The organism is Azohydromonas australica DSM 1124 (assembly GCF_000430725.1).
In the GTDB taxonomy this organism is placed as follows: domain Bacteria; phylum Pseudomonadota; class Gammaproteobacteria; order Burkholderiales; family Burkholderiaceae_C; genus Azohydromonas; species Azohydromonas australica.
In genome coordinates this window covers 1-56,194 of the sequence record NZ_AUMO01000068.1, presented here as the reverse complement: position 1 = coordinate 56,194, position 56,194 = coordinate 1, and the positions used below count along the sequence as shown (strand labels likewise).

The 56,194-nt window shown below is 69.6% G+C and carries 53 protein-coding genes, 2 tRNA genes and 1 pseudogene; 26 read left to right on the top strand and 30 right to left on the bottom strand.

Annotated features, from left to right (window positions below):
- Positions 1-141 precede the first annotated feature (141 nt).
- From H537_RS0112015 to H537_RS0112005, 3 genes are all read right to left on the bottom strand, one after another.
- Positions 142-1,284, bottom strand: a complete 1,143-nt coding sequence (locus H537_RS0112015) for a branched-chain amino acid ABC transporter substrate-binding protein (RefSeq protein ID WP_028998132.1) — start codon at positions 1,282-1,284, stop codon at positions 142-144.
- Between the two features lie 123 nt (positions 1,285-1,407).
- Complete coding sequence (locus H537_RS0112010) at positions 1,408-1,851, bottom strand: DNA polymerase III subunit chi (RefSeq protein WP_238446670.1); 444 nt, start codon at positions 1,849-1,851, stop codon at positions 1,408-1,410.
- A gap of 79 nt (positions 1,852-1,930) precedes the next feature.
- On the bottom strand, positions 1,931-3,409 hold the full coding sequence (locus H537_RS0112005) for a leucyl aminopeptidase (protein WP_028998130.1): 1,479 nt from the start codon (positions 3,407-3,409) through the stop codon (positions 1,931-1,933).
- Between the two features lie 27 nt (positions 3,410-3,436).
- On the opposite strand from H537_RS0112005, the gene lptF reads away from it, so the two are divergent.
- From lptF to H537_RS0111980, 5 genes are read left to right on the top strand one after another with little or no spacing between them, the layout of a single operon-like run.
- Positions 3,437-4,537, top strand: a complete 1,101-nt coding sequence (gene lptF / locus H537_RS0112000; RefSeq protein WP_028998129.1) for an LPS export ABC transporter permease LptF — start codon at positions 3,437-3,439, stop codon at positions 4,535-4,537.
- A complete protein-coding gene (gene lptG, locus H537_RS0111995; RefSeq protein WP_028998128.1) occupies positions 4,534-5,661 on the top strand; it encodes an LPS export ABC transporter permease LptG in 1,128 nt (375 codons plus the stop codon). The genes lptF and lptG overlap by 4 nt, the downstream gene beginning before the upstream one ends.
- Positions 5,658-6,056 (top strand): sirohydrochlorin chelatase, encoded by a 399-nt coding sequence (locus H537_RS0111990; RefSeq protein WP_028998127.1) that lies wholly within the window; start codon positions 5,658-5,660, stop codon positions 6,054-6,056. Before lptG ends, H537_RS0111990 begins: the two co-directional genes overlap by 4 nt.
- The gene (locus tag H537_RS0111985; protein ID WP_028998126.1) at positions 6,053-6,997 is read left to right on the top strand and encodes a CysB family HTH-type transcriptional regulator; all 945 of its coding nucleotides are present in this window, start codon (positions 6,053-6,055) and stop codon (positions 6,995-6,997) included. The genes H537_RS0111990 and H537_RS0111985 overlap by 4 nt, the downstream gene beginning before the upstream one ends.
- 37 nt (positions 6,998-7,034) lie before the next feature.
- Positions 7,035-8,213, top strand: a complete 1,179-nt coding sequence (locus tag H537_RS0111980; RefSeq protein WP_043458620.1) for a pyridoxal phosphate-dependent aminotransferase — start codon at positions 7,035-7,037, stop codon at positions 8,211-8,213.
- Between the two features lie 44 nt (positions 8,214-8,257).
- Here the strand turns inward: H537_RS0111980 and H537_RS0111975 are convergent, their stop codons facing one another.
- Together H537_RS0111975 and H537_RS42490 are read right to left on the bottom strand one after the other, a co-directional pair.
- Positions 8,258-9,301: a hypothetical protein gene (locus H537_RS0111975; protein WP_028998124.1), complete on the bottom strand. Its 1,044-nt coding sequence runs from the start codon at positions 9,299-9,301 to the stop codon at positions 8,258-8,260.
- A gap of 88 nt (positions 9,302-9,389) precedes the next feature.
- Positions 9,390-10,118, bottom strand: a complete 729-nt coding sequence (locus tag H537_RS42490) for a hypothetical protein (protein ID WP_051242417.1) — start codon at positions 10,116-10,118, stop codon at positions 9,390-9,392.
- Between the two features lie 51 nt (positions 10,119-10,169).
- Between H537_RS42490 and H537_RS0111965 the strand changes: the two genes are divergently transcribed.
- From H537_RS0111965 to H537_RS0111955, 3 genes are all read left to right on the top strand, one after another.
- Entirely contained in the window at positions 10,170-10,862 is a 693-nt protein-coding gene (locus tag H537_RS0111965) for a glutathione binding-like protein (RefSeq protein WP_028998123.1), read from the top strand.
- 49 nt (positions 10,863-10,911) lie between these two features.
- Positions 10,912-10,988: transfer RNA gene (locus H537_RS0111960), tRNA-Arg, on the top strand.
- A 160-nt stretch (positions 10,989-11,148) separates the two neighbouring features.
- Positions 11,149-12,759, top strand: coding sequence for an MFS transporter (locus H537_RS0111955; RefSeq protein WP_028998122.1), 1,611 nt, complete (start codon positions 11,149-11,151; stop codon positions 12,757-12,759).
- Between the two features lie 13 nt (positions 12,760-12,772).
- On the opposite strand, the gene soxZ is transcribed toward H537_RS0111955, so the two are convergent.
- The 4 genes from soxZ to rraA all read right to left on the bottom strand — a co-directional run bounded on the left by soxZ (position 12,773) and on the right by rraA (position 14,288).
- Positions 12,773-13,081, bottom strand: a complete 309-nt coding sequence (soxZ, locus tag H537_RS0111950) for a thiosulfate oxidation carrier complex protein SoxZ (RefSeq protein WP_028998121.1) — start codon at positions 13,079-13,081, stop codon at positions 12,773-12,775.
- Positions 13,082-13,094: 13 nt separating this feature from the next.
- Positions 13,095-13,574, bottom strand: a complete 480-nt coding sequence (gene soxY, locus H537_RS0111945) for a thiosulfate oxidation carrier protein SoxY (RefSeq protein ID WP_028998120.1) — start codon at positions 13,572-13,574, stop codon at positions 13,095-13,097.
- 100 nt (positions 13,575-13,674) lie between these two features.
- Positions 13,675-13,751, bottom strand: a tRNA-Pro gene (locus tag H537_RS0111940).
- 30 nt (positions 13,752-13,781) lie between these two features.
- The gene (gene rraA / locus H537_RS0111935) at positions 13,782-14,288 is read right to left on the bottom strand and encodes a ribonuclease E activity regulator RraA (protein ID WP_028998119.1); all 507 of its coding nucleotides are present in this window, start codon (positions 14,286-14,288) and stop codon (positions 13,782-13,784) included.
- Between the two features lie 169 nt (positions 14,289-14,457).
- Between rraA and H537_RS0111930 the strand changes: the two genes are divergently transcribed.
- Positions 14,458-14,847: a hypothetical protein gene (locus H537_RS0111930; protein WP_028998118.1), complete on the top strand. Its 390-nt coding sequence runs from the start codon at positions 14,458-14,460 to the stop codon at positions 14,845-14,847.
- A gap of 72 nt (positions 14,848-14,919) precedes the next feature.
- Here the strand turns inward: H537_RS0111930 and H537_RS0111925 are convergent, their stop codons facing one another.
- A complete protein-coding gene (locus H537_RS0111925) occupies positions 14,920-16,653 on the bottom strand; it encodes a thiamine pyrophosphate-binding protein (RefSeq protein ID WP_028998117.1) in 1,734 nt (577 codons plus the stop codon).
- The gene (locus H537_RS0111920; protein ID WP_028998116.1) at positions 16,650-17,933 is read right to left on the bottom strand and encodes an MFS transporter; all 1,284 of its coding nucleotides are present in this window, start codon (positions 17,931-17,933) and stop codon (positions 16,650-16,652) included. Before H537_RS0111920 ends, H537_RS0111925 begins: the two co-directional genes overlap by 4 nt.
- A gap of 147 nt (positions 17,934-18,080) precedes the next feature.
- Here H537_RS0111920 and nadA point away from each other — a divergent pair, with 147 nt between their 5' ends.
- A complete protein-coding gene (gene nadA / locus H537_RS0111915) occupies positions 18,081-19,193 on the top strand; it encodes a quinolinate synthase NadA (RefSeq protein ID WP_043458618.1) in 1,113 nt (370 codons plus the stop codon).
- Between the two features lie 138 nt (positions 19,194-19,331).
- The gene (locus tag H537_RS0111910) at positions 19,332-19,991 is read left to right on the top strand and encodes a hypothetical protein (RefSeq protein WP_028998114.1); all 660 of its coding nucleotides are present in this window, start codon (positions 19,332-19,334) and stop codon (positions 19,989-19,991) included.
- 102 nt (positions 19,992-20,093) lie between these two features.
- On the opposite strand, the gene H537_RS0111905 is transcribed toward H537_RS0111910, so the two are convergent.
- The 17 genes and pseudogenes from H537_RS0111905 to H537_RS0111830 all read right to left on the bottom strand — a co-directional run bounded on the left by H537_RS0111905 (position 20,094) and on the right by H537_RS0111830 (position 38,843).
- On the bottom strand, positions 20,094-20,399 hold the full coding sequence (locus tag H537_RS0111905) for a hypothetical protein (RefSeq protein ID WP_028998113.1): 306 nt from the start codon (positions 20,397-20,399) through the stop codon (positions 20,094-20,096).
- 20 nt (positions 20,400-20,419) lie between these two features.
- On the bottom strand, positions 20,420-20,995 hold the full coding sequence (locus tag H537_RS0111900) for a P-loop NTPase family protein (protein ID WP_028998112.1): 576 nt from the start codon (positions 20,993-20,995) through the stop codon (positions 20,420-20,422).
- Positions 20,996-21,173: 178 nt separating this feature from the next.
- On the bottom strand, positions 21,174-21,269 hold the full coding sequence (locus H537_RS50925; protein ID WP_238446669.1) for a DUF29 family protein: 96 nt from the start codon (positions 21,267-21,269) through the stop codon (positions 21,174-21,176).
- Positions 21,270-21,315: 46 nt separating this feature from the next.
- Positions 21,316-23,025: an L-aspartate oxidase gene (gene nadB / locus H537_RS0111895; RefSeq protein ID WP_375136320.1), complete on the bottom strand. Its 1,710-nt coding sequence runs from the start codon at positions 23,023-23,025 to the stop codon at positions 21,316-21,318.
- 59 nt (positions 23,026-23,084) lie between these two features.
- Entirely contained in the window at positions 23,085-25,679 is a 2,595-nt protein-coding gene (gene clpB, locus H537_RS0111890) for an ATP-dependent chaperone ClpB (RefSeq protein WP_028998110.1), read from the bottom strand.
- Positions 25,680-25,816: 137 nt separating this feature from the next.
- Entirely contained in the window at positions 25,817-27,079 is a 1,263-nt protein-coding gene (locus H537_RS0111885; protein ID WP_028998109.1) for an acyl-CoA dehydrogenase family protein, read from the bottom strand.
- A gap of 40 nt (positions 27,080-27,119) precedes the next feature.
- Positions 27,120-27,608 (bottom strand): flavin reductase family protein, encoded by a 489-nt coding sequence (locus H537_RS0111880; RefSeq protein ID WP_043458626.1) that lies wholly within the window; start codon positions 27,606-27,608, stop codon positions 27,120-27,122.
- A gap of 134 nt (positions 27,609-27,742) precedes the next feature.
- Positions 27,743-28,144, bottom strand: coding sequence for a CrcB family protein (locus H537_RS0111875; protein ID WP_043458617.1), 402 nt, complete (start codon positions 28,142-28,144; stop codon positions 27,743-27,745).
- 5 nt (positions 28,145-28,149) lie between these two features.
- Entirely contained in the window at positions 28,150-28,638 is a 489-nt protein-coding gene (moaE, locus tag H537_RS0111870) for a molybdopterin synthase catalytic subunit MoaE (RefSeq protein ID WP_028998106.1), read from the bottom strand.
- A 52-nt stretch (positions 28,639-28,690) separates the two neighbouring features.
- Positions 28,691-30,523, bottom strand: coding sequence for a hypothetical protein (locus H537_RS0111865; protein WP_028998105.1), 1,833 nt, complete (start codon positions 30,521-30,523; stop codon positions 28,691-28,693).
- Positions 30,524-30,697: 174 nt separating this feature from the next.
- On the bottom strand, positions 30,698-32,650 hold the full coding sequence (locus H537_RS0111860) for a protein kinase family protein (RefSeq protein WP_028998104.1): 1,953 nt from the start codon (positions 32,648-32,650) through the stop codon (positions 30,698-30,700).
- 168 nt (positions 32,651-32,818) lie between these two features.
- Complete coding sequence (locus H537_RS0111855; RefSeq protein ID WP_028998103.1) at positions 32,819-33,073, bottom strand: MoaD/ThiS family protein; 255 nt, start codon at positions 33,071-33,073, stop codon at positions 32,819-32,821.
- A gap of 4 nt (positions 33,074-33,077) precedes the next feature.
- Positions 33,078-34,334, bottom strand: coding sequence for a molybdopterin molybdotransferase MoeA (locus H537_RS0111850; RefSeq protein ID WP_043458614.1), 1,257 nt, complete (start codon positions 34,332-34,334; stop codon positions 33,078-33,080).
- Positions 34,327-34,863 (bottom strand): annotated as a pseudogene (mobB, locus tag H537_RS0111845) (molybdopterin-guanine dinucleotide biosynthesis protein B); the annotation flags it as partial. The gene H537_RS0111850 and the pseudogene mobB, both read right to left, overlap by 8 nt.
- Positions 34,864-34,876: 13 nt before the next feature.
- The gene (thrC, locus tag H537_RS0111840) at positions 34,877-36,292 is read right to left on the bottom strand and encodes a threonine synthase (RefSeq protein ID WP_028998100.1); all 1,416 of its coding nucleotides are present in this window, start codon (positions 36,290-36,292) and stop codon (positions 34,877-34,879) included.
- A gap of 2 nt (positions 36,293-36,294) precedes the next feature.
- Complete coding sequence (locus H537_RS0111835; RefSeq protein WP_028998099.1) at positions 36,295-37,605, bottom strand: homoserine dehydrogenase; 1,311 nt, start codon at positions 37,603-37,605, stop codon at positions 36,295-36,297.
- A gap of 11 nt (positions 37,606-37,616) precedes the next feature.
- Positions 37,617-38,843 carry a pyridoxal phosphate-dependent aminotransferase gene (locus tag H537_RS0111830; RefSeq protein ID WP_028998098.1) on the bottom strand — a complete coding sequence of 409 codons (1,227 nt, stop codon included), beginning with the start codon at positions 38,841-38,843 and terminating at the stop codon, positions 37,617-37,619.
- Positions 38,844-38,902: 59 nt separating this feature from the next.
- Here H537_RS0111830 and H537_RS0111825 point away from each other — a divergent pair, with 59 nt between their 5' ends.
- From H537_RS0111825 to H537_RS0111795, 7 genes are all read left to right on the top strand, one after another.
- The gene (locus H537_RS0111825; RefSeq protein WP_028998097.1) at positions 38,903-39,280 is read left to right on the top strand and encodes an Mth938-like domain-containing protein; all 378 of its coding nucleotides are present in this window, start codon (positions 38,903-38,905) and stop codon (positions 39,278-39,280) included.
- Between the two features lie 205 nt (positions 39,281-39,485).
- A complete protein-coding gene (locus H537_RS0111820; RefSeq protein WP_028998096.1) occupies positions 39,486-39,962 on the top strand; it encodes a peroxiredoxin in 477 nt (158 codons plus the stop codon).
- A 332-nt stretch (positions 39,963-40,294) separates the two neighbouring features.
- Positions 40,295-41,962: a PhoH family protein gene (locus tag H537_RS0111815; RefSeq protein ID WP_028998095.1), complete on the top strand. Its 1,668-nt coding sequence runs from the start codon at positions 40,295-40,297 to the stop codon at positions 41,960-41,962.
- A gap of 90 nt (positions 41,963-42,052) precedes the next feature.
- The gene (locus H537_RS0111810; protein ID WP_028998094.1) at positions 42,053-43,438 is read left to right on the top strand and encodes a cache domain-containing protein; all 1,386 of its coding nucleotides are present in this window, start codon (positions 42,053-42,055) and stop codon (positions 43,436-43,438) included.
- Entirely contained in the window at positions 43,435-44,070 is a 636-nt protein-coding gene (locus H537_RS0111805) for a response regulator transcription factor (RefSeq protein WP_028998093.1), read from the top strand. The genes H537_RS0111810 and H537_RS0111805 overlap by 4 nt, the downstream gene beginning before the upstream one ends.
- Positions 44,071-44,226: 156 nt before the next feature.
- Positions 44,227-46,305, top strand: a complete 2,079-nt coding sequence (locus H537_RS0111800; protein WP_028998092.1) for a carbon starvation CstA family protein — start codon at positions 44,227-44,229, stop codon at positions 46,303-46,305.
- Positions 46,298-46,516 carry a YbdD/YjiX family protein gene (locus H537_RS0111795; RefSeq protein ID WP_043458613.1) on the top strand — a complete coding sequence of 73 codons (219 nt, stop codon included), beginning with the start codon at positions 46,298-46,300 and terminating at the stop codon, positions 46,514-46,516. The genes H537_RS0111800 and H537_RS0111795 overlap by 8 nt, the downstream gene beginning before the upstream one ends.
- An 87-nt stretch (positions 46,517-46,603) precedes the next feature.
- Here the strand turns inward: H537_RS0111795 and H537_RS0111790 are convergent, their stop codons facing one another.
- Entirely contained in the window at positions 46,604-48,517 is a 1,914-nt protein-coding gene (locus H537_RS0111790; protein ID WP_028998090.1) for a propionate--CoA ligase, read from the bottom strand.
- 107 nt (positions 48,518-48,624) lie between these two features.
- Positions 48,625-49,605: an MDR family oxidoreductase gene (locus tag H537_RS0111785; RefSeq protein ID WP_028998089.1), complete on the bottom strand. Its 981-nt coding sequence runs from the start codon at positions 49,603-49,605 to the stop codon at positions 48,625-48,627.
- A 220-nt stretch (positions 49,606-49,825) separates the two neighbouring features.
- Between H537_RS0111785 and H537_RS42485 the strand changes: the two genes are divergently transcribed.
- From H537_RS42485 to H537_RS52615, 8 genes are all read left to right on the top strand, one after another.
- Entirely contained in the window at positions 49,826-50,380 is a 555-nt protein-coding gene (locus tag H537_RS42485; protein WP_238446668.1) for a C40 family peptidase, read from the top strand.
- An 88-nt stretch (positions 50,381-50,468) separates the two neighbouring features.
- Positions 50,469-51,593 (top strand): GTP 3',8-cyclase MoaA, encoded by a 1,125-nt coding sequence (gene moaA, locus H537_RS0111775; RefSeq protein WP_028998088.1) that lies wholly within the window; start codon positions 50,469-50,471, stop codon positions 51,591-51,593.
- A gap of 2 nt (positions 51,594-51,595) precedes the next feature.
- Entirely contained in the window at positions 51,596-51,898 is a 303-nt protein-coding gene (locus tag H537_RS42480; protein ID WP_051242415.1) for a hypothetical protein, read from the top strand.
- Positions 51,895-52,488, top strand: coding sequence for a molybdenum cofactor guanylyltransferase MobA (mobA, locus tag H537_RS0111765; RefSeq protein ID WP_028998087.1), 594 nt, complete (start codon positions 51,895-51,897; stop codon positions 52,486-52,488). Before H537_RS42480 ends, mobA begins: the two co-directional genes overlap by 4 nt.
- A gap of 182 nt (positions 52,489-52,670) precedes the next feature.
- Entirely contained in the window at positions 52,671-53,954 is a 1,284-nt protein-coding gene (gene moeA / locus H537_RS0111760; protein WP_028998086.1) for a molybdopterin molybdotransferase MoeA, read from the top strand.
- Between the two features lie 19 nt (positions 53,955-53,973).
- Complete coding sequence (locus H537_RS0111755) at positions 53,974-54,324, top strand: DMT family transporter (RefSeq protein WP_028998085.1); 351 nt, start codon at positions 53,974-53,976, stop codon at positions 54,322-54,324.
- Between the two features lie 210 nt (positions 54,325-54,534).
- Positions 54,535-55,554 (top strand): PIN domain-containing protein, encoded by a 1,020-nt coding sequence (locus H537_RS52620; protein ID WP_156901626.1) that lies wholly within the window; start codon positions 54,535-54,537, stop codon positions 55,552-55,554.
- A 142-nt stretch (positions 55,555-55,696) separates the two neighbouring features.
- On the top strand, positions 55,697-56,032 hold the full coding sequence (locus tag H537_RS52615; RefSeq protein WP_156901625.1) for a hypothetical protein: 336 nt from the start codon (positions 55,697-55,699) through the stop codon (positions 56,030-56,032).
- The last annotated feature ends 162 nt before the right edge of the window (positions 56,033-56,194 follow it).

Here is a 56,194-nt window from a genome sequence, read left to right as displayed (position 1 = left end):
GAAAGTCGCGCCATCGCACACCTCCGCGTGGCAGCAAACGATCTCTCTTGGAGGATTCAACGTTCAGCAAGTTCTGCCGTCCTAGAAAAAAAGCGCCCGCGGTCGCGGGCGCTTTTGCTGGGCGGGAAATGCCGTATGGGATCAGCGCACCACGGCGATTTGCTGACGGTTGCCGCCCTTGTACGTGTACATGGTCAGCGCGCCATTCTTGATGTCGCCCTTCTCGTCAAAGCTGATCGTGCCCGTGACGCCCTTGAAGCCATTGGTCTTGGCCAGCACCGGCAGGTACTTGGCCGGATCGGGAGAACCGGCCTTGACCATCGCGTCGGCCATCACCATCACGGCGTCATACACGTACGGTGCGTAGATCTGCACGTCGGCGTTGAACTTCTTCTTGAAGTCGGCCTTGAACTTGTCCATGCCGGCCTTCTGCTCGCCTTCGACGCCACCGGCCTCGGCGCACACCACCTGCTCATCGGCCATGGAGCCCGCAGCCAGCTTGGGCAGCTCGCCGGTGCAGATGCCGTCGCCGCCCATCAGCTTGGCGCTGATGCCCAGCTGCTTCATCTGGCGCAGCATCGGGCCGGCCACGGCGTCCATGCCGCCGAAGAAGACGATGTCGGGCTTCTTGGCCTTGATGCTGGTCAGGATGGCGGTGAAGTCGGTGGCCTTGTCGTTGGTGAACTCGCGGCCCACCGTCTTGCCGCCAGCGGACTTGACGCCCTTCTCGAACTCGTCAGCCACGCCCTGGCCGTAGGCGGTGCGGTCGTCGATCACGGCGATCGCCTTGCCCTTGAGCTGGTTCACGGCGTACTTGCCCAGCGTGCCGCCCAGGTGCTCGTCGTTGGCCACGACGCGGAAGGCGGTCTTGAAGCCTTGCTTGGTGTACTTGGGATTGGTGGCCGAGGGACTGATCTGCGGAATGCCGGCGTCGCTGTAGATCTTCGAAGCCGGGATGGTGGTGCCGGAGTTCAGGTGGCCCACCACGCCCTGGACCTTGCTGTCCACCAGCTTCTGGGCAGCGGCGGTGCCCTGCTTCGGATCGGCCGCGTCGTCTTCGGCCAGCAGCTCGAACTTGGCTTTCTTGCCGCCAATGGTCACGCCCTTGGCATTGAGCTCGTCCACTGCCATGCGAGCACCCATTTCGTTGTCCTTGCCCAAGTGGGCAATCGGACCACTGGTCGGGGCGACGTGACCGATCTTGACCACCACCTCCTGGGCACTGGCGCCACCGGCCAGCAACACCGCGGCAGCGGCAAGAACGGCATTGAACTGGAATCGCATTCGGGACCTCCGGGTTGGAAAGAGAGAACTGGTAACAGTTTCAGCAGGAATAACGATAACGCAAATAAACCGGACATCGGTTGACATGCATCCGATCAATTCTTTCCCGCAACAACCCTGGAATCACCCCAATCCTTCCTGCGCGTGATGCGTGATACGCAGGCCCTGCGCCTCGTAGGCACGCCAGCGCCGGCGCGCGGCCAGGCGGTCCGCCTCGTCCAGACCGACCACCTCGATCAGTCGCTCGAAGCGTTCGAAATCGGGCACCACCGCGGGGCCCAGGTTCAGCAGCACGCCATGCTGCGGCGCTTCGGCGCCAGGCTCGATCAGCCAGATCGGCGTGCGCAGCAGCGCCGCCGGCACCGCTTCACCCGCACGCAGCCGCCGGTGCGGGATGAAGGAGCGCACATCGAACAGCCACAGCGCCTGGTCCAGCCGCGACAGCGCATCGGCTTCGCCCGCGACGACCATGCGCGCCTGCTGCCGGTACCCCTTGCGCAGTAGGCGGCAGCAATAGCCGACCTTGTCGCCCACGCCGGTGTGGAAGGCGACTTCCGACAACGCCATCGCTTTGATTTCCTTCGGTTTGCCGCCTCGGCCCCTGCTGGGCTCGGGCGGCCGTGTGATGAGCCAGCGGCCCGTCCGTTCAGCGCGCGTGCGAGAGCACGAAGTGCGTGAGCAGCGGCACCGGGCGGCCGGTCGCGCCCTTGGCCGCGCCGCCCTTCCAGGCGGTGCCGGCGATGTCCAGGTGCGCCCAGCGGAAGGCCTTGGTGAAGCGCTTGAGGAACATGGCCGCCGTGATGGCGCCGCCGCCGCGCGGGCCGACGTTGGCGACGTCGGCGAAGTTGCTCTTGAGCGCTTCGTCGTACTCGTCATCCATGGGCATGCGCCAGGCCGGATCGAGCGCGGCCTCGCCGGCCTGCAGCAACCGCCCGGCCAGTTCCTCGTCCGGGGAGAAGAGGCCCGAGCGCTGACCGCCCAGGGCGATCACGCAGGCGCCGGTGAGCGTGGCAATGTCCACCACCGCCGCGGGCTTGAAGCGCTCGGCGTAGGTGAGCGCGTCGCACAGCACGAGGCGGCCCTCGGCATCGGTGTTGAGCACCTCGATGGTCTGTCCCGACATCGAGCGCAGCACGTCGCCGGGCTTGGTGGCGCGGCCGCTGGGCAGGTTCTCGCACGCGGCGATCAGGCCCACCACGTTGACCTTGGGCGAGAGCTCGCCCAGCGCGCGGAAGGTGCCCAGCACGCTGGCGGCGCCGGACATGTCGAACTTCATCTCGTCCATCTCGCCCGCGGGCTTGATGGAGATGCCGCCGCTGTCGAAGGTGATGCCCTTGCCCACCAGCACCACCGGCGCCGTGCCGCGCGCCGCGCCTTCGTAGCGCAGCACGATGAAGCGCAGCGGCTCCTCGGACCCCTGCGCCACGGCGATGAAGGCACCCATGCCGAGCTTCTCCACCTCCTTGCGGCCAAGCACTTCGACCTTGAAGCCGAACTGCGCCCCCAGCGCCTGCGCCTGCTCGGCCAGGAAGGTCGGCGTGCAGTGGTTGCCGGGACGGTTGGCGCACTCGCGCGCCAGCGTGACGCCCTCGGCGATCGCCTGGCCGCGCGCCAGGCTCTTCTTGAGCGTGTTGGCCGCGGCCTTGTCGCACACCAGCGACACCTTCTGCAGCTTGGCGCCTTCGGGCGCGCTGGGCTTGGTGTGGCGGTAGATATAAGTGGCATCGGCCACGGCCATGGCCAGCGCCTCGGCGTGACGGTCGTCCAGCACGGCAGCGCCCTCCTCCTTGGCCGTTGCCGCGAAGGCCACCGCCGCATGGCGCACGCCCAGCGACTTCAGCGCCCCGAGCGCTGCCGCCACCGCGGTCTTGAACGCCTTGGGCGACGCATCCGCGGCCGCCGCCAGCACCAGGCGCGGCGCCTTCACGCCGGCCGGCCGGTGCACGTACAACGTGCGTCCCGGCTTCAATTCGAAGTCGCCCGCCTTCACGCTTTCCGCCAGCAGCGCCGCCAGCGGCGGCTCCAGCGTCTGCTGTGCCTCGCTACCGGCCACGACCAGCACCAGTGCATCGGCGGCCACACCGGCCAACCCGGCCGCGCCGGGAACGAGGGATCGCAAGTCCATAATGACGCCAAGTTCGTAGATCGCCTGATGTTATTCCATACCACCGTGCGCCGAGAGCTGGCGCGCAGCTTCGGTGCGACGCTGGTCGTGCTGCTGACCATCGTGTTGACGATGATGCTGATCCGCACCCTGGGCCTGGCCGCCGGGGGTTCGGTGGCGCCGCAGGACGTGGTGCTGCTGCTGGGCTACACGGCGCTGAGCCACCTGCCCACCATGCTGGCGCTGTCGCTGTTCATCGCCGTGGTGGCCACGCTGGGCCGCATGTACCGCGACAGCGAGATGGCGATCTGGTTCGCCAGCGGCGTGAGCCTGTCGCGCTTCGTGCGGCCGGTGCTGCGCACGAGCTGGCCGGTGCTGCTGGTCATCGGGCTGCTGGTGCTGCTCGTGTGGCCCTGGGGCAACCGCATGACGATCGAGCTGCGCGAGCGCTACCAGCAGCGCAGCGACCTCTCGCGCGTGGCGCCGGGCGTGTTCCAGGTCTCGCGCGACGGCAACCGCGTGTTCTTCGTCGAGCGCGACGGCGACAACGACGCCACGCGGGCCCGCAACGTCTTCGTGCTGTCCAACGACGAGCGGCGCGAGACGGTGGTGTCGGCGCACGGCGGCCACATCGACAACAACAGCGACCCCGAGCGCCGCATCCTGGTGCTTGAAGGGGGACAGCGCAACGAGACCGACCGCAGCGACGGCACGCTCACGCTCTCGCGCTTCGACACCTACCGCGTGGTGGTGGACGAGCACCAGGCGCGCACCGCCCAGGAACGCTCGCCCAAGACCATGCCCACCCTCGACCTGCTGCGCCAGCCCGGTCCGCGCCAGCTCGCCGAGCTGGCCTGGCGCTTCGGGCTGCTGCTGGGCGCGGGCAACCTGCTGCTGTTGGGCATCGGTCTGTCGGCCACCAACCCGCGCCGCGCCAGCAACTGGAACATGCTGTTCGCGCTGCTCGGCTTCGTCGTCTACTACAACCTCATCAACCTCTCGCAGGCCTGGGTGAGCGGCGGCCGGCTGGGACTGGCCGGGGCGCTGCTGGGCCTGCACGGCGCGGCGCTGGCGCTGGCGCTGGCGCTGCTGTGGTGGCGCGAGCAGGGCACGACGGCGCGGCTGCGGCTGCGCGGGAGCCGCGCATGAAGACCGTTCGGCGGCTGCTCTACCGCGACATCCTGGGCGCGGTGTTCTTCGTGGCGCTGGCATTCCTGTCGCTGTTCTTCTTCATCGACTTCGTCGACGAGCTCGAGGACGTGGGCCGGCACGGCTACACGCTACCGATGGCGCTGATGTCGAGCCTGCTCGAGATCCCAGGCCACCTCTACGAGCTCCTCCCCATCGCAGTGCTCATCGGCACGATCTACTCGATGGCGCGCATGGCGCAGTCCAGCGAGTTCACCATCCTGCGCACCGGCGGGCTGGGGCCGGGCCGGGCGCTGTCGCTGCTGGCGGTGCTGGGCGTGGTCTTCGCGCTGATCACTTTCCTGGTCGGCGATTTCGTGGTGCCGGCCAGCGAGCGCGAGGCGGTGCGCGTCAAGACGCTCGCCAGCGGCGGGCAGGACCTGGGCCGCACCGGCGCCTGGCTGCGCGAGCGCCGCACCATGCCCCAGGGCGTCTCGCACCAGGTCTCGCTCAACGTGCAGCGCCTGGCGCCCGACGGCACGCTCGAAGGCGTGCGCATCTTCGAGTTCGACGAGCAGGGCCGGCTGCAGGAGCGCATTGCCGCGGCGCGGGCGCGCATCGGCGCCGACGCGGTGTGGACGCTGCAGGACGTGCAGCGCACCGTCTGGCCGCCGGCCGATACGGCCTCCGCCACACAGTCACGGATGCAGGTGCAACTGGAGCGGCTGCCCGAGCTGCGCTGGGCCAGCAGCCTGGGCGCGGACGTGGTGGCGGCCGCGGTGCTGCCCATCGACACCATGAGCACCTTGGAGCTGTGGCGCTACACCGAGCACCTGTCGGACCAGGAGCAGGCCGCGCAGCGCCACGCCATCCGCTTCTGGCGCAAGGCGCTCTACCCGTTCGCCTGCCTGGTGATGGTGGCGCTGGCGCTGCCTTTCGCCTACTTGCACGCGCGCGCCGGCGGAATCAGCTTCAAGGTCTTCGGCGGGATCATGCTGGGCATCAGCTTCGTGCTGCTCAACAACGTCGCCGGGCACCTGGGCCTGCTGCGCGACTGGACGCCCTGGCTCACCGCCGCCGCGCCCAGCATCTTCTACCTGCTGCTGTCGCTGGCAGCCTTCACCTGGCTGGTAAGGTACCGATGAACGACACCTCCCGTGGACTGCTGCTGTTCGCACACGGCGCACGCGACCCCGAGTGGGCGCGCCCTTTCGAAGCCGTGGCGCAGTCCGTGCGTGCCCAGCGGCCCGGCACGCCGCTGCAGCTGGCTTACCTCGAATTCATGCAGCCCGACCTGGCACAGGCGGGAGCGCAGCTGGTGCAGGACGGCTGCCAGGCTGTGGAGGTGCTGCCGCTGTTCCTGGGCGCTGGCGGCCACGTGCGCAAGGACCTGCCGCGGCTGCTCGACGCCCTGCGCGCCGCGCACCCGGGCGTGCGCTTCGAGCTGCACCCGGCCGTGGGCGAGCTGCCCGCGGTGGTGCAGGCCATGGCCGGCGCGGCGCTGAGCCTGCTGGCGACCAAGGAGGCGAACCAGCCGTGAACCTGCACCAGTTCCGCTTCGTCCAGGAGGCCGTTCGTCGCGGCCTCAACCTCACCGAGACCGCCAAGGCGCTGCACACCTCGCAGCCTGGCATCAGCAAGGCCATCCTGGAGCTGGAAGAGGAGCTGGGCGTGGACATCTTTGCCCGCCACGGCAAGCGCCTCAAGCGCGTGACCGAGCCCGGCTACCAGGTGCTGCAGGCGGTGGAGATCATCCTGCGCGAGGTGGGCAACCTCAAGCGCATCGGCGAGGAGTTCGGCAAGCAGGACGCGGGGCGGCTGTCCATCGCCACCACGCACACCCAGGCGCGCTACGTCCTGCCCGAGCCGGTGGCGCTGCTGCGCAAGCGCCATCCCAAGGTCAGCGTCAGCCTGCATCAGGGCACGCCCGAGCAGGTGGCGGCGATGCTGCTCGACGACAGCGCCGACATCGGGCTGGCCACGGAGTCGTTGTCCGAGTACGGCGACCTGGTGACGCTGCCCTGCTACGAGTGGCAGCACGTGATCGTGGTGCCCGCCACGCACCCGCTGGCCGGCGTGGAGCGCCCGACGCTGGAGCAGCTCGCGCGCGAGCCGCTGGTGTCCTACCAGCCGGCCTTTACCGGCCGCAAGCGCATCGACCAGGCCTTCGCGCAGCGGCGGCTGCAGCCCGAGGTCGTGCTGGAGGCCATCGACTCCGACGTCATCAAGACCTACGTGCGGCTGGGCCTGGGCGTGGGCATCCTGGCGGAGATGGCGGTGCGCGACGACCCGCCCGGCGGCGACCTGGTGGCGCGCCCGGCAGGCCACCTCTTCGGCATGAACGTCTCGCGCGTGGCCTTCAAGCGCGGTGCTTACCTGCGCAACTTCGTCTACTCCTTCGCCGAGCTGCTGTCGGACCGGCTCACGCGCACGCTCATCAACCGCGCCATGGCCGGCACCGGCGACGACTACGACCTCTGACCGCCGCCTCTGCGGCTCCCGACCGGAAGTGCTTGCCATGCAGATTGACGCCTCGACCGCCACGCCGCGCACGCCCGCATTCCCCAGCCGGCTGCCGCAGGTCGGCACCACCATCTTCACCGTGATGTCCGCCCTGGCGCACGCGCATGGCGCCGTGAACCTGGGCCAGGGCTTTCCGGACTTCGAGGGCGATCCGCGGCTGGTGGACGCAGTTGCCGACGCCATGCGTTCCGGGCTCAACCAGTACCCGCCCATGGCCGGCGTGCCGGCGCTGCGCGCAGCGGTCGCGGACAAGGTGCAGGCGCTGTACGGCCACCGCTACGACGCCGACACCGAGATCACCGTCACCGCCGGCGCCACGCAGGCCATCCTCACCGCCATCCTGTGCTGCGTGCACCCGGGCGACGAGGTGATCGTGCTGGAACCCTGCTACGACAGCTACGCGCCCAACATCGAGCTCGCCGGCGGCACGGTAGTGCGGGTGCCGCTGACGCCGGGCAGCTTCCGGCCGGACCTGAAGCGGATCGCCGCGGCCATCACGCCGCGCACGCGGTTGCTGATCGTCAACACTCCGCACAACCCCGGCGCCAGCGTCTGGACGCGCCAGGAGATGCAGCAGCTCGCCGAGATCCTGCGTCCCACCGACGTGCTGCTGCTGTCCGACGAGGTGTACGAGCACATGGTCTACGACGGCCGCGCGCACGTGAGCGCGGCGAGCGTGGCCGAGCTCGCGGCGCGCGCCTTCATCGTCTCCAGCTTCGGCAAGACCTACCACGTCACCGGCTGGAAAGTGGGCTTCGTGGCCGCGCCGGCACCGCTGAGCGCGGAGTTCCGCAAGGTGCACCAGTTCAACGTGTTCACGGTCAACACGCCGATGCAGCACGGCCTGGCGCGCTACATGGCCGACCCGGCGCCGTACCTGGAACTGGGCGCCTTCTACCAGCGCAAGCGCGACCTGTTCCGCGCCGGGCTGCAGGCCACGCGGCTGCGCCCGCTGCAGACCGAGGGCAGCTACTTCCAGTGCGTGGACTACTCCGCGCTGAGCGACCTGCCCGAGGCCGAGTTCTGTCGCTTTCTCACGACGGAGATCGGCGTGGCGGCCATCCCGCTGTCTGCCTTCTACGCCGGCGGTTTCGAACAGCGCGTGGTGCGCTTCTGCTTCGCCAAGAAGGACGAGACGCTGCAGACGGCGCTGCAGCGGCTGGCGCGGCTGTAAACCTGGCACCGCGCAAGGCGGCGGCCGGCAGATGCCGGCGCGCTTCAGGGCGCCGGCTGCAGCGCGATGCGCGGCGCCACCAGCGGCGGCAGCGGCGACCGGTCGTCGTCCAGCATCGGGGCCAAGGCCAGCGGCAGGTCGATCTCGCAGTCGGCCACCTCCTGGCAATGGCGCTCATGCGCCATGCGGTAGAGCAGCAGCATGTCCTCGCAGGCCGCCAGCGAGGGCAGCGCCTGCGGCTGCAGCAGCAGCTTGGACAGCAGCAGCAGCGCATCCACCGGCGCTTCCCAGCTTTGCTGCAACGAGGCCAGCAGCGCGGGCTCGCCGTCCAGTCCGGGTTGGGGCAGCGCATCCCAGACCGGCAGCGTGCAGCCGAAGCGCGCACCGACCTGGCGCGCGAGCCGGTCGAAAGCCGTGCGCTGGCCGGTGCGCTGGTGTAGCGCCAGCAGCTTGAGCAGCAGCCACGGCGTGCGTCCGCCCTCGCCCAGCCGCGACTGCAACAGCTCGATGGCCTTGTCGTCCTGCCCCAGCGCGCACAGCAGCGCGACCTGCTGCGACAGCGCGATCTGCTCGTTCACCGGCAGCACCCCGGTGGACGGCAAGGGCGCCAGCGGCGGGCGCGTGCTCGCCGCCTCCCCGCGTGGGGGTTCGTTGAACACCACGGCCGCGGTGACGGGCGCCTCGTCGCGCGGCGCTTCCAGGTCCAGCGGCGCGGAGGTGTCCCACCAGACGTCCTGGCGCCGGCGCGACAGCGCCTGCACGCGCCAGGCCAGTCCGACCGCGACGGCCGCCAGCGCCACCAGCAGGCCCAGCAGCCAGGGCATGGCGTGCGAGGCGACTTCCAGCTCGGCCTGGCGGCGCCGGCCCTGTTCCAGCAGTTCCTGGTCTTGCCTGGACTGCGATTGCAGTTGCTCCACGCGCTCCTCCAGCGCGTGCAGCCGTTGTTGGAGTTTCTCGGCGGTCGTGACCGGCGCCAGAGAAGCCTTCTTCGTGTCGTTGGGCGCCGTGGCGCCCGCGTCGCCCTTGGGCGTGGCCATGGCCACGCAGGAAGCGGCAGCCAGGCTCAGCAGCAGCAGTTTTCGGGACATCCCTCCCTCCGGGCATACCGATATAGCCGGACCACTCTAGCACGGGGTACCCGCGTGCCGGCCGGGGGCCATGGCCGGCACGCGGCCTTCAGCGCAGCTGGCTGTCCGGCCCGTCCACGGAATGCGGCCACAGCGAGGCCGCGGGATCGGGCGGCCCGGCCAGCTGCCATTGGGCCGCCACGCGCTGGGCTTCGCGGCGCGCCACCTCGAACAGCTGCAGCAGCTCGGTGATGAGCGCGGGCTCGGCGTGCTCCAGCGCCGTGCGCAGCGTCAGCCGCTCGCGCTGCACGATCAGCATCAGCGGCGCCAGGCCGGCGCTGCGGGCCGTGGCCAGCTCGACCAGCGCCGCGCCCAGCGGGCCGCCGATCCAGCTCGACAGCGCCTCCAGCGGATGGCCCACGGCGCCGAAGTGCCCGCGCAGCGCGGACAGCTCCGCCGCAGGCAGCTTGGGATGCAGCACCAGCCAGCGCATTTCGTCGGGCGTGGCCAGGTCGATGCGGGTCTGCAGTCCCTGCGTGTACTGCTCGAACACCTGCTTCTCCAGCAGGTCGAGCAGGCTGCGCGTGAGCACGAGCAGCTGCAGCCCGGCGCCGCCGTTCAGCGGCGCGCGCAGCCGCAATTCCTGGCCGGTGATGTAGCGCCGCTGCGACGGGCCCCATTCCAGCCGCCACGCGCCGCCCTGGGCTTCGACGATGAAGCCGTCGGCGTCGCGGCTGCGCTTGAAGTGATGGCCCTGCGCATGCGCCCAGTCGGCCAGCGCACGCTCGCCCGGCAGCCCCGCGCGGCGTGAGAACCATTGTCTGAAGGCGTCGAGCATGAGGGCTGGCGCACAATGGGGCGCCCGAAGACGCGTGAGGAGACAACCAAGATGATCGAAGTGTATTCGTGGCCCACGCCCAACGGTCACAAGGTCCACGTGATGCTCGAAGAGTGTGGCTTGGCCTACCGCGCGCATCCCGTGGACATCGGCGCAGGCGACCAGTTCAGCCCCGAGTTCCTCGCCATCAGTCCCAACAACAAGATTCCTGCCATCGTCGATCCCGACGGTCCGGACGGGAAGCCCATCTCCCTGTTCGAGTCCGGCGCCATCCTGCTCTACCTCGCCGGCAAGACCGGCAAGTTCCTGCCCAAGGACACCCGCGGCAAGTACGAGGTGCTGCAGTGGCTGATGTTCCAGATGGGCGGCGTGGGCCCGATGCTGGGCCAGGCGCACCACTTCCGCATCTACGCGCCGCAGAAGATCGACTACGCCGTCGAGCGCTACACCAACGAGGCCAAGCGCCTCTACGGCGTGATGGACCGCCAGATCGCCCGCCACCGCTACATCGCCGGCGACGAGTACAGCATCGCCGACATCGCCGTCTTCCCGTGGCTGCGCTCGTGGAAGAACCAGGGCATCGACTGGAACGACTACCCGAACCTCAAGGGCTGGTTCGATGAGATTACCGCCCGCCCGGCGGTGCAGCGCGGCGTGGAAGTGCTGGCCGACCAGCGCAAGCCGCAGATGGACGACAAGGCGCGCGAGACGCTGTTCGGCGCCACGCAGTACGCCAGGCGCTGAAGACTCCGGCAGGACCGGCCTCGCGCCTGCTTACAATTGACCTTCTGCACTGCCCGTAGCTCAACTGGATAGAGCAGCTGCCTTCTAAGCAGCAGGTCGGGGGTTCGAGTCCCTCCGGGCAGGCCATTCGACGCAGCGCGCAGCGGCGCGGCCCTTGCCCTACAGCAGCCCGCATTCGCCCCGCTCGATGATCCTGTCCCAGGATCTGAGACGCGGCGGTTTCCGCTCCACTCCTTAGCTGCCGGGGTTGCGATGATCCAGCCGCATCGCCCCTCGACCACCGTCGATGTCCACTGCCTCTGACGCCTCCCCAGACGCCCCTTCCGGCGCCCTAGCCCCTTTGCGCGTTCCCGTGTTCCGCATGTTGTGGAGCGCCTGGCTCACGGCCAACGTGTGCATGTGGATGAACGACGTCGCGGCGGCCTGGGTCATGACCTCGCTCAGCCACGACCCTGCGCTGGTGGCGCTGGTGCAGTCGGCCTCCACGCTGCCGGTGTTCCTGCTGGGCCTGCCCAGCGGCGCGCTGGCCGACATCGTCAACCGCCGGCGCTGGTTCATGTTCACGCAGCTCTGGGTCGCGGCCGTGGGCGTGGTGCTCGCGGGCGTGTCCATGGCTGGGCAGCTCACGGCGCCGCTGCTGCTGGTGCTGGTGTTCACCAACGGCATCGGGCTGGCCATGCGCTGGCCGGTGTTCGCGGCCATCGTCCCGGAACTCGTGGGCAAGCGCGAGCTCAGCGCCGCGCTGGCGCTCAACGGCGTGGCGATGAACGCCTCGCGCATCGCCGGGCCTATCGCCGCGGGCGCCATCATCGCCAGCCTGGGCAGCGCCTGGGTGTTCGCGCTCAACGCCGCGCTGTCGCTGGTGGCGAGCTTCCTGGTGTGGCGCTGGCGCTACGAGCCGCGCAACTCCGCCCTGCCCGGCGAGCGCTTCGTGGGCGCCATGCGCGTGGGCCTGCAGCACGTGCGCGAGTCGCCGGGCATGCGCGTGGTGCTGCTGCGCGTGTTCGTGTTCTTCCTGCAGGCCACGGCGCTGATCGCGCTGCTGCCGCTGCTGGCGCAGCGCCTGCACGGCGGCGGCGCGGGCACCTTCACCGTGCTGCTGGCCTGCATGGGCGCGGGCGCCATCGCCGCAGCGCTGGCGCTGCCGCAGCTGCGCGCGCGCTGGGACCGCGACCAGCTCGTGGAGTACGGCACGCTCATCAACGCCGCGGCGATGGTGGGCGTGGCGCTGGCACCCAACGTCTGGGTCGCCGCGCCGACGATGGTGCTGGCCGGCGCGGCGTGGATCTCGGTGGCCAACTCGCTGACCATCACCGCGCAGCTGACGCTGCCCAACTGGGTGCGCGCGCGCGGCATGTCGATCTACCAGATGGCGCTGATGGCCGGCAACGCAGCGGGCGCCGCGCTGTGGGGCCAGGTGGCGAGCTTCTCCAACGTGCAGACCAGCCTGCTGGTGGCCGCGGCCAGCGCTGTGCTGCTGGTGCTGCTGCTGCGCCGCTACCGCCTGGAGACGCTGCCGGCCGAGGACCTCACGCCGCACGCGATCACGCTCGACCCGCCGCCGGCCTTCGAGATCGCGCCCGAGGCCGGGCCGGTGATGGTCACCATCGAGTACTTCGTGGACGAGGCCGACGCCGCGGAGTTCGCCGCGGTGATGCGCGACAGCCGCCGCGCGCGGCTGCGCCAGGGCGCGCTGAGCTGGGGCCTGCTGCACGACAGCACCGACCCGCGCCGCCACGTGGAGTACTTCCTCGACGAGTCCTGGGTCGAGCACCTGCGCCGCATCGACCGCATCACCGCCGCAGACATGCGGCTGCGCGAGCGCCGCTTCGCCTTCCACCGGGGCGACCAGCCCCCGCGCGTGCGCCGCTACGTGGGCGAGACGCTGCCGGACTGAGCCCGGTCCGGCCTCAGCCGACCGTGGCCTCGTCGCTGCGCGTGTCGCCCCGGTCGTCCACCCAGCGCACCACCACGCGCTCGCCCTTGGCGCCGCGAAAGCGCAGCTGCAGGAAGGGGTCGCGCGACACCGCCGGCCCAAGCCGCGCCTGCAGCACGGGGCGGCCGCCGCACTCGATGTCCACGCGCTCGATGTGATGCGCCGGCACCAGCGCGCCCGAAGCGTCGCGGTGCTGGCCGCTTTCCATCACGTGGCTCATCAGCACCCGCAGCTCCACCACGCCGCCGTTTTCCACGGCCCGCATCCGGCTGGGCTGTCCCATGGTGATCTCCTTCTCAGCCGGCGCAGCCGCCCTGGATCACGCGCACCGGGCGACGCGCCAGGAACAGCCCGCCCTCGGCGCGCACCAGCGCGTGCACGGTGGAGCTCTCGGCCATCTTCAGCCGCGTGGAGACGAAAGCCTCGGTGCCCGGCGGCAGCGTGAACACCGCGGCCAGCGGGCCGGGGTTGTGCTCCACCAGCAGCGCGATCAGCGACACGCCCGGCAGCGCCGTGGTGACGGTGAAAGGCACCACCGCGCCGTTCTCCGCCACGTCCGGGCCGTCGAGCTGCACCTGCCCGCCCGCCTCGGCGCCCTCGCCGCCCAGCGCGCGCAGCGCACCCTTGAAATCGCGGCTGGCAAAGGCGGCGTCCCAGGCGTCGACCTGGGCGCGGGCTTCGTGCCCCGGAAGGGCACCCGCCAGCACGAACAGGCCCAGCGCCTGCGCTGCAGAACTCAGCAGACGGCGCCGCGAGGCGTGCATCGGTTTGTACATCCCACCCTGGAGGGAACGGCCATCAGCGCCGCGCCCATGAAAAAAGCCCTGGAAACTTCTTGCAGAAAGCTTTCCAAGGCATTGATGGCAATGAAGAAATTGGTCGGGGTGAGATGATTCGAACATCCGACCCACTGCTCCCAAAGCAGTTGCGCTACCAGGCTGCGCTACACCCCGAAGAGGGATATTGTAGCCGCCCGCAGCGGCTTATTGCGGCGGCTGCGACAGCACGAGCGTGCCGTCGGCGTCGGCCACGATCCAGTCGCCCGGGCGCACCGGCACGCCCTGGATTGTCACCGCCACGTCGCGCTGGCCCTCGTTGCGCTTCTCGGTGGGCAACGGCAGCGACGCCAGCGCGCGGATGCCGATGCGGTAGGTCGCCAGCTCGGCCACGTCGCGCACGCAGCCGTCCACGATCACGCCGGCCCAGCCGTTCTTCTCCGCCGCGCGGCCCAGGTTGCCGCCCAGCAGCGCGCGGCGCAGCGAACCGCCGCCGTCCACCACCAGCACCCGGCCCTCGCCCGGGCTGTCGCAGGCGGCCTTCACCAGCGTGTTGTCCTCGAAGCACTTGACGGTCACCGCCGGGCCGCTGAAAGCGTTGACGGCGCCGAAGTCGCGAAACACCGGCGGCAGCACGCGCAGCGCGTCGCCCGCCTGCGCCTTGCGCTCGTCGCAGATGTCACAGGTATTGAAGGTTTTGACTGGGTCGTTCACAGGGGCTCCTCCCGGGGCTTGCCACAACGCGCGGCAGCCTAGCATGGGCAGTCCATCCCCCGGTCCGGTGCCGCGCTGCGCGCCCGGACCGCTTGTTTGTGGGCACTTCACTTGCCGTAGTTCTGGTGCCGGCAATTCCGCCGGCCTTGATGACTACCAAGGAGTCAACATGACGAGCCAAGACCGCAACCAGAGCCAACAAAACCAACAAGGCAACCAGCAGGGCCAACAAGGCCAGCAGGGACAACGGCAAGGTCAGCAGAGCCAGGACAGCCAGCGCCAGGGCCAGCAGAGCCAGAGCGGGCAGACCGGGCAACAGTCGCAATCGGGCATGACGGGCAGCCAGCAGGGTCAGCAAGGCCAGCGCCAAGGCCAGCAAGACCAGTCGCAGCGCGGCGGCATGGGCCAACAGGATCAGTCCAGCCAGCGTCAAGGCCAGCAGGATCAATCGAGCCAGCGCCAGGGCCAGCAGGACCAGCCAAGCCAGCGCGGACAGCAGTCCGGCTCGCAACAGGACAGCTCCCAACAGGACCGCTCCCAGCAACGCCGAGAAGAGTGACGACGCGCTGAGTCCGGCGCCACCGCCGGGCCACGCACGAACGGCCGCGTGATGCGGCCGTTTTTCGTAGGGTCACGGGCGCTTGAGCGCCGCCTCCCTGATCTGCGACAGCGTGCTGCGGCTGGTGCTGACTTCAGCGTCGAGCTTCAGGTGCAGCAACATCGGCGGCCCTTCGGACAAGGCTTCCTGGAACGCCGGCTCGAAGGCTTCCGTGGTATCCACCCGCGCCGCGCGCCAGCCGTAACTGCGCGCCAGGGCGGCGAAATCGGGGTTGAACAGGTCGCTGCCGCTCACCCGCCCCGGGTAGTGGCGCTCCTGGTGCATGCGGATCGTGCCGTAAGTGCCGTTGTCCACCACGATGCTGACCAGCCGTCCCGCGCCGCGGTTGGCGCCGTAGGCGACGGCCGTGGCCAGCTCCTGCCCCGTCATGAGGAAGTCGCCGTCGCCCGCGAGGTTGATGGCGGTGCGCTGCGGATACAGCAGCGCCGCCGCCACCGCTGCCGGCACGCCGTAGCCCATGGCGCCCGCCGTGGGCGCGAGCTGCGTGCGGCCGTGGTGCTGCAGGCCGCGGTAGCGCAGGTAGCGGTGCAGCCAGCCGCTGTAGTTGCCCGCGCCGTTGGTGTAGAGGCTGTCCGCCGGCGCCAGCCGCTCGATGGCCAGTACCACCTGCGCCATGTCCAGCGGCGCCACGGGCGGCGGCACCCGGTTGGCCTCGAAGTCGGCGCGCGCCGAGGCCGTCCAGCCGGCCCAGGGCAGCTGCGGCGGCGCGGTGAGCGTCTCCAGCGCCTTGCCGGCCGCGGCCAGCGAGCACTGCAGCAGCAGGTCGGCCGCATAGACGCGGCCCAGCTCCTCGGCGCCCGCGTGCAGGTGGACGAGCTTCTGCTTCGGCCGCGGCGGCTCGATCAGCGTGTAGCCGCCGGTGGTCATCTCGCCCAGGCGCACGCCCACGGCGATCAGCAGGTCGGCGTCGCGCACCCGCTGCGCCAGGCGCGGGTTGATGCCGATGCCCACGTCGCCCGCGTAGTTCGGATGCCGGTTGTCGAAGGTATCCTGGAACCGGAAGCCGCAGCCCACCGGCAGGTTCCAGTTCTCGGCGAAGCGCTGCAGCGCCTGCGCCGATTCGGCGCTCCAGCCGCTGCCGCCGGCGATGACGAGAGGCCGCTCGGCCTGCAGCAGCAGCGTGCGCAGTTGCCGCAGGGCGCCCGGCGCGGGCCAGGCCTGCGCCGGCTCCACGCGCGGCAGCACCGGCGCGGCGGCCGGGCCGCTGAGCACGTCTTCCGGCAGCGCCAGCACCACCGGCCCGGGCCGCCCCTGCATCGCCACGTGGAAGGCGCGGGCCACGTACTCGGGCAGCCGCTCGGCGTCGTCCACCTCGGCCACCCACTTGGCCATGCCCAGGGTGCCGGGGCCAAAAACCTGCCGGAAATCCAGCTCCTGGAAGGCCTCGCGGTCGCGCTGGTGGCGCGCCACCTGGCCCACCAGCAGCAGCAGCGGCGTGCTGTCCTGGAAGGCGGTGTGCACGCCGATGGCGGCGTTGGTGGCGCCGGGGCCGCGCGTCACGAAGCACACGCCCGGCCGCCCGGTCAGCTTGCCCTGCGCCTCGGCCATGAAGGCCGCCCCGCCCTCGTGGCGGCAGGCGATGAAGCGGATGGCGTCGCGCCGCTCGTGCATGCCGTCCAGCGCCGCGAGAAAGCTCTCGCCGGGCACGCCGAAGACGGTGTCCACGCCCTGCGCGATCAGCGCCTCGACCAGCAGGTGGCCGCCCGGGCGGGTGTTCTGGACTGCCTCTTCCCTTCCGCCGCTCATGCGGCGACCCCGGAAGCGGCGCGCCGCGGCGCGATGCGCAGGCCCACGGCGGCCGCCGAGGCCACGCCGGCCAGCAGCGCCAGTGCCGCGCCCTGGAACACGGCGCCGTTCAGATGGTGGTCCATCAGCCAGCCGAAGGCCGGCGCGGCCAGTGCGAAGCCCAGGTCCAGCCCTGAATACACCGTGCCGTAGACGCGCCCGGTGGCGCCCGGCGGCGCGGCGCGCTTGATCAGCATGTCGCGCGAAGGCCCGGCCAGGCCGACGCCCAGGCCGGCCACCGCCACGACGGCCAGCGCCGCCATCCCGGGCACAGCGCCCGTGCTCGCCAGCAGCAGCAGCGCCGCGGAGACCACCAGGCAGATGGCGATGGTCTTCTCCAGCCGCTCGGCGCGCGCCACGAGAAAACCGCCGATCAGCATCCCGGCCGCGCCGCAGAGCATGAAGCCCGTCACCACCAGCGAGGTGGTGGACAGCGGCAGCGCCGTCATCTGGTGCAGCGCCGGGCTGGCGAAGCTCTGGATGGCGCTGAGCGCGCAGGTGGAGAAGAAGAAGAAGGAGAAGCACAGCCACACCGAGGGCAGCTTCAGGAAGGCCAGCGGATGCTCCTGCTTCAGCGGCGCCGCGCCCGGCTTGGCGGCGGCCTTCTCATGGCTCCAGGCGCCCAGGCTGTCGTCGATGGCCTCGCGCTGCCACCACAGCAGCAGCGTCACGGCGGCCACCACGGAGGCCGCGCCCACTTGGGCCCAGCGCCAGGAGCCGGTGAGCTCGGTCAGCCCCAGCAGGAACACCGGCGCCGCCGCCCAGCCCAGGTTGCCGCTGATGCCGTGCACCGAGAAGGCGTGGCCCAGCCGGGCCTGCGACACGCGCTTGTTGAGGATCGTGAAATCCACCGGGTGGAACGGCGCGTTGCCCAGGCCCGCCAGCGCCGCCGCGAACAGCAGCCCGCCGTAGCCCTGCGCGCTGGCGGCGGCCAGCGCCGCGGCGATGAAGGAACCCAGCGCCGCAAACAGGATCGGCCGCGCGCCCACGCGGTCCACCAGGAAGCCCGAGAGCGCCTGTCCGATGCCGGAGATGGCGAAGAACAGCGTCACCGCCAGGCCCAGTTCGGCGTAGCTCAGGCCGAAATCGCGAATGAAGAAGGGAAACAGCGGCGGCAGCAGCAGGTGGCAGAAGTGGGAGCTGCCGTGCGCCAGGCCGACCAGCGTGATGGTGCGCACGTCGCCGTGGGGCCGTGCCGGCGGCTGCGCGTCCGCCTTGGTGTCCGAGCGGGAAGCGTTCATACAGGCATGGTAGCGACCGTATACAACTCGCGACGGCGCAGCCTCCTACGGCCCGGTGCCATCAGGCCCAATCCGTGGGCTACCATCGCCCCCCGATTGCAATCCCCAAACCCTGGGCCGCGCCCGCGGCCCCTCCCCCGTACATCCATGAGCCAGGTGCTTTTCGACTACACCCGCCAGGACGCCAGCGGCGAGAGCTGCGTTGCCCATGCCTGGGCCAAGGTACCCGAGGCCTTGACGCCGGCGCAGCGCGAGGAGCGCAAGGCGCGCGCGGCGGCGCTGCTGAAGCAGCACGACGCCGTGCTGGTGGCGCATTACTACGTGGACGGCGACCTGCAGGACCTGGCGCTGGAGACCGGCGGCTTCGTGGCCGACTCGCTGGAGATGGCGCGCTTCGGCCGCGACCATGCCAGCCAGACGCTGGTGGTGGCCGGCGTTCGCTTCATGGGCGAGAGCGCCAAGATCCTGTCGCCGCACAAGCGCGTGCTGATGCCCGATCTGGACGCGACCTGCTCGCTGGACCTGGGTTGCCCCGCCGACGACTTCGCGCGCTTCTGCGACGCGCACCCGGACCGCAAGGTGGTGGTCTATGCCAACACCAGCGCCGCGGTGAAGGCGCGCGCGGACTGGATGGTCACCAGCTCCTGCGCGCTGGCCATCGTCGAGCACCTGAAGAGCCAGGGCGAGAAGATCCTGTGGGCGCCGGACCGGCACCTGGGCCGCTACATCCAGGAGCAGACCGGCGCCGACATGCTGATGTGGACCGGCGAGTGCATCGTGCACGACGAGTTCAAGGGCATCGAGCTGGAGCTGCTGAAGAAGCAGCATCCGGACGCGCTGGTGCTGGTGCACCCCGAGTCGCCCAAGAGCGTGGTGGCGCAGGCCGACGTGGTGGGCTCGACCTCGCAGCTGCTCAAGGCCGTGGTGGAAGGCCCGGAGCAGACCTTCATCGTCGCCACCGACAACGGCATCCTGCACCGCATGCGCCAGCTCGCGCCGGGCAAGACGCTGCTGGAGGCGCCCACCGCCGGCAACAGCGCCACCTGCAAGAGCTGCGCGCACTGTCCGTGGATGGCGATGAACGCGCTGCAGGGCGTGATCGACTGCCTGGAGACGGGCACCGGCGAGATCACCGTGCCGGAGCCCATCCGCACGCAGGCGGCGGGCTGCATCGAGCGCATGCTGGATTTCGTGGTGAAGAACCCGCAAGCGCTGGCGCAGCCGCAGCGCGGCTTCGTGAAGAACATCGGCGCGGCCTGAGTTTCACCAGGCGCCCTGCCCTCTGAGAAACGCCCGGGTCGGCTTGGCTGGTCCGGGCGTTTTGCTGCTTGCTCCGCGCGGCCCGTGCCTTTGGCGGCCGGCACATACTCCGGCAAAACGCGCCAAGGAGCCGGCCCGATGATCAAACGTTTCCTCGTCCGCACCCGCCGCCACCCCTCGGCGATATTGCTGATCGTGCAGATCCTGGGCGTGCTGCTGGGCCCGTTCACCGAGGAATCCCGCTACAGCCACGCGATTTTCAACATATTCGGCATTTTCGTGCTGGTGATGACCACCAACATGGTGCGGCGCACGCCGGGCTGGACGGGCGTCAGCATTTTGATCGGCACCCCGGTGGTGGTTCTGTTGGTATTGCAGATGAGCGCGGACATGCCTTATCTGCTGCCATGGTCCTCCGCGCTGGAGGCTATTTTCTATTTCTACGCTGCCGGCAGCCTCATCGCCTACATGATCGAGGACTACCGCACCACCACCGACGAGCTGTATGCGGCCGCGGCCACTTTCACCCTGTTCGTCTGGGCCTTCACGCACCTGTTCGTGATGACGCAGGCACTGCAGCCGAATGCCTTTTCCACCGACCCGTCTTCCGTGGCGAAGACCTGGTCCGAATTGAACCACCTGAGTTTCGCCCTGCTTTCCAGCACCGGCATGGGCAACGTGGTGGCGGTGTCGGCGCATGCGCGGGCCATTGCCAGCGTGGAGATGCTGACGGGGCTGATGTACTTGGCCACCGTAGTGGCACGGCTGATCGGGTTCACGATGCAGCCGAGGAAATAGGCCACCCTGCCCGACGGTTGCACGGCTGAATGCCGGCCGAATAAAAAATGCCGTCGTCCCAGCGAAAGCCGGGAGCCACGCATGCCGTGATATCGCCTTGCCTCAGGCTGGAATCCGCTCGCTCCTCACCAGATCCGGCTGTTTTCCCCTGGGCAATTTCCCACTCGAAACCTCCCCGCGGCTGCGTGCTTCGGCATGCCAGAGATGGATCACGCATGGGGCGCCGGCTGGCGCCCCTTTCTCCGCTGCCTGCTGGAAAGCCTGCTGCGCCGTGTCGAGGCTGGTGAACACGGATTTCTCCAGGCTCGCGCCCGAAACGTCCTGCACTTCCAGCACATACCAATCCCGTAGCGGGCGCATCAGCCAGGCGGCCAAACCGCCGACCAAGAGAATGAGCAGCAGCTCCATAGGCCTGGGAAACCCCAGCTTCAGCCCGGCACTGGCACCAGCCCGATGGCCTTCAGCGCCTGTTCCAGGCTGATATTGCAAAAGCGCCCGTCCTGCCCGATCACGTCGAGGAAAGGCACTTGGTGTTCAAGGCATTCCTTGCGCAGGGCCCGGCTGTGCTCCACCCAGCGCGTGACGCGATTCAGCAATTCGCTGTCGTCGATCTTGTTGGTGAAGCAGTCATAAACCTTGCCGTAGGTGCGCAACTGTTCCACCCGCGCCTCGGGCACCGCGCCCGGATAACCCAGGAACAGCGCCCGGCAGTTCGGCCCGAAACGCTTCACGTCCTGGGGCCGGATGAAATGCCCGTCGATGACGTAGTTCATGCGGCCGTTCTTGCCGAGCTGCAGCAGCAGCTTCTCCACGAAAGGGGCAAAACCGGCACACAGCTCGTCCAGGCTCTTGCCGGGGGCACCGATGGCGGTGTCGGGAAAGGACTCGCGCAAGGCCAGCACCAGGCTGTCGCTGGGCAGGTAAGAAAACCCCAGGCTCTTGGCCATGGATTCGGCCAGCGCGGTCTTGCCGCTGCGCATGGCACCGCAGATGAGAATGTTCATGTCCGGAGCATTCGGTTGAGTTATGGGACTGCCATCAAGCCAAGCCTGCCATCATGGGCCAGCTCGCCGACCATGGGATGTATCCAGCGACGGCCTGATGATGCACATCAAGAACGACGGCTCCGAAAGTGAGACAGTTTTCACGCTTCGCGGCCGGCCGAGCCGCATCAATCAAATTTCATTGAGGCAACCACCCCTCCAGAAGCACCTCAATATCCAGGAGTTCAAACTGACCCGCGCGCAGCAACTGGGCTTGTTCAGCAGCCCAGGCCACGATGTCCTCGTCACAGCTTTTCGCGGTCGGTCTCCTTGGCAGAGGCTCACTTCCTCCGATGGTCCCCAATCAACACCGTCGGGAAACTCACCGGCAGTGAATAAGGATAGTCGCGCGAGAAATGCAGCCCACGTGACTCGTGCCGCTTCAGCGCCGAGCGCACGATCAGTTCCGCGCATTCCACGAGGTTGCGCAGTTCCAGCAGGTCCCGCGTCACGCGGAAATGCGCGTAGTACTCGTCGATCTCCGAGCGCAGCAAATGGATGCGGTGCAGCGCCCGCTCCAGCCGTTTATTGGTGCGCACGATGCCCACGTAGTTCCACATCACCAGCCGCAATTCATCCCAGTTGTGGCTGATCACGACCTGCTCGTCGGCGTTCTCCACCTGGCTCTCGTCCCAGGCCGGCAGTTCGGGCAGGCTCTTCGGCGCGTCCTGCTGAATGCGCTCGGCGCAGGTGCGGCCCACCACCACGCACTCCAGCAGCGAGTTGCTCGCCAAGCGGTTGGCGCCGTGCAGGCCCGTGTAGCTGGTCTCGCCCACGGCGAAGAGGCCGGGAATGTCGCAGCGGCCTTCCAGGTCGGTCACCACGCCGCCGCAGGTGTAGTGCGCCGCCGGCACCACGGGAATCGGCTGCTTCGTGATGTCGATGCCCAGGCTCAGCAGCCGGGCGTAGATCGTCGGGAAATGCTCCTTCAGGAAGTCCGCGCCCAGGTGCGTGGCGTCCAGCCACACGTGGTCCAGGCCGTGCTTCTTCATCTCGAAGTCGATGGCGCGCGCCACCACGTCGCGCGGCGCCAGCTCCAGCCGCGCGTCGTGCGCCGCCATGAAGCGCGTGCCGTCCGGCAGCTTCAGGTGCCCGCCCTCGCCGCGCAGCGCCTCCGTGATCAGGAAGGTGCGGTCCTGCGGGTGGTACAGGCAGGTCGGGTGGAACTGGATGAACTCCATGTTCCCCACCCGGCACCCGGCGCGCCACGCCATGGCGATGCCGTCGCCGGTGGCCGTCTCGGGGTTGCTGGTGTAGCGGTACACCTTGCCCACGCCGCCCGTGGCCAGCACCACCGCCGAGGCCGCCAGCGTCTCCACGTGCTGGCTCTCGATGTCGAGCGCGTAGATGCCGTAGCAGCGCGTGGGCTCGTCGCGCTTGAGGTGGCGCGAGGTGATCAGGTCCAGCGCCATCCAGCGCTCGCGCACGGTGATGTTCGGGTGCTGGCGGATGCGCGCCAGCAGCGCATCGTGGATCGCCTGCCCCGTGGCGTCGGCCGCGTGCGCGATGCGCCGCACCGCGTGCCCGCCTTCGCGCGTGAGGTGCAGCCCCAGCGGGCCTTCCGGATCGGGCGAGAAAGGCACGCCCTGCTGCACCAGCCACTCGACGGCGCGGGCGCTGTTCTCGGCGATGAAGCGCGCGGTGTGCTCGTCCACCAGCCCGGCGCCGGCCTCCTGCGTGTCGTGCACGTGGCTCTCGATGCTGTCGTCCTTGCCCAGCACCCCCACGATCCCGCCCTGCGCCCAGGCCGTGGCGGCCTCGTGGATGTCACGCTTGGCCAGCACCACCACCGGGCGCTCCTCGGCCAGATGCAACGCCACAGCCAGGCCGGCCAGCCCGGCCCCCACGATGACGACGGGAGCGGCCTGGGCATCGAAAGAGGTGTTCATCACGCACTGCGGGTGTTGCAAAAGAGGGTCGATTCTACGAAGCGCCCCGCGCACGCCCGTCAGCACAACCCACAGCAATCGCCTCGTGCGGATGCAACGCAAGCCCGAGGCAAAAAAAGGGCCGGTTGCCCAGCCCTTCCCTTGCGTCGCTCCAAGTGCGCTCAGTGCACCGTGCGCCCGAAGCTGAACTCGCCGCTCTCGGACACGTCCACCGGGATCACGTCCTTCGGGCCGAAGCGGCCTTCCAGGATCAACCGAGCCACCGGGTTCTCGATGCGCTGCTGGATCGCGCGCTTGAGCGGCCGCGCGCCGAACACCGGGTCGAAGCCCGCCTTCGCCACCTCCGCCAGCGCCGCCGTCGAGATGTCCAGCTTCATGTCCATCTTCTCCAGCCGCTGCTCCAGCGCCTTGAGCTGGATCTTGGCGATGGACTCGATGTGCTTCTGGTCCAGCGCGTGGAACACCACCGTCTCGTCGATGCGGTTCAGGAACTCGGGCCGGAAGTGCGTCTTGACCTCCGACCACACCGCCTCGCGGATCAGCGCCGGGTCCTGCCCCGCCATCTGCATGATCAGGTGCGAGCCCAGGTTGCTGGTCATCACGATCACGGCGTTCTTGAAGTCCACCGTGCGGCCCTGGCCGTCGGTCAGGCGGCCATCGTCCAGCACCTGCAGCAGCACGTTGAACACGTCCGGGTGCGCCTTCTCCACCTCGTCGAGCAGGATCACCGAGTAGGGCTTGCGCCGCACGGCCTCCGTCAGGTAGCCGCCCTCGTCATAGCCCACGTAGCCCGGCGGCGCGCCGATGAGGCGGCTCACCGAGTGCTTCTCCATGAACTCGCTCATGTCGATGCGCACCATGTGGTCCGGGCTGTCGAACAGGAACGTCGCCAGCGCCTTGCACAGCTCGGTCTTGCCCACGCCCGTGGGGCCCAGGAACAGGAACGAGCCCAGCGGCCGATTCGGGTCCGACAGGCCCGCGCGCGAGCGCCGGATCGCGTCCGCCACGGCACGGATGGCCTCGTCCTGCCCCACCACGCGCTCGTGCAGCTTCGCCTCCATCTGCAGCAGCTTGTCGCGCTCGCCCTGCATCAGCTTGGACACCGGGATGCCCGTGGAGCGCGACACCACGTCGGCGATCTCCTCGGCGCCCACCATGGTGCGCAGCAGCGTCGGCCGGTTGCCGGCGGCCTTGCCGGCCTCCTTGGCCTGCGCCTCCTTGAGCTTCTTCTCCAGCTCGGGCAGCTTGCCGTACTGCAGCTCGGCCACCTTGTTGAAGTCGCCCTTGCGCTTGAGCTCCTCGATCTGGAAGCGGATCTTGTCGATCTCCTCCTTGAGCGCGGCCGAGCCCTGGGCCGTGGCCTTCTCGCTCTTCCACACCTCTTCGAGGTCGGCGTACTCGCGCTCCAGGCGCGTGATCTCGTCCTCGATCAGCCCCAGGCGGCGCTGCGAGGCCTCGTCCTTCTCCTTCTTGACCGCCTCGCGCTCGATCTTGAGCTGGATGAGCCGGCGGTCCAGCCGGTCCATGGCCTCGGGCTTGGAGTCGATCTCGATCTTGATCTTGGCCGCGGCCTCGTCGATCAGGTCGATGGCCTTGTCGGGCAGGAAGCGGTCGGTGATGTAGCGGTGCGAGAGCTCGGCCGCGGCCACGATAGCCGGGTCGGTGATCTCCACGCCGTGGTGCACCTCGTACTTCTCCTGCAGCCCGCGCAGGATCGCGATGGTGGCCTCCACGCTGGGCTCCTCCACCAGCACCTTCTGGAAGCGGCGCTCCAGCGCGGCGTCCTTCTCGATGTACTTGCGGTACTCGTCCAGCGTGGTGGCGCCGATGCAGTGCAGCTCGCCGCGCGCCAGCGCCGGCTTGAGCATGTTGCCGGCGTCGATGGCGCCCTCGGCCTTGCCCGCGCCCACCATCGTGTGCAGCTCGTCGATGAACAGGATGATGCGGCCCTCGTCCTGCGACACCTCCTTGAGCACCGCCTTCAGCCGCTCCTCGAACTCGCCGCGGTACTTGGCGCCGGCCAGCAGCCCGGCCATGTCCAGCACCAGCACGCGCTTGTCCTTGAGCGTGTCGGGCACCTCGCCGTTGACGATGCGCTGCGCCAGGCCTTCGACGATGGCGGTCTTGCCCACGCCGGGCTCGCCGATGAGCACCGGGTTGTTCTTGCTGCGGCGCTGCAGCACCTGGATGGCGCGGCGGATCTCGTCGTCGCGGCCGATCACCGGGTCCAGCTTGCCCTGGCGGGCGCGGTCAGTGAGGTCCAGCGTGTACTTCTTGAGCGACTCGCGCTGGCCTTCGGCCTCGGCCGAGTCCACCTTGGCGCCGCCGCGCACGGCCTCCACGGCCGCCTCCAGCGCCTTGCGCGTGAGGCCGTGGCCGCGCACCACGGCGCCGAGGTCGGTCTTCGAGTCGGAGAGCGCCAGCAGGAACATCTCGCTGGCGATGAACTGGTCGCCGCGCTTGCTGGCTTCCTTCTCCGCGGCCTGCAGCAGCGACACCAGGTCGCGCCCGGGCTGCACCTGGCCGCCGCCGCCCTGCACCTGGGGCAGGTTGCGCACCGCCGTCTCCATGGCGGTCTTGAGCCCGGCCGTGTTGGCCCCCGCCCGGTCCAGCAGCGCCTTGGGCCCCTCCGGCTGCGCCAGCATCGACGCCAGCAGGTGCGCGGGCTCGATGTAGGGGTTGTCGTTGGTGACGGCCAGGCTCTGCGCGTCGGCCAGGGCCTGCTGGAAAGCGGTGGTGAGCTTGTCGATTCGCATGGGGATGTGTCCTCCGTTGCGCTTCGAGTTTGGGCGCTGGGCGGCGTTTTCAAGGCCGGCGCGCAGCGCTTTCCGCACGGGCCTTGCGCTGGAGCAAGCGGCAGGGGGCGTGCCGCCTCCGCCCCCCGCATGGTTGCTCAGGCTTCGATCTGCTCCTCGCCCTCGCCCGCCCAGTACAGGCTGTCGCGGCCGAGCTGGTCGAGGCACAGCTCGGCCGTCCACGGCAGCATCACCGCGCCGCAGCGCGCGTCGCGCAGCAGCCGCTCCAGCGGCAGGTTCTTGGTCAGCGCCTGGCCGCCGCAGGTGCGCAGCGCCAGCTGGCAGATCTCCGCGCCCTGCTCCACCACCGTGTGCTGCGCCGCCAGCAGCCGCAGCCGTGCATGCCGGTCCGGGTCCGGCCCGGCGCCGGCCAGGGCGTCGAACAGCAGCGCGCGCATCTGCTCCAGCTTCAGCCGCATCTGCGCCACCGCGAACTGCTTGGTGGGGTACATGCGCCGCTGCACCGGCGCCAGCCCCGGCACCTCGCCGCGCAGGAAGCACACCGTGAAGTCGTGCGCCGCCTGCGCGATGCCGAGGTAGGCCGGGCTGTTCATCAGGAACATCGCCGGCCAGCGCGCCGCCGCTTGGCAGTACAGCCCTTCGGGCAGCAGCCGGTCGGCCTCGGGCACGAACACGTCGTGGAACTCCAGCGTGCGGCTCACGGTGCCGCGCATGCCCAGCGGGTTCCACTCGCCGCTCACGCGCAGGCCCGGCGCGTCGCGCGGCACGGCCAGGAACAGCGCATCCGCCTGCGTCGCCGCCGGGCGCTGCAGCGTGCACAGCAGCCCGTGCACGTCGGCCTCGCCCGCCATGGAGGCGAAGACCTTGCGCCCGCTGACCACGTAGCCGCCCTCCACGCGCCGCGCCACGGTGGCCCAGGGCGCCTTGCCGGCATCGGCGGCGCCGCCTTCGGAGAAGGTCTGCGCCCACACCTGCCCGTCGGCCACGATCGCGGCCTCGTGCCGGGCCCGCGCCGCCTCGTGCGCCGCGCGCTGCGCGCCGCCCATGTCCAGCGATTCGCCGACCCGCCCGCTCCACAGCGTGTTGCTCACGTGCAGGCTGAAGCACAGCGCCGTGGCGCCGCACCAGCGCCCCAGCTCGGCGGCCACCAGCGCGCAGCCCAGCAGGTCGGCCCCCTCGCCGCCGCGCGCCGGCGCCACGGCCAGCGCCAGCAGCCCGGCCTCGTGCAGCTCGCGGAAGTTCTGGCGCGGGAACGACGCCTGCGCGTCATGCGCCGCCGCGCGCGCCGCGAAACGCGGCCCCAGCTCGGCGGCCCGCGCCACCCAGGCGCGCTGCGCGTCGTTCAGGCGCGAGGCGTCGCCCGCGATGTGCTCGCCGGCGGCAATGCAGATCTCTTCCATGTCTCCTCCTCGCCGCGCCCGCCGCAAAGAGGGCGCGGCCTCAAAGAATTTCGCCCAGCAGGTGGTAGCGGCCGCCGTGGAACAGCAGCGGCGGCAGCGCCGCGTCGGCCAGGCGCAGCACCCGGCCCACGAAGAGCACATGATCGCCCGCGACCTGACGCGACACGTTCTCGCATTCGAAGACCGCCGTGCAGCCGGCCAGCACCGGCGCACCGCCCAGGCCCTCGCTCCACTGTCCCTCGCCGAACTTGTCCGGCTCCTTGCCGCTGGCAAAGCGCCGCGACAGCCCGAGCTGCCCCTCCGCCAGCACGTTAATGGCGAAGTGCGAGGCCTGCTCGAAGGCGGCCAGGCTCGCGCTGGCGCAGCGCAGCGACCACAGCACCAGCGGCGGCTCCAGCGACAGCGCGCTGAAGGAGTTGGCGGTGATGCCCACGCGCTGGCCGCCGGCGGCATCAAGGCAGGTGATGATGGTCACGCCGGTGGCGAAGCGGCCCAGCGCGCCGCGCAGGGCCTGCGGCGTGATGTCCATGGCGCCGTCCAGCGCGCGCGCCAGCGGCGTGCCGGGCAGCTCCGCGGCCGGGGACGTACCGGCGCCGGTGTCGGCTGCCGCAGTGGCCACGGACGCGGCGGAAGGTTGGGATGTGCTCACGTTCATGAATGCGTTCAGCCCCGCGCCCACAGCTGCCGTGCCAGCCCGTGGCCCAGTGCCGCGCACGCCAGCGCGCCCAGCACGTGCGCGCTGGTGTGCAGCGCGGCCAGGCTCCAGCGGCCGGCCTGCAGCAGCGACAGGGACTCCGCCGAGAAGGCCGAGAAGGTGGTGAAGCCGCCCAGGAAGCCGGTGACCAGCAGCAGGCGCAGGAATTCGTTGGGCGCGCGCGCGAACACCTCCAGCGACACGCCGATCAGCAGCCCGCCCACGCAGTTGACCGCCAGGGTGCCGAGCGCGAAGCCGGCCCAGGCGTTGTTGAGCCACAGGGCCGTGAGCCAGCGCAGCAGCGCGCCCGCCGCGGCACCCGAGGCCACGGCCAGTGCATGGGAGAGCGTGACCGCCGGCGCGCTGCTCATCGGGCTCAGGCCGCCGCGTTGCCGGCCGCGATGCCCCAGCGCGCCAGCGCCTGGTCGTCGGCCACGCGGGCATCGACCCAGCGCGCGCCCTGCGGCGTGTGTTCCTTCTTCCAGAACGGGGCCTGGGTCTTGAGGTAGTCCATCAGGAACTCGCAGGCCTGGAAGGCCTGGCCGCGGTGCGCGGAGGTGACGGCCACGAACACGATCTGGTCCAGCGGCTTCAGCGCGCCCACGCGGTGGATGACGCGCGCGGCGCGGATGTCGAAGCGCTCGAAGGCCTCGTCCACCATGGCCTCGATGGCGCTCTCGGTCATGCCGGGGTAGTGCTCCAGCTCCATCAGGCTCACGCCGGCACCCTCGCTGTGCTCGCGCACCGTGCCCACGAAGCTGACCACCGCGCCCACGCCGGGGTCGCCGGCGCGCAGGCGCTGCACCTCGGTACCGAGGTCGAAGTCGTCGGTCTGGATCAGGACGCGGGAAGAGGTCGTAGCCATCGGCGGATTGTCGCACCGCGTTCGCGGGGGTCTGGAGGGCGGCGGCCGGCTTTCAGCGCGCCGCGTCCGGCCCCTCCAGCCAGCGCTCGCACTGCACATGGCGGCGCCAGGCCGGCTTGGCGCACTGCTGGCGCATGCAGCGCTCCAGCGCGGACTTGGCCTGCACCACGCAGGCGGACAGCGGCGCGTCCGGCAGCTCGGCGGGACGCGCCTCCGGCTCGGCCGCGGGCGACCGCGACGCCACCGCCGGCGCTGCGCCCTGGCGCGAACGCGGTTGCGCGGGCGCAGCGGGTACGGAGGGAACGGTCGCCTGGGAAGTCACCCCGACACCCGGCACCACGCCGGCCCGTGGCACCGATTCGGACGCGCCACCGGCCATCGGCGGCACCGGCAGCCCCGCGGACGGAACGGCCGCAGCGGCAGGCCCGTCCACCGGTGCCTGGGATGTCGCGGAGGGCGACACGCCCAGGCCGAGGGCATCCGGCGCCACGCGAGAGGCCGCGGCCGGCGGCGATGCGGGCGCCTGGGCCCGGGACGCCGCCTCGGCCAGCAGGCGGTCCATGTGCCGGCGCTCCTGCTCGGCCGCCCACCAGCCCTGGCCCCACCACGCCGCCCAGCCGGCTCCCAGGGCCAGCAGCAGCAGCGCGATCGCCATCCGCCCATTGAGGGCGGGATGCCGGCGCGGCGCCACCGGCGCTCCGTCCGCGCGCCCATCCGGTACGGCGGCCAGGGCCGGATCGGCCACCGGCGTCCGGGCCGCTGAAGCCGCCGGATGACCCCACCCCGCCGCCGCAGTGGACGCGGACGCCATTGCCGGCTCGACCCGCCGACCCTCGGACCCCGGCGAGCGTGGGGTGTCCTGCACCGCGGCCTGCGGCGGTGCGGCGAACGGAGGCGCCGATCCAGCGGCCGAGGCCGGAGGCGATGCGCCCGCCGCAGGGGCCTTGGGCAGTACCCCCAGCAGGTCCGCCGCGGGCCGGGTGCCTGGAGGCCGCTCGGCAACAGCTGCCCGTCCAGTGCCCGCTCCTGCCGGACGCAGCGGCTGCGGCCCAAGCACCGCGTCGCCCAGCATCGCCCGCAGCGCGACGGCCCCGGCGGGACGCTCGGTGGGCGAGACACGCAGGCACGCCTGCAGCGCGGGCACCAGCGCGCGCTGCGCCGGTCCGGCCGGCGACGGCAGCGCCTGGACGATGGCCGCCGCCACCTCGTCCTGCGTGGGCACACCGGCCCATTTCCAGGCGCCGAGGTGGTCCAGCACGGTGGCGGCCAGCATGTACAGGTCGGTCCAGGGACCGCGCGGCAGGTGCGCGCCGTCGGGCCGCATCTCGGGCGGTGCGCCGCGGAACACCGCCTCCAGGCGCAGCGCGCGGGCGGCGGAGCCGAAGCCCAGCAGCACCGGACGCTGTCCGGGTGCCCACAGCAGCTGCCGCCCGTGCAGGCCACCGTGCACCAGCCCGGCGGCGTGCAGTTGCGCCAGCGGCTCCAGCAGCGCCAGCAGCAGCTCGCGCACCTCGTCGCCGCTGCGGGGCGGCGGCAGCGCATCGAGCGGCACGCCGGGCAGCAGGGGCATCAGCCCGCACAGGCTGCCCTGCTCCTCGTTGGCCTGCAGCACCGACACCAGTCCGGGCAGGCGCAGGCGGGACAGCAGCCGCAGCTCCTCCAGGCAGGCGCTGCGGCCGGCCTCGAAGGCGGCGCGCGCTGCGGCGTCATCGGGGTCGCGCAGCCGCGGCGTGCCGTCGGCGTCGCGCACGCACAGGGCCTGGGGGCAGAACTCCTTGAGCGCATAGCGGCCGGCGCCCAGCGCGTCGCCGGCGCGGTAGACGGTGCACACCGGGCCGACCTGCAGCACGGCCTCGATGGCGCAGCCCGCCAACACACTGCCCACGGCACGCGCACCGGCCGGTCGGGCATCACTTGAAAAGGGGGCCATGCCCGGACTATGGCCGCGCCTGCCATGTCCTGGGGGTTGCAAGGGGTGTCTGAAACAGTGTTGGCCCGCGCCGCAAAACAAAACGCCCGGCCACCGCCGGGCGCTTCGCCCTGGGAACAAGTCCGGGCCTCAGGAGCTGATGACGTTCTCCCGCAGCAGCTGGCACTGCGGGTGGTCGCGCTGGGAGGACTGGCTGCACTGGCGCTTCATGCACTGCAGCAGCGCGTATTTCGCCTGCGTCCCGCAGGCGGCGCGCGGGGCGGTCGATGCGGCGCGGCTCGCGGTCGCCTTGACCGGCGCCTTCGCCGACCGGCTGGCTTTGGACTCGGCACTGCGCGCAGCCTGCGCCGAGGGCCGCGAAGCCGGCTGCGCTGCCCCCCGCATCTCCGGCGCCGACGGCGGCTGGGCCCGGGCCGGGCTCGGGGCGGCTTCCTGCGGAAGCTTGTCCGCGGCGGCAGCCACCGGAGGCGGCACGACCGGCGCGGCCTGGGGCGCCGTGGCCACGGTAGCCGGCGGCCCGGCCGATACGAGGGGCTTCTCCAGCGCCGGGGTCTGCGCCACCGCGGCGGGCTCGGGAACCTGGACGGCCGCGGCAACCGGCGCCCGCTGCGCCGTCACGGCAGTCGCGGCCACGGGGGCCGGGACCGGAGGAGCCTCCACCACGGCCGGAGGCGCATCACGCGCCACGGACGCGCCCATGGGCCTCGCTTCAGGAGGGGCTGGCGCCCGCGCCTCGGCCAAGGCCTCCAGCGGACTGGGCTCGCCTGGTCCCGGCGGCAGCGCCGTCGCGCCATGGGTCGTGGGCAAGGGCGGCAGCGGCGGCAGTCCGGCCGGGTCGCTGCCTTCCGACGCCGCGGCCCAGGCCGGCGGATTGGCAGCGCCGACGAGCAGCCGGTCGATGCGCTGGCGATCCTGTTCGTCCGACCACAGGCCCCGCACCCACCAGCCCGAGGCCACGCAGCCCAGGGCCAGCGCCAGCACCAGGAAGCCATTGCGCCGGCTGTCGTCGCGCCGGCGCGGCGTCTGCGGGATGACGCAGCTGCCATCGGGCCGCAGCGCCGGCATGGCGGGCTCCGGGCCGCCGCGCGCCATCGCCCCCGGCAGGCGCGAGGACGCCCGCCCCGTCTCCCCCGATGGCGACTTCGCCTGCGATGGAGACGGCGCAGCGCCCCCCTTGGCAGAGCGCGAAACCCCGGCAGCCACAAGCTGCGCACGCAGCTCGCCGGCGTGGTGGGGGCGACGAGTGGGCGTGCTCTCCAGGCTGGACTGCAGTGCCTTCACCAGCACGTGGCGCTTGCCGGCGTCGCCAGCCGGGCCCAGGGCCTTCTCCAGCAGCGCGGCCACGCCGATGTCCGCAGCCGCGTCATCCCAGGGGCGGCCCGAGAGCTGGCGCATCACCATGGCGGCCAGCGCGTACACGTCGGTCCAGGGGCCGACGGCCGGCCCCGGCTGCGGGTCCGGCGTGCGCAGCTCGGGCGCGCGGTCGTCCGGCTCCGGCACCACGCCCAGCACGCGCGCGGCCGAGCCGAGGCCCAGCAGCACCGGCGCCCGGCCGGGCGACCACAGCAGCTGCCGCGCGTGCAGCGCGCCGTGCACCTGCCCGGCGGCGTGCAGCTGCGCCAGCGGCTCCACCAGCGACAGCAGCAGCGCATGCAGCGCCTCGTCGTTCTGCGAGGGGGGAAGCTCGTCCAGCGGCACGCCGGGCAGCAGCGGCATCAGCGCGCACAAGCTGCCCTCGGCCTCGATCAGGTCCCGCACCCGCACCACGCCGGGCAGGCGCAGCCGCGAGAGCCGGCGCATCTCGTCAACGAAGGCGGCACGCCCGGCCTCGAAGGCGGCGTGGGCTGCCGGATCTTTCGGGTCGCGCAGCGCAGGCGCGCCTTCCGCGTCGCGCACGCACTGCGCCTGCGGACAGTACTCCTTGAGCGCGACGCGCTCGATGCCCAAGGCATCGACGGCGCGATAGACCGTGAAGACGGGGCCGGCATGCAGCACGGCCTCGATGCGATGGCCGGCCAGTGCGCTGCCCGCCGCGCGGGCGGCGGACGGTGCTGGCGGCGTCGAAGCGTCGGACGGCGTCATGCCCCAACTATGGGCATGCCCGCGGGCCCGTCCGGTTGCAAGTCGTGTCGGCAGCCGCAGGGCCGACGCGGCGGCGCAACAGCCTCAGCCTTGCAGGCCGCGCCCTCGCAGAGCGAGGGCCCTTCGCCGCGCGCGCAGCCGTGCTCAAGCACGGCTGCTGGTCGCGACTCAGCCCCCCGTCACTGGAGGGAAGAAAGCCACCTCGGCGCCCTCGTGCAGCGCGGCGGCTTCGTCGCTCATCTTCTGGTCCAGCGCGCAGCGCACGCTGCGGGCGCGCGCCAGCGCCTGGGCATGGGCGCCGCCGCGTTCGATCAGCGCGTCGCGCAGCGAGGCCAGGGTGCAGCCCTCGGGCAGGTCGGCCACGGTTTCACCCGGGCCCAGGGCCTCGCGCAGCGAGGCGAAGTAGCGGATCTGGACGTTCATCGGCTCAGCACGAGGACAGCAGTTGGGACAGCGGCAGGTAGCGCACCAGGTCGCCGCGGCGGATGGCGTTGCCCGGCGGGTTGTCCACCAGGCCGTCAGCCCACACGGCCGAGGTCAGCACCCCCGAACTCTGGTTGGGGAACAGCTCCAGCGCCCCGTCCGCGCCCAGGCGCACGCGCATGAACTCGCGCCGGAAGCGGTCCGGCTTGGGCAGGTCGAAGCCCGCGCGCAGCTCGAAGCCGCGCGGGAACTCGGTGGGCAGCCCCTGCAGCGCGCACAGCACCGAGCGCACCGCCAGGAAGAAGGTGATGTAGGTGGACACCGGGTTGCCCGGCAGGCCCAGGAACAGCGCCTCGCCGGCGCCCTCGCCTTCGCGCGCCACGGCGCCAAACGCCAGCGGCTTGCCGGGCTTGGTGCCGATGGACCACATGTGCAGCCGCCCCAGCGACTGCACCGCGGGCTTGACGTGATCCTCCTCGCCGACCGACACGCCGCCGGTGGTGATGATCAGGTCGTGCCCCTCGGCGGCGCGGCGCACCGTCTCGCGCGTGGCGTCGAGCTTGTCGGGGACGATGCCGAAGTCGCTGACCTCGCAGCCCACCGCCTGCAGCAGGCCGCGCAGCGTGAAACGGTTGGAGTTGTAGATGGCGCCGGGCGGCAGGTCCTGCGGCGCAACCTCGCCGGGCATGACCAGCTCGTCGCCGGTGGACAGCAGCGCCACGCGCGGGCGGCGCAGCACCGTCAGGCGCGCGGCGCCCACCGTGGCGGCCAGGCCCAGCGCCTGCGGCGTGAGGCGGCTGCCGCGCGGCAGCACCACGGCGCCGGTGCGCACGTCCTCGCCGCGCGGGCGTACCCACTGGCCGGACGCGGGGGCGGCGTTGAAGGCGACGGTGCCCTCACCGGCCGTGGCGTCCTCCTGCATCACCACCGCGTCGGCGCCGGGCGGCATCTGCGCGCCGGTGAAGATGCGGGCGGCGGTACCGGGCTGCAGCGCCTGGCCCACGTGGCCGGCGGGGATGCGCTGCGACACGGGCATCGCCTCGCCGGGCTTCACGTCGGCGGCACGGACGGCGTAGCCGTCCATGGAGCTGTTGTCGGCCGGGGGCACGTCCAGCGGCGAGACGAGGTCCTGCGCCAGCACGCGGTTGAGCGCGTCGAAGGTGGAAAGCTCCTCGGTGTCGCGGATCGCCTGCGCCCGCGCGCCTTCCACCAGGCGCTGCTGGGCCTCGTCCAGGCTCAGCAGCGGGGGCCGTTCAGCCATGCGTGTCTCCTGTGTAGTTGAAGCGCTCGCCCCAGGCGAGCAAGCGGTCCGCCACCGCGCCGGGGCTGTTGAGCGGCAGCACCGGCAGCGCGCTAGGCGGCACCGGCAGCGCCGCGGGGTCGTCCGTGGCGACGGCGATCACGCGCGCATCGTCCGGGTACAGCACCGGCTGGCCCAGCGCGGCGCGCCAGACCTCGACCTTGGGCAGCGCGGCATGCTTGAAACCTTCGACCAGCACCCAGTCCACCGGTTGCAGCTCGCCGATGAGCGCGTGCACGTCCGGCTCGCGCGCCTCGGGCAGCTCGCGCAGCAGCGCCAGGCGCTGGCTGGAGGCCAGCAGCACCTCGCCGGCGCCGGCCTGGCGATGGCGCCAGCTGTCCTTGCCGGGCTGGTCGATGTCGAAGCGCTTGTGCGTGTGCTTGATCACCGACACGGCCTGCCCGTGCGCCCGCAGCGCGGCGATGACGCCCTCCAGCAGCGTGGTCTTGCCCACGCCGGAGGGGCCGCAGAAACCCACGACCTTCATGCGCGCGGCGGCCGGGTCAGTCGACCGCGCACTCGAGCTCGATCAGCGCCTTGACCTTGTCGGCATCGGCCGGCAGCACGGCGAAGCGCTTGGGCAGGTCCTCGATGCCCACGTGCGCCGCGGGGCGCTCCGGCTCGCGGCCCAGCGCCTCGACGATGGTGGCGGCGAACTTCACCGGCAGCGCCGTCTCCAGCACGATCATCGGCGTGCCGGCCTGCAGCCGTTCGCGCCCGACCTTCACGCCGTCGGCGGTGTGCGTGTCGATCATCACGCCGCAGCGCTGGAACGTGTCGCGGATGGTGGCGACGCGGTCGGCGTGCGTGCTGCGGCCGGAGACGAAGCCGAACTCGGCCACGCGGCGGAACTCGTCCGCGGTCAGCGTGAAGGAGCCCTTGGCGTCCACCTCGTCCTTGAACAGCTGGCGAACCCGGTCGGCGTCGCGGCCCAGCAGGTCGAAGATGAAGCGCTCGAAGTTGCTGGCCTTGGAGATGTCCATCGAGGGGCTGGACGTCTCGTGGGTCTCGGCGCCCTTGCGCACGCGGTAGGTGCCGGTGCGGAAGAACTCGTCGAGCACGTCGTTCTCGTTGGTGGCGCACACGAGCTGCTCGATGGGCAGGCCCATCATGCGCGCGACGTGGCCGGCGCAGATGTTGCCGAAGTTGCCCGAGGGCACCGTGAAGCTCACGCGCTCGGCGTTGGACTTCGTGGCCTGGAAGTAGCCGGCGAAGTAATACACCACCTGCGCCAGCAGCCGCGCCCAGTTGATGGAGTTGACGGTGCCGATGCGCCAGTGGCGCTTGAACTCCAGGTCGTTGCTGACGGCCTTGACGATGTCCTGGCAATCGTCGAACACGCCCTCGATGGCGATGTTGTGGATGTTCTCGTCCTGCAGGCTGAACATCTGCGCCTGCTGGAACGGGCTCATGCGCCCGTGCGGGCTGAGCATGAACACGCGCACGCCCTTCTTGCCGCGCATGGCGTGCTCGGCGGCGCTGCCGGTGTCGCCGGAGGTGGCGCCCAGGATGTTGAGCTCCTGGCCGCGGCGCGCGAGCTCGTACTCGAACAGGTTCCCAAGGAGCTGCATGGCCATGTCCTTGAAGGCCAGCGTGGGCCCGTTGGACAGCGCCTCCAGCGCCAGGCCGGGCTCCAGCGGCTTGAGGGGCACGATCTCCTTCGTGCCGAACACCGCCTCGGTATAGGTCTTGCGCGTGAGGGCGTGCAGGTCCTCGGCCGGGATGTCGTCGATGTAGAGCGACAGGATCTCGAACGCGAGGTCCGCGTAGGCCAGGCCGCGCCAGCGCGCGAGCGTGGCGTCGTCGACCTTGGGGTAGTGCGCGGGCAGGTACAGCCCGCCGTCCGGCGCCAGGCCTTCGAGCAGGATCTCGGAGAAGCCGCGCGGCGTGGCGTCGCCGCGGGTGCTGAGGTACTTCATGTTCAGGCCAACTCTTCCTTGCGCAGGCTCACGATGGGCGCCAGCACGGTGGGCAGCGCCTGCATCTGGGCGATGGCCTTGCGCATCGAGCCCTCGATGGTGTCGTGGGTGAGGATGATCACGTCGGTGTTCTTCTCGCCCTCGGCGGACTCGCGCTGCAGCAGCGCGTCGATGCTGATGCCGTGCTCGGCCAGGATGCCCGTCACGCGCGAGAGCACGCCGGCCTCGTCGGCCACCTGCAGCCGCAGGTAGAACGCGGTGCGCACCTGCTCGATCGGCAGGATCGGCATGTCCGACAGCGCCTCGGGCTGGAAGGCCAGGTGCGGCACGCGGTTGCCCGGGTCGGCGGTGTGCAGACGCGTCACGTCCACCAGGTCGGCGATCACGGCGCTGGCCGTGGGCTCGGCGCCCGCGCCTTTGCCGTAGTACAGCGTGGTGCCCACGGCGTCGCCCTGCACCACCACGGCGTTCATCGCGCCCTCGACATTGGCGATCAGCCGCTTGGCCGGGACCAGCGTCGGGTGCACGCGCAACTCGATGCCGCTGTCCTGGCGCCGGGCGATGCCCAGCAGCTTGATGCGGTAGCCCAGCTGCTCGGCGTAGCGGATGTCCGCGGCCTGCAGCTTGGTGATGCCTTCCACGTGCGCCTTGTCGAACTGCACCGGCACGCCGAAGGCGATGGCGGCCATGATGGTGGCCTTGTGCGCAGCGTCCACGCCCTCGATGTCGAAGGTCGGGTCGGCTTCGGCGTAGCCCAGGCGCTGCGCCTCCTTGAGCACCACATCGAAGTCCAGGCCCTTGGAGCGCATCTCCGAGAGGATGAAGTTCGTGGTGCCGTTGATGATCCCGGCGATCCACTCGATGCGGTTGGCCGTCAGGCCCTCGCGCAGCGCCTTGATGATCGGGATGCCGCCGGCCACCGCGGCCTCGAAGGCCACCATCACGCCGCGGGCGCGGGCGGCTTCGAAGATCTCGGTGCCGTGCACCGCCAGCAGCGCCTTGTTGGCCGTGACCACGTGCTTGCCCGCGGCGATGGCTTCCATCACCAGCGCCTTGGCCACGCCATAGCCGCCGATGAGCTCGACCACGATGTCGATCTCGGGGTTGGCGATGACCTCGCGCGCGTCGGCCACGACCTTGGCGCCGTCGCCGACGAGGCTGCGGGCGCGCTCGACGTCGAGGTCCGCCACCATGGCGATCTCGATGCCGCGACCCGCGCGGCGGCGGATCTCTTCCTGGTTGCGCGTGAGCACGTTGAACGTGCCGCCGCCGACGGTGCCGATGCCGAGCAGGCCGACCTGGATGGGTTTCATAGCGGTTTCAGTCAGAACGAGTGACGTTTGCGGTAGTTGTCGAGGAAGCGCGCGATGCGCCCGATGGCGTCGGCGAGGTCGTCCGAGTTGGGCAGGAACACGAGCCGGAAATGGTCCGGTTGCGACCAGTTGAAGCCGGTGCCCTGCACGATGAGCACCTTCTCCTCGGCCAGCAGCTCGTAGGCGAACTGCTGGTCGTCGGCGATGGGGTAGAGCTTGGGGTCCAGGCGCGGGAACATGTAGAGCGCCGCCTTGGGCTTCACGACGCTCACGCCCGGGATCTGGTTGAGCAGCTCGGTGGCCAGGTCGCGCTGGCGCGCCAGGCGCCCGCCGGGGCACACCAGGTCCTTGATGCTTTGGTAACCACCCAGCGCGGTCTGGATCGCGAGCTGGCCCGGCGTGTTGGCGCACAGCCGCATCGAGGCCAGCATGTTCAGGCCCTCGATGTAGTCCTTGGCGTGCTTCTTGGGGCCCGAAACCACCATCCAGCCGGCGCGGTAGCCGCAGGAGCGGTAGTTCTTGGACAGGCCGTTGAAGGTCACGCACAGCACGTCTTCGGCCAGCGAGGCGATGGAGGTGTGCGTGGCGCCGTCGTAGAGCGTCTTGTCGTAGATCTCGTCGGCAAAGATGATCAGCTGGTGCTGGCGCGCGATCTCCACGATCTCGCGCAGCAGCTCCGGCGGGTACAGCGCGCCGGTGGGGTTGTTGGGGTTGATGACGACGATGCCGCGCGTGTTGGGCGTGATCTTCCGGCGGATGTCGTCGAGGTCGGGCGTCCAGTCGGCCTGCTCGTCGCAGACGTAGTGCACGGGGCGCCCGCCGGAGAGCGACACGGCCGCGGTCCACAGCGGGTAGTCGGGCGCGGGCACCAGGATCTCGTCGCCCGTGTCCAGCAGCGCGTTGAGCGCCATCACGATCAGCTCGGAGGCGCCGTTGCCCAGGTAGACGTCGTCCACCGTGACGCCGGAGATGTTCTTCTCCTGGGTGTAGTGCACCACCGCCTTGCGCGGCGCGAACAGGCCCTTGCTGTCGGTGTAGCCGGCCGTGGCGGGCAGGTTGCGGATCATGTCCTGCACGATCTCGTCGGGCGGGTCGAAGCCGAACACGGCCAGGTTGCCGATGTTGAGCTTGATGATCTTCTGGCCCTCTTCCTCCATCTGGCGGGCCTTTTCCAGCACCGGACCACGGATGTCGTAACAGACGTCGGCGAGCTTGCTGGACTTGGAAATCGGCTTCAAGGAGGGTCTCCGGCGAAAGACGCAGCGCGACGCGGCGCGCGAAAACTAGAATTATCCACGTGAAGTTCCAGCCCGATCGACTCGAAGGCGTCAATGCCATTTCGCGCCACGAGCCCCAGCGCTTGTGGGTCAACACCACCGAATGGGGGCACAGCGTGCTCGTCCCCGTGCGCGGCGACGTGCAGCCCTGGCCCGTGGAGCGCTTCGAGCAGCTGGCCGAGGAGCACTTCGCGCAGTTGCTGCAACTGCGTCCGGAGCTGGTGATTTTCGGATCCGGCGCGCGGCTGCGCTTCGTGCGCCCGGCGCTGCTGCGCCCGCTGATCCAGGCCGGCATCGGCGTGGAGACCATGGACACGGCGGCGGCGTGCCGTACCTACAACGTGCTAGCCAGCGAGGGGCGCGTCGTCGCCGCGGCGCTGCTGCTGGAGCGCGGCTGAGGCTTGAAATCTGGCGCGGCGCACACAGCTGCCAGGGCAGCGGCCGCGATCGCTCGCCTGCGGCCGCTCACGGCATGCGCCAACAAAGTGGGGGGTTTCGCCCGGGCCCATTTCCCCGCGGCGGAGTCTGTAACTTGCGGAGAGCTATAATAAACAGTTGCTCCGGCGCTGCCCGGCCCCATAGCGAGAAGAGAAACACTCCTCCATGACGCCTGCCCTGAACAAGCCCCTTCCTGAATTCGAAGCGCTCGCTACCAGCGGCATCAAATTCACGCCAGCCGCCTACGCGGGGCAGATCGTGGTCTTGTATTTCTACCCCAAGGACAATACCCCGGGTTGTACCACCGAGGCACTGCAGTTCCGCGATCAACACAAGGAATTCGTGAAGTCCGGCGCAGTCGTGTTCGGTGTGTCGCGCGACAACATGGTGTCGCACGACAAGTTCCGCCAGACGCTGGAACTGCCCTTCGATCTCATCGCCGACACCGAAGAAAAGCTCTGCCACATGTTCGGCGTGGTCAAGAACAAGATCATGTACGGCAAGAAGGTCAAGGGCATCGAGCGCAGCACCTTCCTGATCGACGCCAGCGGCGTGCTGCGTGCCGAATGGCGCGGCATCAAGGTCGCCGGCCACGTGGACGAAGTGCTCAAGGCTGTCAAGGCGCTCAAGACCACGGCCTGAGCCCTGGCCCCAAAGCTCAACGCACCATCTTGATGCACCGGCGCCACGCGCCGATGCACCCAGCCGGCTCCTAAAGCCGGCTTTTTTACGCCCGCATGACAACCCCAGCGTCCAGACTTCCCTCTCACGCATAGGCATGGGAGCTGCTAGAAAGGCGTCATGGCGCCGACGCCCAGTGGTTGCAGCAGCAGTAATCCCCATGTTGTGGGGGGTTATGATGGCTGCATGCCCCTGAGTCGTCAGCGCGCATCGAGCCGAAGCCGCACCGTCCTGCCGGACCGTGCGGCTTCGGCGTTTTCGGCCTCCGTAAACGCATCTTCCAGAGGACCTTCATGCCCCTTCCCAAGCCGCCTGCCCGCAAAGCCGCTCAGCTCACGCCCGCCGACTTCGAGTCGCAAGCCGCTCCCAAGGGCGGCAAACGCGGCTTGAAACGGGCCGCTGCCGCGGAAGCCGAGTCGGCGTTGCTGGACCTGCGCAACGACGCCGCCGAGGCCGCGGCACCGCCCCTCGAGGTCTCCACGCCTGCGACGGCCGCGCCCAGCGCGCAGCCCGCGTCGCCCAACACCCAGGCCACGCCGCGCCCGCGCAAGCCGCGCAGCACCGGCCCGGCCAAGCTCTTCGTGCTCGACACCAACGTGCTCATGCACGACCCGATGAGCCTGTTCCGCTTCGACGAGCACGACATCTACCTGCCGATGATCACGCTCGAGGAGCTCGACGGCCACAAGAAGGGCATGAGCGAGGTCTCGCGCAACGTGCGCCAGGTCAGCCGCGACCTCGACGCCCTGGCCGGCGGCCCCGACGCCGCCAAGCTCGACCCGGCCGCTGGCATCCCGCTGGCCAAGACCGGCCACAAGGAGGCGCTGGGCAAGCTCTTCTTCCAGACCCAGCTGCTGGAGACCCGGCTGCCCCAGGGCCTGCCCCAAGGCAAGGCCGACAACCAGATCCTGGGCGTGGTGCAGTCGTTGCGCGAACAACAGCCGCAGCGCGAGGTCGTGCTGGTGTCCAAGGACATCAACATGCGCATCAAGGCCCGCGCGCTGGGCCTGCAGGCCGAGGACTACTTCAACGACAAGACGCTCGACGACGTCGACCTGCTCTACACCGGCGTGCTGCCGCTGCCGGCGGACTTCTGGGACCGCCACGGCAAGACCATGGAGAGCTGGCAGCAGGGCGGCCACACCTTCTACCGCATCAGCGGCCCGATGGTGCCGGCGCTGCTGGTGAACCAGTTCGTGTACCTGGAGACGCCCGGCGCCGCGCCGCTGTACGCGCGCGTGACCGAGATCACCGGCAAGAGCGCCGTGCTCAAGACGCTCAAGGAGTACACGCACCAGAAGAACGCCGTCTGGGGCGTCACGGCGCGCAACCGCGAGCAGAACTTCGCGCTGAACCTGCTCATGGACCCGGAGTGCGACTTCCTCACCCTCACCGGCACGGCGGGCACCGGCAAGACGCTGATGACGCTGGCCGCGGGCCTGTCGCAGGTGCTCGATGACCGCCGCTACAGCGAGATCATCGTCACGCGCGTGACGGTGCCCGTGGGCGAGGACATCGGCTTCCTGCCCGGCACCGAGGAGGAGAAGATGGGCCCGTGGATGGGCGCGCTCGACGACAACCTGGAGGTGCTCGCGCGCAGCGACTCCAGCGCCGGCGAGTGGGGCCGCGCCGCCACCAACGAGCTGGTGCGCAGCAAGATCCGCATCAAGAGCCTGAACTTCATGCGAGGGCGCACCTTCCTCAACAAGTACGTGATCATCGACGAGGCCCAGAACCTCACGCCCAAGCAGATGAAGACGCTGATCACGCGCGCGGGCCCCGGCACCAAGATCGTCTGCCTGGGCAACCTGGCGCAGATCGACACGCCCTACCTCACCGAGGGCAGCTCCGGCCTGACCTACGCCGTGGACCGCTTCAAGGGCTGGCCGCACTCGGGCCACGTCATGCTCGCGCGCGGCGAGCGCTCGCGCCTGGCGGACTTCGCGTCGGAAGTGCTGTAAGACCTTCCGCCTCTCCCGCCCGAAGGGCTGCGCAAGCAGCCCTTTTTCGTTGCCGGGCCTCTCCCGCGCCGGGACTACAGTCCGGCCCCGATGAAGCTGCGTCTGAAAATCCTGCTGCTGGCCCTGCTGCCGCTGGCCGCCGCGCTGTGCGGCGTGGCCTGGGCGGTCGTGCACCAGCAGCGCGAGCTGCTGGAGCGCGAGCGCAGCGCCGTGCAGCGCACCTACATGGAGGCGCGCCGCGACGAGCTGCGCCACTACGTGGACCTGGCCGTGAGCAACGTGCGCCCGCTGTACGAGCGCACCGCCCACCAGGACGCCGCGCAGCGCCAGGCCGCCACCACGCAGGCGCTGGCGCTCATCGCGCAGCTGGACTACGGCACCGACGGCTACTTCTTCGTCTACGACCTGCAGGGCCGCGTGCTGATGCACTCGCGCCAGCCGGAGCTGGTGGGCCAGAACCTGTGGGAGCTGCGCGACCCCAAGGGCAACCCCACCATCCAGCGCCTGATCGCCCAGGCCCAGGCCGGCGGCGGCTACGTCGAGTACCTGTGGCGCCAGCCCTCCAACGAGCGCATGGCGCCCAAGCTGGGCTACGTGGTCGCGCTGCCGCAGTGGAACTGGATGCTCGGCACGGGGCTGTACCTGGACAGCATCCAGGCCACGCTGGCGCAGCTCGAAGCCGAGGCGCGCAGCAACGTCACCGGCACGCTGTGGCTGATCGGCGGCATCGCGCTGGCGGCACTGCTGCTCATCAGCGCCAGCGGCCTGGCCCTGAACCTGAGCGAGCAGCGCGCGGCCGAACACAAGCTGCGCGCGCTGGCGCACCAGGTGGTGCGGCTGCAGGAGGAGGAGCGCGCGCACCTGGCGCGCGAGCTGCACGACAGCCTGAGCCAGCACCTGGTGTCGATCAAGCTGCTGGTGGAGTCCGCCCAGCACGACACCCGCCCCGAGCTGCTGCGGCAGGCGTCGCAGCGCCTGGGCGACAGCCTCAACGAGGTGCGGCGCATCTCGCACCGGCTGCGCCCCGCCCTGCTGGACACGCTGGGCCTGCCGTCGGCGCTGGCGCACCTGGCGCAGGAGTTGCACGAGAGCGGCGCGATGCAGGCCGGCGCCAGCGTGGAAGGCACGCCGCACGCGCTGCCCGAGGTGGTCAACACGGTGCTGTTCCGCGTCGCGCAGGAGGCGCTGACCAACGCCGCCAAGCACGCCGCGGCGCAGCACCTGGCGCTGACGCTGGAGTTCCCCTCCGAGGGCGGCGTGGCCATGCGCGTGCTCGACGACGGCCGCGGCTTCGACACCGAGGCGGCGCAGGCCGACCCCGGCACCGGCATCGGCCTGCGCAACATGCGCGAGCGCCTGGCCTCCATCGGCGGCCGGCTGGACGTGCAGAGCCGCCCCGGCCACGGCACGCAAGTGGAAGCCGTGATCGACGCACCGCAGCTCGCGCGGCTCGCCCGCGACAATCCCGCGCCATGAGCACCTCGCCCCCGCTGCGCATCCTCCTCGTCGACGACCACCCGCTGGTGCGCGAGGGCCTGCGCGCACGGCTGCAGGCCGGCGGCGGCTGCGAGGTCACGGCCGAGGCCGGCAGCGCGGAGGCGGCGATGCAGGCGCTGCTGCGCGAGCAGCCCGACCTGGTGCTGATGGACGTGGGCCTCAAGGGCAGCGAGGCCAACGGCATCGAGCTGGCGGCGCGGATGATCGAGCGCTGCCCCGAGCTGCGCGTGCTGATGTTCAGCATGTACGACAACCCCGAGTACGTGCAGCGTGCGCTGCAGGCCGGCGCGCGCGGCTACGTGCTCAAGGACGCTGCGGCGGACGAGCTGCTGGCCGCCATCGAGGCGGTGCGCTCCGGCGGCACCTTCCTCAGCCCCGGCGTGACGCGGCGCCTGTTCCGCGCCCAGGCGCCCAAGCCGCTGCTCACCCCGCGCGAGAGCGAGATCCTCAGCGCCATGGCGCGCGGCGAGAGCAGCAAGCAGATCGCGCGGGCGCTGGACCTTTCGGTGCGCACGGTCGAGACGCATCGCCAGAACATCAAGCGCAAGCTGGAGCTCGACAGCCCGGCCGACCTCATGCGCTACGCGCTGGAGCACGCGCGCAACCCCTGAGCTCTAGGGGTTGACCCCTAGGTGGCGCCACGCAAGCGCCGCCGGTGCGGGGACGGATGTGCGGGGGTGCCGCGATGCGGACCATGACGCCCCTGTCCATCAACCCGTTGCGCGCGAATGCACTGGCCGTGCCCGACGCGCAGGAGGAGACCGTCCATGTCCTTTATCCGTCGCCACCTCGCCTGGGCGGGCGTGGCCCTGCTGGGCGCGTCCGCGCTGGCCGTCGTGGCCCTGTCGCGCGGCGAGGCCGTCAGCGCACTGTGGGTCGTCATCGCGGCCGTGTGCGTCTACCTCATCGGCTACCGCTACTACAGCCTGTTCCTCGCGCAACGGGTCCTGGGCCTGGACGCCACGCGCCAGACACCGGCCTGGAAATACAACGACGGCCTGGACTTCGTGCCCACCAACAAGCACGTGCTCTACGGCCACCACTTCGCCGCCATCGCGGGCGCGGGCCCGCTGGTGGGGCCGGTGCTGGCGGCGCAGATGGGCTATTTGCCCGGGCTGCTGTGGATCCTGGCCGGCGTGGTCTTCGCCGGGGCGGTGCAGGACTTGATCGTGCTGTTCATCTCCACGCGCCGCGACGGCCGCTCGCTGGGCGACCTGGTCAAGCAGGAGATGGGCACGGTGCCGGGGCTGATCGCGCTCTTCGGCGCCTTCATGATCATGATCATCATCCTGGCGGTGCTGGCGCTGATCGTGGTGAAGGCGCTGGCCGAGTCGCCCTGGGGCACCTTCACGGTGGCCGCCACCATCCCGGTGGCGCTGTTCATGGGCGTGTACCTGCGCTTCATCCGCCCGGGCCGCATCGGCGAGGTCTCCATCATCGGCTTCGTGCTGCTGATGGGCGCCATCCTCGGCGGCCAGTGGATCCACGAGAGCCCCGCCCTCGCGCCGCTGTTCACCTTCGACGGCAAGGCGCTGACGTGGATGCTGATCGGCTACGGCTTCGTGGCCGCCTCGATTCCCGTGTGGCTGCTGCTGGCGCCGCGCGACTACCTCAGCACCTTCCTGAAGATCGGCACCATCGTGGCGCTGGCGGTGGGCATCCTGATCGTGGCGCCCACGCTGCAGATGCCCAAGCTCACGCAGTTCGCCGCGGGCAACGGCCCGGTGTGGGCGGGCAGCCTGTTCCCCTTCCTGTTCATCACCATCGCCTGCGGCGCCGTCTCCGGCTTCCACTCCCTGATCTCCTCGGGCACCACGCCCAAGATGCTGGAGAACGAGACCCACGCCCGCTACATCGGCTACGGCGGCATGCTGGCCGAGAGCTTCGTGGCGGTGATGGCGCTGGTGGCGGCCTCGTGCATCGAGCCCGGCGTGTACTTCGCGATGAACAGCCCGGCCGCGATGGTGGGCAAGACGCCCGAGGCCGTGGCGGCGACGCTGTCCACCTGGGGCTTCGTGGTCACGCCCGAGATGCTGGTGCAGACCGCCAAGGACGTGGGCGAGAACACCATCCTGGCGCGCGCCGGCGGCGCGCCCACGCTGGCCGTGGGCATGGCGCACATCCTCCACCAGGTCGTGGGCGGCAAGGCGATGATGGCCTTCTGGTACCACTTCGCGATCCTGTTCGAGGCGCTGTTCATCCTCACCGCGGTGGACGCCGGCACCCGCGCCGGGCGCTTCATGCTGCAGGACCTGCTGGGCAGCTTCGTGCCCGCGCTCAAGCGCACCGAGTCGCTGCCCGCGAACCTGCTGGCCACGGGGCTGTGCGTGGCGGCCTGGGGCTACTTCCTGTACCAGGGCGTGGTCGATCCGCTGGGCGGCATCAACACGCTGTGGCCGCTGTTCGGCATCGCCAACCAGATGCTCGCGGCAGTGGCGCTGATGCTGGGCACGGTGGTGCTGTTCAAGATGAAGAAGGACCGCTACGCCTGGGTCACGATCCTGCCGACGGTGTGGCTGCTGCTGTGCACGCTCACGGCGGGCTGGCAGAAGATCTTCTCGGAGGACGTGCGCGTGGGCTTCCTGGCGCATGCGCGCAAGTACGCCGACGCGCTGGCGCAGGGCCAGGTGCTGGCGCCGGCCAAGAGCCTGGACGCCATGGAGCGCGTGATCTTCAACGACCGGCTCGATGCCGCGCTGTGCGCGCTGTTCATGTTCGTGGTGGCGAGCGTGCTGGTCTACGGCGTGCGCAGCGTGCTGGCCGCGCGCTCCAGCCGCCAGCCCACGGTGCGCGAGATGGCCTACGAGCGCCTGCCCGCCGACGCCAAGGCGGCCGCCCATGCCTGAGGCCAAGGCGCCGGACGCCCTGGCCCGCCTGGGCCAGGCCGGCCGCTACTTCGCGCAGGGCCTGCGGCTGATGGTGGGGCTGCCGGACTACGGCGGCTACCTGGAGCACATGCAGCGCACCCACCCGGACCAGGAGCCCATGAGCTACGAGGCCTTCTTCCGCGAGCGGCAGCAGGCGCGCTATGCGTCGCGGGCGGGGAAGTGCTGCTGAGCAGCGATTGAAGTTGCAATCGCAACCGCATACGAAAAAAGGGCCGCTTTCGCGGCCCTTTCCCCTCCTCCTCCTGACGCCCTCTTGTTACTTGACGGTCACCAGGTCGCTGATCTGGCGCAGCGCCGCCGGGTCTTCCATCGTGGTCAGGTCGCCCGGATCGCGCTGCTCGCACACGGCCTGGATGGCGCGGCGCAAAAGCTTCCCGGAGCGGGTCTTGGGCAGCACGCTCACGAAGCGCACGCGCGCCGGACGCGCCACGGCGCCGAGCTGGGCGTCCACCGTCTTCATGATCTCGCCTTCGAGCTGCGCCAGCCTGGCCTCGTCGCCCAGCGCCGTGGCGTCGCGCAGCACCGCGAAGGCCATGGCGACCTGGCCCTTGAGCTGGTCGGCCACGCCCACCACCGCCACTTCGGCCACGGCCGCGTGGCTGCAGATGCTCTCCTCGATCTCGCGCGTGCCCAGGCGGTGGCCGGCAACGTTGATCACGTCGTCGGTGCGGCCCAGGATGAAGTAGTAGCCGTCCTTGTCGCGGATGCCCCAGTCGAAGGTGCTGTACAGCCAGCGCTCGGGCTTGCCGTCCAGCGCGGGCACCTTCTGCCAGTAGGTCTTGACGAAGCGGTCGTCGTCGCCCCACACCGTCTGCAGGCAGCCCGGGGGCAGCGGGCCCTCGACCACCACCACGCCTTTCTGGTCGGCGCCGGCAAGCTCCTCGCCCGTCTGCTGGTCGATCAGCTTGACGTCGTAGCCGTAGGTGGGCACGCCGGGGCTGCCGAACTTGCTGGGCTGCTTCTCCACGCCGTTGGCGATGGACAGGATCGGCCAGCCGGTCTCGGTCTGCCAGTAGTTGTCGATGATCGGGCAGCCCAGGCCGTCGCTGATCCAGCGCGCGGTCGGCTCGTCCAGCGGCTCGCCGGCCAGGAACAGCGCCTTCAGCGAGGACAGGTCGTACTTCTTGAGCAGCGCCGGGTCGTGCTTCTTGAGCACGCGCACCGCGGTCGGGGCGCTGAACATGACGGTGGCCTTGTACTTCTCGACCAGGCTCCACCACACGCCGGCGTCCGGCGTGGTCGGCAGGCCCTCGTACAGGATGGTGGTCATGCCGCCGATCAGCGGCCCATACACGATGTAGCTGTGGCCCACCACCCAGCCGATGTCGCTGGTGCACAGGAAGGTCTCGCCCGGCTGGCCCATGAAGATGTGCGGGATGCTCGCCGCCAGCGCCACGGTGTAGCCGCCGGTGTCGCGCTGCACGCCCTTGGGCTTGCCGGTGGTGCCGCTGGTGTAGAGCGTGTAGCTCGGGTGCGTGGCGTCGACCCAGGTCACGGGCACCTGCGTGTCCAGCACCTGCTCGCGCGCGGCGGCGTAGTCCACGTCGCGGCCTTCGGTGCGCTCCATCGGCGCCAGGCCGCGGTCCACCAGCAGCACCTTGGCCGGCTTGTGGCTGGACAGGCGCAGCGCCTCGTCCAGCAGCGGCTTGTACGGGATGACCTTGCCGCCGCGCGAGCCGCCGTCGGCGCTGACCACCACCGTCGGGCTCGAGTCCTCGATGCGGCTGGCCAGGCTGTGGCTGGCGAAGCCGCCGAACACCACCGAGTGGATCGCGCCCAGCCGCACCGCGGCCAGCATCGCGAACACCGCCTCCGGGATCATCGGCATGTACAGCAGCACCCGGTCGCCCTGCTTGACGCCCAGCGACTGCAGCACCGCCGCCATGCGCTGCACCTCGGCATGCAGCTCGCGGAAGCTGTACGCCTGCTCCTTGCCCACCTCGGTGGACACCCACACCAGCGCGTTCTGGTCCGGACGGTCCTTGAGATGGCGGTCCACCGCGTTGTGGCACAGGTTGGTCTCACCGCCCGGGAACCAGCGCACGAAGGGCGCACGGCTGTAGTCGCAGACTTGATCGAAGGGCTTGTTCCACTCGATCAGCTTGGCCTGCTCGGCCCAGAAGTCCTCGCGCTGCTGGATCGAGCGCTGGTGAAAGTCCGCATAGGTCATGCTGTGGCTCCTCTTTGGATGCGAAATAATGAATTCAAAATCTGGCGTGACGGCAGTGCCCGGCGCTGCCTCGCGCGCTCTCAGTCTTCAGTTCAACCGTTCAACGCTCAACCGTCGATGCGTACCACGATGCGGCCGCGCACCCGACCTTCCATCAGCGCGCGGGCGCCGTCCTGGGCCTGCGACAGCGGCAGCTCCTCGGTGATGCGCTCCAGCAGCGTGGTGTCCAGGGCCTCGAACACGCGCTGCCAGGCCGCCTCGCGCTGCGGGCGCGTCGCCCACACGCTGTCGACGCCGGCGAGCGTGACCCCGCGCAGGATGAAGGGCATCACCGTGCCCGGCAGGTCGCCGCCCTGCGCCAGCCCGCAGGCTGCCACGGTGCCGTGCCGCTTCGTTTGCGCCAGCGCATTGATGAGCGTGTGGCTGCCCAGCGCGTCCACCACGCCGTCCCAGCGCTCCTTCTGCAGCGGCTTGCCCGGGGCGGCCAGCGTGGCGCGGTCCAGCACCTCGGCCGCGCCCAGCTCGCGCAGGTAGTCGGCTTCCGCCGGCTTGCCCGTGAGCGCCGTGACGCGGTGACCGGCGCGCGCCAGCAGCGCCAGCGCGATGCTGCCCACGCCGCCGGTGGCGCCCGTCACCAGCACCTCGCTGCCAGGCTTGAGGCCGTGTTGCTCCAGCGCCAGCACCGCCAGCGCCGCCGTGAAGCCGGCCGTGCCCACCGCCATGGCGTGGCGGGCGCTGAAGCCCTCGGGCAGCTTGACCAGCCCGTCGGGCGGCAGCACCGCCTGCTGCGCCAGGCAGCCCCAGCGCAGCTCGCCCACGTCGGCGCCGGTGCTCAGCACGCGGTCGCCGGGCTTGAAGTCCGGATGCCGGCTCGCCAGCACCGTACCCGCGCCGTCGATGCCCGGCACTATCGGGAAGCTGCGCACCACGGGCGCGCGATTAGTGATGGCCAGGCCGTCCTTGAAGTTCAGCGTCGAGTACTCGACGCCCACCAGCACCTCGCCGTCGCCCGGTTCGAGCGCGGGCAGCTCGCGCACCTGGGCGCTGAAACCGCTCTCGTCCTTCTGCAGGTACAGGGCCTTGAACAACATGGGGTGCGTCTCCTGATGGCGACCGGTGGCCGGCGGCTCATGTTCTGAGGGTGGGATTGCATGCCGAAGCCCTGACGGCATGCTGACGCACCGCAAGGTGGGAAAAGGAAGCAGGAAAAGCGAAAAAATCCATCCCCCGAGCGTGGTAACCTCCGCGCCCGTGAAGAAAGCCCTGCCATCCCTGCTGCTGTCTTGTTGCCTTCTCGCCACAGTCGGTGTGAAGGCGGCCCCGCCGGCCGACAGCCCGGCCCCGGTCGCGCCTGCGGATGGCGTCACGCAACTGCTGATCGACCGCGGCCTGCTGCCTGCCAAGGCCATGCCGCTGATGCAGAACATGCGGGACCGGGCTTCGGACCTGGTGCTTTCCGCCTTCGACTTCCTGGGCGTGCCCTACCGCCGCGGCGGCAACACGGCCGAGACGGGTTTCGACTGCAGCGGCTTCACGCGCCACGTGTTCGAACAGACGCTGGGCCTGGTGCTGCCGCGCCGCGCCGACGAGCAGGCCAAGGCCGACGGCCTGGAGAACGTGGGCCGCGAGGAGCTCAAGCCGGGCGACCTGGTGTTCTTCAACACGCTGCGCCGCACCTTCTCGCACGTGGGCATCTACGTCGGCGACGGCAAGTTCATCCACGCGCCGCGCACCGGCCAGGTGGTGCGCGTGGAGGACATGCGCGAGGCCTACTGGGCGCGCCGCTTCACGGGCGCGCGCCGCGTGCCCGGCGCCGACGGCACGCAGATGCTGCGCGGCGTGAACGCCCAGCCCAGCCCCTGAGACGCCGCGCGGCGCCGGCCGGCGCCCGGGTGACGCAAACCCAACCTGCTTCAAATCCCTGCTTCGGAGGGAACGGCACAATCGGGGGATGGCCGAACGAGCGATTCCCATTGCCGACCTGCGCTACGCCGCGGCGACGCCTCGCATTCCCGAGCAGCTCACGCCCCCCAGCGGGCTGCTGTCCGACCGCCTCGGCCGGCCGCTGCACGATTTGCGCATCTCCGTCACGGACCGCTGCAACTTCCGCTGCAGCTACTGCATGCCCAAGGAGATCTTCACCAACGACTACGGCTTCCTGCCGCAGTCGTCGCTGCTGAGCTTCGAGGAGATCACGCGGCTGGCGCGCCTCTTCGCCGCGCACGGCGTGCACAAGCTCCGCCTCACCGGCGGCGAGCCGCTGCTGCGCAAGAACGTCGAGACCCTGATCGGCATGCTCTCCGAGCTGCGCACGCCCGACGGGCAGCCGCTGGACCTCACGCTCACCACCAACGCCACGCTGCTGGCGCGCAAGGCGCAGGCGCTGAAGGACGCGGGCCTGAAGCGCGTGACGGTGAGCCTGGACGCGCTGGACGACGCCGTGTTCCGCCGCATGAACGACGTGGACTTCCCCGTCGCCGAGGTGCTGGCTGGCATCGAGGAGGCGCGCCGGGTGGGGCTGGGGCCGATCAAGGTGAACATGGTCGTCAAGCGCGGCACCAACGACCACGAGATCGTGCCCATGGCGCGCTGGTTCCGGGAGCACTACGACGGGCAGGTGATCCTGCGCTTCATCGAGTTCATGGACGTCGGCAGCTCCAACGGCTGGCGCATGAACGACGTGCTGCCTTCGGCACAGGTGCGCGAGCGCATCCACGAGGTGTTCCCGCTGGAGCCGCTGGAGCCCAACGCCACGGGCGAGACGGCCGAGCGCTGGCGCTACGTGGACGGCGCGGGCGAGATCGGGCTGATCTCCAGCGTGACGCAGGCCTTCTGCGGCGACTGCAACCGCGCGCGGCTCTCGACCGAAGGCCGCCTCTATTTGTGCCTGTTCGCCTCGCAGGGGCAGGACCTGCGCGCGCTGCTGCGCGGCGGCGCCAGCGACGCGGAGATTGCCGGCGCCATCGGGCTGATCTGGCAGGAGCGCGAGGACCGCTACTCCGAGCTGCGCGGCGCGCAGGCGGCCGACCAGGGCAGCGGCCGGCGCCGCGTCGAGATGCACTACATCGGAGGCTGAACATGGGATTGATACCCGCCGGCGGTTCCTGCCGGCGCTGGCTGGCCGCCACTTCGGCCGCCGCGCTGCTGCTGCCCTGGCTGCTGGGCGAGCTGGCCAAGCAGTTCGTGCAGCCGGGCCTGTCCAACGACCCCGAGCGGCAGGCGCTGCTCATCGACTACATCGTCATCGGCGCGCTGGTGTTCGGGCTGACCATGGTGCTGACGGTGGCCATCGGCTGCTGGGTGCGCAAGGTGATGCAGGGCCCGGAGCGCCGCGCCGACGACTACCCGCTGCCCATTCGCGAAGACGAGCGCAATTCATGATCGACCCTCAGGACATCACCGGCCTGGTCCTGGCCGGCGGACGCGGCAGCCGCATGGGCGGCGTGGACAAGGGGCTGCAGACGCTGCAGGGCGTGCCGCTGGCGCTGCACGCGCTGCTGCGGCTGCAGCCGCAGGTGGGCGCGATGCTGATCAACGCCAACCGCAACCTCGCCGCCTATGAAAGCTTCGGCGTGCCGGTGTGGCCGGACGCCCTGCCCGATTTCCCGGGGCCGCTGGCCGGCTTCCTGGCCGGGCTGGAGCACTGCGAGACGGAATGGCTGGTCACGGTGCCCTGCGACACGCCGCGCTTTCCGGAGGACCTGGTGAAGCGCCTGGCCGACGCGGCCGAGGCGGCCGGCGCCGAGATCGCCATGCCCGTCACCGAGGAGGACGGCGAGCCGCAGGTGCAGCCGGTGTTCTGCCTGATGAAGGCCTCGCTGCTGGAGAGCCTGGTGCGCTTCACCGGCGAGGGCGGCCGCAAGATCGACCGCTGGGCCGCGCAGCACCGCCGCGTGGACGTGCCCTTCGCCGACGCCGCCGCCTTCTTCAACGCCAACACGCTGGCCGAGCTGCGCCAGCTCGATGCCTGAGCGCCCTGCCACCCACTTCAGTTTTGTTTTTCCGTTCGGGCTGAGCCCTTCGACAAGCTCAGGACAGGCTGTGTCGAAACCCCAAATTTTCCGTTCGGGCTGAGCCTGTCGAAGCCCCGCGGCCCGGCCGGGCTGCAGCCCTTCGACGAACTCAGGGCGAACGGACCAAGCCAGAAGAACTCATGACCCACACCGCCCTCGCCGACATCGCTTCCTGCCTCAGCGGCTACGACCCCAACGCGCTGCCCGTGGCGCAGGCGCAGGAGTTCATCAGCCGCATGGTTCCGCGCGTGCAGGCGGTGGAGAGCCTGGCGATCCGCTCCGCGCTGGGCCGGGTGCTGGCGCGGGACGTGGTGTCTCCCATCGACGTGCCGGCGCACGACAACTCGGCCATGGACGGTTTCGCCCTGCGCAGCGCCGACATGGCGGCCGAGGGCGACACGCTGCTGATGGTGGCCGGCACCGGCCTGGCCGGCGCGCAGTTCGAGGGCGACGTGCCCGCCGGCCACTGCGTGCGCATCATGACCGGCGCCGTGATGCCGGCCGGGCTGGACACGGTGGTGCCGCAGGAGTTCACGAAGCTGGTGGACGGCCAGGTGCTGCTGCCGGCCGGCGTGGTGCGCGCGGGCGACAACCGCCGTCTGGCGGGCGAGGATCTGAAGCGCGGCGAGCCCGCGCTGCGTGCCGGCCGCGTGCTGCGCCCGGCGGACCTGGGGCTGCTGGCCTCGCTGGGCCAGGCCGAGGTGCCAGTGCGGCGGCGGCTGCGCGTGGCCTTCTTCTCCACCGGCGACGAGCTGCGCTCCATCGGCGAGCCGCTGGACGCCGGCTGCGTGTACGACAGCAACCGCTACACGATCTGGGCGATGCTGCAGCGCCTGGGCGTGGAGGCGATCGACATGGGCGTGGTGCGCGACGACCCGGCCGCGCTGGAGACCGCCTTCCGCGAGGCGGCGGCCTGTGCCGACGCGGTGATCACCTCCGGCGGCGTGAGCGTGGGCGAGGCGGACCACACCAAGGCGGTGATGAAGACGCTGGGCGAGGTGCTGTTCTGGAAGATCGCGATGCGCCCGGGGCGGCCGATGGCGATCGGGCGCATCGGCGAGCCGGGGCGCGAGGCGGTGCTGTTCGGGCTGCCGGGCAACCCGGTGGCGGTGATGGTGACTTTCTATGCCTTCGTGCGCGAGGCGCTGCTGGCGATGTCGGGTGCCACGGCGGGGCCGCTGCCGCTGATCCGCGCCGCCAGCGCCACGCCGATCCGCAAGAAGGCCGGGCGCACCGAGTACCAGCGCGGCATCGTGGAGCGCGGCACCGACGGCCAGTGGAGCGTGCGCATCACCGGCAGCCAGGGCTCGGGCGTGCTGCGCAGCATGAGCGAGGCCAACGGGCTGATCGTGCTGGGGCACGAGCAGGGCAACGTGGCCGCGGGCGAGTTGGTCGATGTGCTGCCCTTCGAGGGCCTGATCTGAGCCCTGCCCCGCGGGCCGCTTGATTCCGAATTTCATCCCGTCCGTCAGCCAGGCCTGGTGGCTGCTGGCCGCGGTCATCGTGCTGGAGATTGCCGGCACGGTGTGCCTGCGCCTGAGCAAGGGCCTGACGCGCTGGCAGCCCTTGCTGCTGATCGTCGTCTTCTACGTGCTGTCCTTCGGCATCAACAGTTTCGTGGTGCGCACGCTGGGGCTGAGCGTGGTTTATGCCGTGTGGTCCGGCGTGGGGACCGTCGCCACCGCGGCGATTGGGTTCTGGTGGTTCAAGGAGCCGGTGACCGCGTTGAAACTCGCCAGCATTGGGTTGATTGTGGTGGGGGTAGTGGGATTGCATGCGGGCGCGCGCAGTTGAGCATGAAATCGCGAATATCGTGACTTATTCACGCTGTCGTCATGTAAATATGCTTGAAACGGAAGACTACAGAGGCACCTCAACATGCACACCCCACAGCCTGCATACACAAAACATTATTGGACCACGATGTAGGCAGGGTATTCCCCGTCCCATCACACAAGACAACAAGGCAACACACACCACCAGCTCATTCAAACATTAAAAAATATGTCCCTACCCACCGCCGTCTTTTTAGACACCAGTATCCTGGCAGGACAGCAGTATAATTTTGCCTCAACCGCATTATCTACTTTTATACCCCTTGCCAAGAGACACTCACTGAAGCTTCTTCTACCCGCACCTACGGAAAGTGAAGTCGTGAGACAAATACGGGAACGATCTCAAGAAGCACTGAAAGCATTGGAGGATGCACGTAGAAAAGCTCCGTTTCTGGCAAAATGGAAACACTTCCCTCCCAAAATGACGAGCCACACAATGGATTGGGAAGTTATGCGGATTGCTACTACTGAATGGCGCGATTTTTTAAGAAATTTTAACCTTATAAAACTTGACTATAGTACAGTTAATTTGACACAGGTCATGCAATGGTACGACAGCATCACGCCACCCTTTCGCGAAGGCAAAAAAAGGAAAGAGTTTCCTGATGCTTTCGCGATCGCCATTATTGAAGAATATGCACGCAAAACAGGCACCTCAATTGCTGTAGTTTCCGAAGATAGCGACATGAAGTTAGCGTGTGATCGCTTTGCGCCACTGCTTTATTTCAAATCACTACCAACACTCACAGAGCTATTACTTAGCGACGACAACAAACTCAACAACATTCGCGAATCCATCAAGGAAAATATCGATTCAGTTGAAGAAAGATGCGCCGAGATAGCCGCCGACATTTACTACTACCACTCAAACGAAGACTATGACGTCAAACGCACAAAAATACATGGATTCACAATTGAAGACATGAATATCGTTGCTATCGGAGCCGGGGAATGCACCATTACTTTCGATGGCACGCTTGAAGCTGAACATCTTTTGAATTGGAAAGAATGGGATCGTCATCATGAAGAATACTACTTAGAAGATGAATGGATTTTAGAAACCTGTTCTTTGAGTGGAACCGCCAAAGTAACACTTGACTCAAAGACAAACGTCGTTAATGAAATTACCTTCTTTGAACTTGACACGGCCGACATTGCAGTAATAGGAAGCCCTAGGCACAGATGGTGAGGCTCCCAGGATTGATTTTGCCTTTCGCCTCCATAACACTCTCATCAACTCAAGAGACGGCTCCCCAATTTGGCAAAAGGTAAGATCCAAGCCGAGCCCCCTGACCCCAGCCCTCCGCAAAACCAAAGAAAAAGCCCAACCGATGTACATTCAAGCCAGTTTAGTTGAAAAGCACTTCCGCGAAACCGAAGAGTTGCTTCGAAATATCCATAAAGACGATATAGCAAAATGGCTTCTTACTGTTGGATATTATCCGGAGAGCAATATTCTACCCCCGACGTTCATCTCAAATGATTTATCATTGCAATCGACACCCTACAACAAAGATGTAAAAGACTTAGCTCGCCGCAAGCTTAACGCAATCTCCTATCCCAAATCCCTGTTATCATCGCGCACCTTTGCAATACAACACCCCTGGAATTATCATGATATTGTATTTTATCTAGGACTTACGCAAAAGTTTGATAGAAAATCATAGAAATCCCATGAATTAATTTCAACTTGAACTTCTTGAAAGCATAGATCATAGTTTTGTCTTTCACTAGGCGGCGACATGAATCCATCCCGCGTGGACTACTGTCAGTTCCTGTTATCGAGTCAGGTCAACTTCACCTTGACGCACTATGCCGAGCATCATGCC

Bases quoted from the DNA above. Each gene is read 5' to 3' on its own strand.
- soxZ (WP_028998121.1), bottom strand. From the start codon at position 13,081: ATGGGACAGCCCAGCCGGATGCGGGCCGTGGAAAACGGCGGCGTGGTG.
- H537_RS52615 (WP_156901625.1), top strand. From the start codon at position 55,697: ATGTACATTCAAGCCAGTTTAGTTGAAAAGCACTTCCGCGAAACCGAA.
- H537_RS0111880 (WP_043458626.1), bottom strand. From the start codon at position 27,608: ATGGACATCACGCCGCAGGCCCTGCGCGGCGCGCTGGGCCGCTTCGCC.
- H537_RS0111795 (WP_043458613.1), top strand. From the start codon at position 46,298: ATGCCTGAGGCCAAGGCGCCGGACGCCCTGGCCCGCCTGGGCCAGGCC.
- soxY (WP_028998120.1), bottom strand. From the start codon at position 13,574: ATGTACAAACCGATGCACGCCTCGCGGCGCCGTCTGCTGAGTTCTGCA.
- H537_RS0111810 (WP_028998094.1), top strand. From the start codon at position 42,053: ATGAAGCTGCGTCTGAAAATCCTGCTGCTGGCCCTGCTGCCGCTGGCC.
- nadA (WP_043458618.1), top strand. From the start codon at position 18,081: ATGAGCCAGGTGCTTTTCGACTACACCCGCCAGGACGCCAGCGGCGAG.
- lptG (WP_028998128.1), top strand. From the start codon at position 4,534: ATGAAGACCGTTCGGCGGCTGCTCTACCGCGACATCCTGGGCGCGGTG.
- H537_RS0111930 (WP_028998118.1), top strand. From the start codon at position 14,458: ATGACGAGCCAAGACCGCAACCAGAGCCAACAAAACCAACAAGGCAAC.
- H537_RS42480 (WP_051242415.1), top strand. From the start codon at position 51,596: ATGGGATTGATACCCGCCGGCGGTTCCTGCCGGCGCTGGCTGGCCGCC.
- H537_RS0111875 (WP_043458617.1), bottom strand. From the start codon at position 28,144: ATGAGCAGCGCGCCGGCGGTCACGCTCTCCCATGCACTGGCCGTGGCC.
- clpB (WP_028998110.1), bottom strand. From the start codon at position 25,679: ATGCGAATCGACAAGCTCACCACCGCTTTCCAGCAGGCCCTGGCCGAC.
- H537_RS42490 (WP_051242417.1), bottom strand. From the start codon at position 10,118: ATGCTCGACGCCTTCAGACAATGGTTCTCACGCCGCGCGGGGCTGCCG.
- H537_RS0111790 (WP_028998090.1), bottom strand. From the start codon at position 48,517: ATGACCTATGCGGACTTTCACCAGCGCTCGATCCAGCAGCGCGAGGAC.
- H537_RS0111805 (WP_028998093.1), top strand. From the start codon at position 43,435: ATGAGCACCTCGCCCCCGCTGCGCATCCTCCTCGTCGACGACCACCCG.
- H537_RS0111860 (WP_028998104.1), bottom strand. From the start codon at position 32,650: ATGACGCCGTCCGACGCTTCGACGCCGCCAGCACCGTCCGCCGCCCGC.
- H537_RS0111905 (WP_028998113.1), bottom strand. From the start codon at position 20,399: ATGGAGCTGCTGCTCATTCTCTTGGTCGGCGGTTTGGCCGCCTGGCTG.
- thrC (WP_028998100.1), bottom strand. From the start codon at position 36,292: ATGAAGTACCTCAGCACCCGCGGCGACGCCACGCCGCGCGGCTTCTCC.
- H537_RS0111925 (WP_028998117.1), bottom strand. From the start codon at position 16,653: ATGAGCGGCGGAAGGGAAGAGGCAGTCCAGAACACCCGCCCGGGCGGC.
- H537_RS0111855 (WP_028998103.1), bottom strand. From the start codon at position 33,073: ATGAACGTCCAGATCCGCTACTTCGCCTCGCTGCGCGAGGCCCTGGGC.
- H537_RS0111990 (WP_028998127.1), top strand. From the start codon at position 5,658: ATGAACGACACCTCCCGTGGACTGCTGCTGTTCGCACACGGCGCACGC.
- moeA (WP_028998086.1), top strand. From the start codon at position 52,671: ATGACCCACACCGCCCTCGCCGACATCGCTTCCTGCCTCAGCGGCTAC.
- H537_RS0112015 (WP_028998132.1), bottom strand. From the start codon at position 1,284: ATGCGATTCCAGTTCAATGCCGTTCTTGCCGCTGCCGCGGTGTTGCTG.
- lptF (WP_028998129.1), top strand. From the start codon at position 3,437: ATGTTATTCCATACCACCGTGCGCCGAGAGCTGGCGCGCAGCTTCGGT.
- H537_RS0111980 (WP_043458620.1), top strand. From the start codon at position 7,035: ATGCAGATTGACGCCTCGACCGCCACGCCGCGCACGCCCGCATTCCCC.
- H537_RS0111820 (WP_028998096.1), top strand. From the start codon at position 39,486: ATGACGCCTGCCCTGAACAAGCCCCTTCCTGAATTCGAAGCGCTCGCT.
- moaA (WP_028998088.1), top strand. From the start codon at position 50,469: ATGGCCGAACGAGCGATTCCCATTGCCGACCTGCGCTACGCCGCGGCG.
- H537_RS0111850 (WP_043458614.1), bottom strand. From the start codon at position 34,334: ATGGCTGAACGGCCCCCGCTGCTGAGCCTGGACGAGGCCCAGCAGCGC.
- H537_RS52620 (WP_156901626.1), top strand. From the start codon at position 54,535: ATGTCCCTACCCACCGCCGTCTTTTTAGACACCAGTATCCTGGCAGGA.
- H537_RS0111800 (WP_028998092.1), top strand. From the start codon at position 44,227: ATGTCCTTTATCCGTCGCCACCTCGCCTGGGCGGGCGTGGCCCTGCTG.
- H537_RS0111955 (WP_028998122.1), top strand. From the start codon at position 11,149: ATGTCCACTGCCTCTGACGCCTCCCCAGACGCCCCTTCCGGCGCCCTA.
- H537_RS0111920 (WP_028998116.1), bottom strand. From the start codon at position 17,933: ATGAACGCTTCCCGCTCGGACACCAAGGCGGACGCGCAGCCGCCGGCA.
- H537_RS0111965 (WP_028998123.1), top strand. From the start codon at position 10,170: ATGATCGAAGTGTATTCGTGGCCCACGCCCAACGGTCACAAGGTCCAC.
- H537_RS0112010 (WP_238446670.1), bottom strand. From the start codon at position 1,851: ATGGCGTTGTCGGAAGTCGCCTTCCACACCGGCGTGGGCGACAAGGTC.
- moaE (WP_028998106.1), bottom strand. From the start codon at position 28,638: ATGGCTACGACCTCTTCCCGCGTCCTGATCCAGACCGACGACTTCGAC.
- H537_RS0111885 (WP_028998109.1), bottom strand. From the start codon at position 27,079: ATGGAAGAGATCTGCATTGCCGCCGGCGAGCACATCGCGGGCGACGCC.
- H537_RS0111975 (WP_028998124.1), bottom strand. From the start codon at position 9,301: ATGTCCCGAAAACTGCTGCTGCTGAGCCTGGCTGCCGCTTCCTGCGTG.
- mobA (WP_028998087.1), top strand. From the start codon at position 51,895: ATGATCGACCCTCAGGACATCACCGGCCTGGTCCTGGCCGGCGGACGC.
- H537_RS0111900 (WP_028998112.1), bottom strand. From the start codon at position 20,995: ATGAACATTCTCATCTGCGGTGCCATGCGCAGCGGCAAGACCGCGCTG.
- H537_RS0111815 (WP_028998095.1), top strand. From the start codon at position 40,295: ATGCCCCTTCCCAAGCCGCCTGCCCGCAAAGCCGCTCAGCTCACGCCC.
- H537_RS0111835 (WP_028998099.1), bottom strand. From the start codon at position 37,605: ATGAAACCCATCCAGGTCGGCCTGCTCGGCATCGGCACCGTCGGCGGC.
- H537_RS0112005 (WP_028998130.1), bottom strand. From the start codon at position 3,409: ATGGACTTGCGATCCCTCGTTCCCGGCGCGGCCGGGTTGGCCGGTGTG.
- H537_RS0111910 (WP_028998114.1), top strand. From the start codon at position 19,332: ATGATCAAACGTTTCCTCGTCCGCACCCGCCGCCACCCCTCGGCGATA.